The following is a 57132-nucleotide window of genomic DNA, read 5'->3' as shown; positions in this document are numbered from 1 at the left end:
GTCGTTGATGCCCATGGTCATGATGACGTCGTACTTGCCCGCCTGGAGACTGGGGATCATGCCGCTCCACGGGCCGGCGATCAGCTCGCACTCGACCTTGGCGCGCTTGCACAGATCGTTGATGAGATCGACGTCGAAGCCGGCCAGCTTGCCCTCGGCATCCAGCGTGTTCCAGGGAGGAAAGGCGCCCTCGATGCCCACCTTGACGTGGGACCAATCCTTGGCCGCCGCCGGGGCAGCGGCCACTGCGAGCGCGCTGGCCGCGACCAGCGCAAGGAGGGAAAGCGTCTTCGTCATTCGAGCCATCTTTCTCTTTTTGGGGAACACGGTCAGTCGTCGTCAGGTGAGCGTGAGGGCCTGCTCGGCCTCGCGCAGCGCATGGATGAGGCGGTTGCGGGCGCGCCTGGCCGAAACAATGTGGAATTTCTCCTCGGGAGCGCCCTTGGCCAGACGCGCGAGTGCGAAGAGATCGGCAAGCGCCGGCCACGCGGGATGGGGCACGGCGCTGTCATGAACGAAGCGGTCGCCAAACGTATAGTCCAGCGGCACCAATGCCCGAGACGCGCGCATGAGCGCGGCGTCGAGGGCCGGAGCCTCGCTCGCCTCGGCATTCGCGGCATAGTCGGCGAAGGCCTCAACGGTTTCGCAGAGCGCGTCGAAGCTCTGCACGACGCCCGAAAGATCCAGCCTGTCGCCCACCGCCGGCTCGATTTCGTCGAGGAGGCGGCCAAGCGCCTCGCACCACGCGCCATAGTCGAGCGGCAGCACGCGGTCGGACAGAAGCCGCCGCAGCACCTCCAGAACGATCCTGGTGTCACGCTGAAGGTTTTCCGGGTCGATGTGCTCGGCAAGATCGTGCGGCGTGTGCCACCACCAGCCGAGCGCGGTCAGCATCTTCACCGGCCCCGGCGGCTGGTGGCTGAGACTGCCGAACATCGAGGGAATGCCGACGCCCCAGAACGATTGATCGGCGGCGCGTCCGTGCCGCCGGCCAGCATGGTGCTGCCCGGTCTCGGCGTCGATGACCTCCGCGGCGAGATGCTTCAACTCGTCGATCACGCCTGAATTGGTCAGGACGATCGCGCCTTCGCCGCCGGTGGAATCGACGTTGACATGCGCCGCGCAGCGCCGGTCCAGCTCGTCGAAATATTCGTCGGCGTACCAGGCGGAGCCCGAATAGCGCCCGTGCGAGTGACCGGACCAGAAGCAGACGCGCAGATTGCGGCGCAGCGTGTCGCGGCTCTCGGCAAGGATCCGCGCAGCTTCCAGCATGGTGGCGTTCGCGCCGCCATTGTCCATGACGCCATAGTGCCAGGTGTCGTGGTGGCCGCAGAAGAGCACGAAGGGCGCGTCCGGTCCGGCGATGTCGAGATCGCAGACGAGGATCGGCGTCTTGCGCCAGCCGGTATCCACCTCGGTCTTGAGATGAGCCGTCACGCGCTCGCCGGCGCGGCAGCGCTCGCGCAGCTTCGCGCCGTCGTCGTTGCGCACCGTGACGATCGCCGTGGTCGGCAAATCGGCGAGGGTATGCTGGGAGGGGCTGCCCCAGACGGGCGACACGCACATCTCGTAGAGATGCTCGTTGGGGCTGATGTGGATTTCGCCGATGGCGCCGGCCCTGGAGGCGCGGTCGGCGACGTCCTCGACGGCGATGCCGTCGATCAGGGCGATCTTGCCGGCGACATCCGCTCTGGCGAAGTCCTCCGCCGTGCCCTCACCGACATAGACGAGATCGGCGGTGATGCCCTCGGCGCCGGTCGCGACGGCCATGGAGTGGGTGATGCAGTCGAGCGGGCGCCCATCCACTACCGTCTCTGTCGCGCCCGGCAGGCTGATATAGGCGTCGTGAAGGATGAGCGTAGTGGTGAAGCCGTAGCTCTCCATCCGCTCCTTGAGATAGGCGAAGCTCTCGAGCTCTTCCGGGGTGCCCGAGAGTTTCACACGCTTGGCGAATTCGGCGATGTGCTCCATCAGGCGAGCGGCATCGACGCGCCCGCCGAGCTTTCCGTCGAGAGGAGAGGGCTCGCTCACGGCCGCTGAGCCTCGCTGACGCTCTCTGGTAACTCGGGCTCGACCCCGTCTGGAATGGGGTTGACGAAGGGGCGGCCGGCGCGACGCTTGGCGAAATCGGCCTTGGCCGCCTCGATTTCCGATGGGTCGGAGAAGAGGGCCGTCGCCGTCGCCGCCATCACCTTGGCCGCATGGGTCATGCCCTTGTGGGCGGCGGGCATCTTGCCCTGCGCGACGAGCTGCCAGGAGTGGCCAGGGGTGCCGATGGCATAGGTCGCGCCGCGCATCTGAACGGTTGGGACGACCCAGCTGACGGTGCCCACATCGGTGGAGCCGACATGGGTTCCATCGCCGGCGCCGAGCGGCGTGATGGCGTCGCAGAGCGGCACGTCGAGACGCGGCTCCATGCCGAAACGGGCATAGGCGGCCTCGATGTCCTCGCGGCTCAGCGTTTTCTGGATGTCCTTGGCGAAGGCGCGGTCGGCCTCGTCGAACGTCGGAGCGCCGAGCTGTTCCAGCTCGCGGTGCATCAGCGCCTCGAGCGGCGTGTTGCCGATGAGATTGCCGTCGCCGCTGACGATCTGGCTCTTGACGGTGGTCTCCGTCATCATCGCCGCGCCCTCGGCGACCTTCTCGACGCGCTTCAGAAGCGCCTGCATCGACGGCAGCTCGCGGTCTCGCACCAGATAACGCACGACGGCGCGGGGCTGGACGACATTTGGCGCGACGCCGCCACTGTCGATCACCGCGTAGTGGATGCGCGCCGTCGACGGCATGTGCTCGCGCATGTAGTTGACGCCGACATTCATCAGCTCCACCGCGTCCAGCGCGCTGCGGCCGAGCTCGGGCGAGGCGGCGGCGTGCGCCGCGCGGCCGGTGAAGGTGAAGAGCGCCTCGTTGCAGGCGAGTGAAATCGGCTTGTTGACGCCGGCGAAAGGCGCGGGATGCCAGGAGATGGCAATATCGACGTCGTCGAACAGCCCCGCGCGCACCATGAAGCCTTTGGCCGAGCCGCCTTCCTCGGCGGGACAGCCGTAATAGCGCACGCGGCCCTTGATGCCGTTCGCGGCGAGCCAGTCCTTCACCGCCGCCGCGGCGAGCATCGAGCCGGCGCCGAGCAGGTTGTGGCCGCAGCCATGGCCCGCGCCGCCCTTTTCGATCGGCCGGTGCTCGGCGACGCCGCTTTCCTGGCTGAGGCCGGGAAGGGCGTCGTATTCGCCCAGAATGGCGATGACCGGGCCTTCCTCGCCCGCTTCGCCCACCAGCGCGGTCGGAATGCCGGCAACGCCGGCGCTGACGCGAAAGCCGGCCTTCTCCAGCATCTCGCGGTGAGCGGCAGCCGAGCGGATTTCGCCGTAGTTCAACTCCGGCGTTTCCCAGACGGCATCGCTGAGATCGCGAAATTGCGGGCTCAGACGATCGACATGCGTCCAGATTTCGGCTTCGTTCGACATGAAGGCGGTCTCCTTCGCCAATGCGCGAACCCTTCGGACGAACGGGCATTGGCCGTGGGCATCAGGGACGCCGACAGAAATTTCTTGCCATTGGCGTCAAAATTGGTGCCAATAATGCACGCTTTGACACCTTGCGCAATGGTTGATCTTGCCCAAAATTCAGGCAGTGCTATGTGATAAAGCGGCAGGAAAGGAGCGAGCATGGACGAGCTCCCGCGAGCGGGATGGCCGAACGAGGAGACCGCGCCGCCGGGCGTCGCGGAGCGGCTTGCGCGGGATATCCAGGCCGGACGGTTTCAGCCGGGGTCATGGTTGAAGCAGATCGAGCTCCAGCGCCGGTATGGCGCCAACCGCTCGGAGATTCGCAAGGCGCTGGAGCATCTCGCCAGCAAGCGCCTGATCCAGTATCTGCCGAACCGCGGCTACTTCGTGCATCGAGAAGACGATGCCGTGGCAGCCGAAATCCGCGACATCCGCATCATGCTGGAGACATCGGCTGCCGAATTCATGGCGCGCAACGCGGCCGAGCATCACGTCGTCGAGCTGGAGACGTTGGCCAAAAGGTTCGCGGCGCTGCTCGATGCCGGGACGATGGTGGAGATCTACGAGGTCAACCTGGCCTTCCACCGCGCCCTTCTGGCGACGACCGGCAACCACAGCCTTGTGGAACTCGTGAGCGAGCTGCGCCTGCGCACGTCACCGGCTCCCGCCTCGCAATGGTCGACGCGGCGCCGAATGGAGCAGTCGGCGCGCGAGCACTTCGAGATCGTCGAGGCCCTTCGCGCCCGCGACGTGGCGAGGCTGCATGTCATCATCGAGCGACATATCAGCCAACCTGAGACGGAGGAGGCTGACAAAGGTCGGTGACGTGACCCCTCGAGCCGGCGTGTCACCCGCCCCGTATCCAATCGGCGACCGAGGCGAAAAGACAGAGGCCGTTCGCCAGAAGGAGGAAGAGCACGGCCAGCGATCCCAGGTCCTTCGCATGGCGCGCCGACTCGCTGTAGTCCGGCGAGACATGGTCGACGATCACTTCCACGGCCGTGTTCAGGGCCTCGACCGCCAGAAGGAGAAGGATGAGCACGCCCTGGGCCAGCCAGACCTCGACCCGTGAGCCAAGAAGCCCGTGGGCAACGAGGACCAGCGCCGCAGCAACGATCTCCTGGCGAAAGGCGGCCTCTCGCCACAGGCGGACCAGCCCTTGCGCGGAGTAGCGCGCCGACGCGGAAAGGTGCTCGACCCCCTCGCACTTCTCGGGAATGTCCCGTTGTCCCGTCATGTCGTCCAAGTCCGGAGGCTCCGCGATTCCCGCATCGTCCGCACGACCTAACACGCCAATATCAAGGAAAAATGGCTGTCCGAATTCCTGGTCGAGGCAGGGAAGACGGGCGCGGGGGACGGGTCGATCGGCGGGCGAACCGTCAATGTTGCGGACATTTAAACTGCCCGACCCGGTCCTTCCCCCGCCTTAATGCATGTCCGGCAGAGTCTGCCGGACGAAGGGGACCTTGGAGCGATGTTCAGCCACGAAACCACTTTCCTCGCCGGTGAGGAAACTAGGCTTAAGGCGTTGGCCGATTATCATCTTCTGGACACGCCGCCCGAGCCGGAGTTCGACCGTCTCGTCGAGCTGGCTTCGCGCGTTTTCGACGCCCCGATCGCGGTGATTTCCCTGCTCGACCGAAGCCGCGTCTTCTTCAAGGCGCGTGTCGGCACCGAGATCGTCGAGGCCGACCGGCGCGTCTCGTTTTGCGCCAAGACGCTTCACAGCCATGAGCCGCTGGTCGTTCTCGACGCCACGAAGGACCCACGCTTCGCGCAGAACGAGCTTGTGCTCAACGCGCCCTGGGTCCGCTTCTATGCGGGCGCGCCGCTTCGGGCGCCCTCGGGCCACACCATCGGCGTCCTGTGCATCGTCGATAGCCGGCCTCGCTCCTGCTTCAGCGTCTCGGAACAGAAGAACCTGGTGGAATTGGCCGCCGTGGTGATGGACCGTATGGAGGTCCGCCGGCTCGAATATGCGAGAAAGACGAGCCAGGCCCGCTTCGAGAATATCGCCGCCACGTCGCCCGACGCGATCGTGTGCTCGGGTATGGACAGCCTCATCACTTTCTGGAACCGGGCGGCCGAGGAGATGTTCGGCTACTCCGCCGAGGAGGCCATTGGCCAACCCGTGACATTGATCATCCCACCGGAGCGCCATCGCCTCTACTACGAGAGCCTCGTCTATCTGGCGCAAGGGCGGCTGAATCCGGAAACCGGCTCGCGAGCGGAGCTTCCGGCGCTCCGGCGCGACGGCACGCGCTTTCCTGCCGAGTTTGCTATTTCGGTCTGGGCGGACGAGCGCGGAATGAATGCCGGCGCGATCATCCGCGACGTCAGCGAGCAGCGCGACTATGAGGAGCGCCTTCGCCGTCTTGCCATGCACGACGCGCTGACCGGTCTGCCGAACCGGCTGGCGCTCGAACGGGCGATCAAGGATCGACTTGGGCCGGAGGGGCGGGCCGCGTTGTTGCTGATCGATCTCGATTGCTTCAAGGATGTCAATGACACGCTCGGCCATGCCGCCGGCGACGACGTTCTGAGGCAGGTCGCGGCGCGGCTTTCGCAGGCGGCACGCGCCGACGAGCTGATTGCTCGGCTGTCGGGGGATGAATTCGTCGTTCTTTTGCCGAGCGCCGATCCGCTCCGGGCGAGAAACACGGCGGAGATGCTCAAGGCCGCGATCGCCGAACCCTTCGTCATCGACGATGAAACCGTTCACATCACTGTCAGTATCGGACTTGCATTGGCCCCGCTTCACGGCATCGAGGCGCGAGAGCTGGTCAGTTCGGCAGATTTGGCGATGTACAAGGCAAAGAGCGAGGGGCGTGCCCGCACGGAGGTGTTCACGCCTCAGCTTCGCCAAGCGGCGATCGCGCGCCGCCATTGCGAGGAGGCGCTGCGTCGAGCGTTCACGCGCCACGAATTCGAGCTCTACTATCAGCCGCAAGTCGATCTGAGGGACGGCTCCATCACCGGGGTGGAGGCGCTACTACGCTGGAACCACCCGGAAAATGGGTTGCTCGCGCCAGGAGCCTTCATCCATGTGCTGGAGAAGAGCCCTTTGGCCAAGGACGTCGGCGACTGGATTCTCCATTCGGCTTGTCGCCAGGTCGCGGAGTGGCGACGGGCAGGCGCGCCGTTGCGCGTCGGCGTCAACCTCTTCGATGCACAGCTCACCTCGGAGCATCTGCTGGCCTCCGTCAAGGCCGCGCTGGACACCTATCATCTCGAGCCTCAGGCGCTGGAACTGGAGATCACGGAGACGACCGTCCTCAACCGGGACGGCGCGGCCATCGAGCCGCTGCGCCATCTCCGTGAAATCGGCGTGGGGGTCGCCTTCGACGACTATGGAACAGGCTTTGCCTCCCTCAGCCTGCTCAAGGACTATCCCCTGTCCCGCCTCAAGATCGACCAGTCCTTCGTTCGCGATCTCTGCACCGATCCCAAGGATGCCGCGGTGGTCGAAGCCATCATCCTCCTTGGGGAGCGCTTCGGCTTGCGCGTGATCGCGGAGGGTGTCGAAACCGCCGAGCAGAGGGACTTTCTCCTGCGCCACCAGTGCGACGAGGCGCAGGGCTATTTCATCGGCCGGCCGGTGCCCGCGGCAGATTTCGCCGCGAGATTTCTGGCCAGGGCGTCCAGGCGCATCGCCTGATCCGGGGGCGCCTCACGCCAGAAGTCCTGCCCGCAAGGGTTCGCCTGACGGACGAGATTCTCAATTGCGCGCGTAGACGTCCTCAATGCGCACGATATCGTCCTCGCCGGTATAGCTGCCGACCTGGACCTCGATGATCTTCAGGTCGATCTTGCCGGGATTTCGCATGCGGTGGACGCAGCCGATCGGCAGATAGGCCGCCTCGTTCTCGTGGTAGATCTTGATCGTGTCGTCCACCGTGACCTCGGCCGTGCCATGCACCACCACCCAGTGCTCGGCGCGGTGGTAGTGGCGCTGAAGACTGAGTGTGCCGCCCGGCTTGACGCAGATGTGCTTCACCTGGAAGCGCGGGCCGATGTCGATGCGCTGATACCAGCCCCACGGGCGATGAATGCGCAGATGCTCTCCGGCCTCGCTGCGGCCTTCCGCCCTGAGCTTGCCGACCAGCGATTTCACCTCGGGCGCCTTGTCCTTGGAAGTGACGAGCACCGCATCCTGGGTGGTGACGACCACGACGTCGTCAAGGCCAAGCACCGTGGTCAGAATGCCGTCGCTGTGGACGAGGCTCCCGTGCGTGTCGAGCGCGACCGCAGGGCCGTCGAGGACATTGCCGTCCTCGTCCTGGGACTTGATGGCATGGATCGAATCCCAGGAGCCGATATCGGACCAGCCGAATTCGGCTGGAAGAACGCCGCCGAGCGCCGTCTTCTCCATCACCGCATAGTCGATCGAAAGCGTCGGTGAGGCCGCGAACGCCTCGGGATCGAGGCGCAGAAAGTCGAGATCGCGCTGTGCGGCGACGAGGGCGGCGCGAGCCGCTTCCAGGATCTTGGGGGCGAAGTGGCGCAGCTCTCCGATCATGACAGCCGGCGAGAACAGGAAGTTGCCGCTGTTCCAGACATAGCCCTCGGCAAGATAAGCTTCGGCCGTCGCTCGGTCGGGCTTTTCGACGAAGCGATCGAGAACGTGGGCTCCGCTCTCCAGCGCCGGACCCGGCCGGATATAGCCGTAGCCGGTCGCCGGGTGATCGGGAATGATGCCGAGCGTCATGATCCGCCCGGTCGCCGCCACCGCCGCGGCCCGCGTCACGGCTTCGAGAAAGCCGGGCTCGTCCGTTACCGCGTGGTCGGAGGCCAACACCAGGCAAACCGCGTCCTCCGCCCGCCGCTCGGCAAGGAGCGCGCCCACCGCCACGGCCGGCGCGCTGTCGCGGCGCTCGGGCTCCAGGACGATTTCTCCATCGATGCCCATCGCCGCGAGCTGCTCGGCGCAGATGAAGCGGAAGTCGTTGTTGGTCACGATGATCGGGCGGCCGAACATTTCCCCCGAAATCCGGCGGATCGTCGCCTGGAAGGGGGAGAGGCCATCATCGAACAGCGGGATGAACTGCTTGGGAAAGCTGTCGCGCGAGACCGGCCAGAGCCGGGTGCCGGCGCCGCCGGCCATGATGATGGGAACGATCTGCATCGCCTGTCCTCCAAGCGCCGGGCGGAATGTCTAAATCTGCCTCTCAACCGGCATCGAGCGCGAAAGGCCAGAACCGGCAACATCGCCAAACTGTGGCTGGGACTGCGTTGGTCGCGCTACTCAAGAAACGAATGAACCACCCTAACGCCGACGGGCCGGAACGGCGAGAGGCAAGGTCGAAACTTGGTGAATCCGTCGCCCCGGTCAGACCGGCCGCAGCGGCTCGTGGGGAGCAGCGGGAAGAAACGCGGAAATGGCATCGCCCGGCCTGACCTCGCCGCCATCCAGGATGATCCCCATCACGCCTGCCTTGCGCACGATCGCGCCGCTGGCGTCGCGTTCCAGAACCGATTTGAGGAGGCCCTGCCTGAAGCGGTCGATCTGGAGACAGGGGTTTCGCAGACCGGTGATCTCGATGCGCGCATGGCCGCCGATGGCGAGCACCGTGCCGCGTGGCAGAGCGAGAAGGTCGATGCCCTCCGTGGCGACATTCTCTCCAAGGTCGCCCGGCCGAATGCGGAAGCCGGCGCGCGCGAGCTCGGCGAAGAGCTCCGCCTGAATGAGATGCACCTGACGCAGGTTCGGCTGGCTTGGGTTGATCGCGACACGCGAGCGGTGCTGCACCGTCTCGCCACAATGGGCATCGCCTTCCACGCCGAGCCCCGCGATCAACCGGATCGAGGGAGCCGGGGCCTTGCTGAACCGGTGCTCCGCATCCCGCGCCACCGCGATCACGCGCCCAGTCATCATCCGTGCTTGCCCCGCGTCGTCAAAGATCGAGTTCCACCAGCACCGGAACGTGGTCGGAGGGGCGCTCCCAGTCGCGCGCCCCGGTGAAGACCTCGGCGCGGCGAAGGTGGGGCGCAAGGTCGGCCGAGCCCCAGATATGGTCAAGCCGCCGGCCGCGATTGCCCGCCCGCCAGTCCTTCGCCCGGTAGCTCCACCACGTGAAGAGCTTTTCCTCGAGCGGAACATGCTGGCGCACGAGGTCGGTCCAAACGCCGTCCTTGATGACGCTGAGCAGGCCGGCGCATTCAACCGGCGTGTGGGAGACGACCTTGAGAAGCTGCTTGTGCGACCAGACGTCGGTCTCGAACGGGGCGATGTTGAGATCTCCGAGAAGAAGCGCGGACACGCCGGGCTCGGCGGTCGCGCTGACGAGCCGCATCTCTTCCAGGAAATCGAGCTTGTGGGCGAACTTGGGGTTGATCTTCCGGTCGGGCTCGTCGCCGCCGGCTGGAACGTAGAAATTGTGGATGCGCAGGCGCCGCTCGCCGACGCTCATGCGCGTCGACAGGTGCCGCGCGTCGCCGACGGCGCAGAAGTCCTGGCGCACGATGTCCTCGAAGGGATGCCGTGAGAGGGTGGCGACCCCGTGATAGCCCTTCTGGCCGTGGAGGGCGACGTGGGGATAACCGAGGGCGTGGAACGCTGCCTCGGGGAAGAGCTCGTTCGGGCACTTCGTCTCCTGCAGGCAGAGAACGTCAGGCCGATTCTCGGTGAGGAAGCGCTCGACGAGGGGTAGGCGCAGTCGGACGGAGTTGATGTTCCAGGTGGCGATGGAGAAGGTCATGAGGCATCCCGATATGGCTGCCCCGCTATGGCCAACCACACGGCGCTCCGCAAGCTCTTCGATCTTGCTTGGTCGCCTTAAGGCGCGGGGCGTTTTCTTGCCTGCCGTCGAGGCTCAAGTCGCGTATGGGCCATCGAAGAGATCGCCGAGCGCCTTCTTCATGAAGGCGGCGAGCCAGATCTTGCGTCGGTTCCATGGCCGATTGTGATTGAGCTGGCAGCGCTGACAGAGCGCGGCGAGATTGTCCGGCTCGTCATTGCCGATATCCTGGTCGAGATGGGCGCAGGAAACACGCACCCGCGTCGACCTCGGCTCCCGATCCGGTTCGGCCTCGTGCGGCGCCGGCAGCTTGCGGCGGACCAGGCGGCCGTGTCCGTCGCGCCAGCGCCCGATCTCGGCGTCGAACCAGCACCCGTCCTCAAGCTGATAGACCAGCTGGCCATGGGGCCGTCCGCATCGCTCGCACCGCCCCTTGGCGCGCCGGAATCGGATCGCGTGCGAAAGCTGCGGCCAATCGAGCGCGTAGAACCCCTTGTTTTCAGGTTTGATCGGCACACGGTTCTCCTCGCCCGTTGATGGCGTCGAGACAGTTCCGACGCGGCGACCCGGCGACCTGCGCGAGACCTCGTTCAACGGGCTCTGTCCTTATAGCGCGCCCTCCGATGGCGCCAAAAGGCCCGATCGGGCGATCAACAGGAAACTCGCGGTGCCTGGATCCGGGGACGCCGGCCGAATCATGGCGGCGTGATGAAAATTGTCCCCGGCGCGTTCCCGCTTCGCCCGATGGCGCAATGCCACTCTGGTCGCTGCCTGCGACAATAAGCGGACTTGCTGATCCATCCGCGGCTTGCCGCCCGAGAGTCGGGCAATGGGCGCCTGCTAAATCCTTTAAATCCGCAGCTGCCGCAAGCTCCGTCGGTTGGCGGCTAAGCCATTGGTGTGATTGAAATCTCTCTTTGCGGTGTTCCGCCTGTGGCCGTCTGGCGTCTTCCGCACCGCAAAATCATGCAAAAAAGTATCGGTGAAACCGGCAAGGAGCGGTAGCGGGCAGTTGCGGAACGGGATTAAATCCTCTCTCGAAAGTCAGGAGGATAAGGAAGGACGTAGGGAAGAGCGTCTGGCCCTGAATTGCACAGAAAATTGTCGTGGAGCGTTCGTGGGAGGAGCGAATGAATCCAGATCTCGAACTGGTGGAGATCCGTGAAAGCGATTCGTTTCGCGTGTGGTCTCACGGATATCCTTTTCGGACCGTGCGTTGGCACTTCCATCCGGAATACGAAATCCAACTGATCGTCGCGACATCGGGAAAGTACTTCGTCGGTGATTTCATCGGCGAATTCGGTCCCGGCAATCTCGTGATGAGCGGGCCCAACCTGCCGCACAACTGGGTCAGCGACGTTCCCGAGGGCGTCGAGGTCGAGATGCGCGGCTTGATCATCCAGTTCGCTGCCTCATTCATCGATCGGGCGCTGGCGCTGTTTCCCGAGCTGTCGGGTCTCCAGGGGCTGCTTCAGGAAAGCCGGCGCGGCATCGTATTCTCGCCATCGACGGGGGAGGAGATCGAGCCGCTGTTCCGCGCACTTCTGGAGGCGCATGGCCCGCGCCGCCTGTCTCTCTTCATCTCGATGCTCGGCCTTCTGATGGGCGATGGCGAGCGCCGTCCACTGGCAAGCGAGGGCTATCTTCCCGATCCGTCGGCCTTCATGTCCGCCGCCATGAACAAGGTCCTCACCTACATCCGCCGCAACCTCGCCTCCGAGCTGCGCGAGCCGCAGCTCGCCGCCATGACGGGCCAGTCGGCCAGCACCTTCTCGCGGGCGTTCCGCCGCCACACCGGAATGTCCTTCGTGCAGTACGTCAACCGCCTGCGCATCAACCAGGCCTGTCAGCTCCTCATGAGCGAGGACATGCCGATCACCGACATCTGTTACGAAGTGGGCTTCAACAACCTGTCCAACTTCAACCGCCAGTTCCTGGCGCAGAAGGACATGCCGCCCTCGCGCTTCCGCGCCTTCCATCAGGAGCAGATGCGCCAGACGCCACAGACCGCGATGACCTAGCTTCATCCGGCGCCGCGCTTCAGCGCCCGGCGCTCCACTCGCCGCCAACAAGGGATCGGCCGCCAAGTCGTCGTCCGGTCCCGCCAAGAGCTCTCACGTGCGGGACCGCCTCCCGCCACGGGGAAGGATTACCCGGCATTCGGGGAAAATTGGGAGAAGGAAACATGATCAAGACCATGCTCAAGGGAGTGTCGATCGTCGCGCTCGTCGCGGCCACGGCCACCGGCGCGATCGCCGCCGACAAGAAGGCGCCGAAGATCGGCATGACCTTCCAGGAGATGAACAACCCCTATTTCGTGTCGATGCAGAAGGCGCTGAAGGAGGCCGCCGACAGCATCGGCGCCACCGTGGTCGTCACCGACGCCGCCCACAACGTCGCCAAGCAGATCAGCGACGTCGAGGACATGCTCCAGCAGAAGATCGACATCCTTCTCGTCAACCCGACCGACACGGCCGGCATCGAGACCGCCGTGCGCGAAGCCAACAAGGCGGGCGTCATCGTCGTCGCGATCGACGCCAACGCTAACGGCCCAGTGGATTCCTTCGTCGGCTCCAAGAACAAGGATGCTGGCTTCAAGTCCTGCGAGTATCTGGTGAAGGCGATCGGCGGCAAGGGCGAGGTCGCGATCCTCGACGGCATTCCGGTCGTTCCGATCCTGGAGCGCGTGGCGGGCTGCAAGGAGGCTCTCGCCAAGGCCCCCGACGTCAAGCTCGTCGACGTTCAGAACGGCAAGCAGGAGCGTGATACCGCGCTCACCGTCGCCGAGAACATGATCCAGGCCCATCCGGACCTCAAGGGCATCTTCTCGGTCAACGACGTCGGCTCGATGGGCGTGCTCTCGGCCATCATGGGCTCGGGCAAGGACATCAAGCTGACCTCCGTCGACGGCGCCCCCGAGGCGACCCAGGCGATCGCCCAGGGCACGCCCTTCATCGAGACCACGGCGCAGTTCCCGGCGGACCAGGTGCGCATTGGCCTCGGCATGGCGCTGGCCAAGTACTGGGGCGCCACGGTGGTCCCCAAGGAAGTGCCGATCGACGTCGAGGTCGTCGACGAGAAGAACGCGTCCAGCTTCTCCTGGTGAGGCAGACACTCCGTCGGCGGTAGGCCGACGCGACTGGTCCGGCGGGGTTCGCCCCGCCGGCGGCCGCGCCGGCGCCCGCCAAGGCAAGCAGGGTGCACGGAGCAGTCCCATGTCTCAACTTCTCAGCGTCAAGGGAGTCGAGAAGGCTTTCGTTGGGGTCAAGGTCCTCAGCGGAGTCGATCTCGAAGTCGGTGCCGGCGAGATCCACGCGCTTCTCGGCGAGAACGGTGCCGGCAAGTCGACCTTGATGAAGATTCTGTGCGGCGTCTATTCGATGGACGCGGGCACCATCCGCATCGACGGCGAGGAGAAGCATTTCTCCGACTACGAAGCCGCGGTCGAGGCGGGCATTGGCATCGTCTTCCAGGAATTCAGCCTCATCCCCCATCTGACCGCCGTCGAGAACATCTTTCTTGGGCGCGAAATCTACAACGGCCTCGGCCTTCTCAAGCGTGCCGAGATGCGCCGCCACGCCATGGCGACTCTCGATCGCCTCAAGATCGACATCAATCTCGACGTGCCGATCCGCCATCTCTCGGTGGCGCAGCAGCAGTTCATCGAGATCGCAAAGGCGCTGTCGCTCAACGCCCGGATTCTCATCCTCGACGAGCCGACGGCAACGCTCACGCCCACGGAGGCCGAACAGCTCTTCGCGGTGATGCGGGAGCTGAAGCGCCAGGGCGTCGGCATCATCTTCATCTCGCACCATCTCGACGAGATTTTCGAGATCTGCGACCGCATCACCGTCCTTCGCGACGGCAACTATGTGGGCACCGTCGACGTCGCCGCAACCGACATCGACAGTCTGGTGGAGATGATGGTCGGGCGCCGCATCGCGGCGAACTTTCCGCCGAAGCCCGCCATCAATGCGGCGCGCCCCGTCGTCCTCGACGTCGAGGAAATCCAGCTCGAACGGGGAGGGCCGGTCAATGCCTTCTCCCTGCGCGAGGGAGAGATCCTCGGCTTTGCCGGGCTGGTCGGCTCGGGGCGAACGGAAACGGCCCTCGGCGTCATCGGCGCGACGCGGCCCCACCGCTGCCGGCTTAAGGTGGACGGCGTCGCCCGCAACTTCACCAATCCCGCCGACGCGCTGGAATGCGGAATCGGCCTTCTGCCGGAAAGCCGCAAGGAAGAAGGGCTGATCACGTCCTTCTCCGTCCGCGACAACGTCTCGATCAACAACCTGTGGAAGTACACGTCCCACATCTTCATCGACCGCGCCGAGGAACAGCGTGCGACGATCGATGTCATGGGCCGGGTTAGGATGAAGGCCCAGGGACCCCAGACACAGGTTGCGACCCTTTCTGGTGGAAACCAGCAGAAGGTCGTCGTCGCGCGCTGGCTCAATCACAGTGTGAAGATCCTGTTCTTCGACGAGCCGACGCGCGGCATCGATGTCGGCGCCAAGGCCGAAATCTACCAGATCATGCGCGACATGACGAAGCGAGGCTACTCGATCGTGATGATCTCCTCGGAGCTGCCGGAGATCGTCGGAATGTGCGACCGGGTCTGCGTCTTCCGGGAAGGAAAGATCACGCAGACGCTCGTCGGCGAGGCCATCACGCCCGCTGAAGTCATGCGCTACGCGACAGCGGGAGAGATCAATGCAGCAGCCTGAAGGAGCGGCTTCCGCCGCCACGAGTCCAACCATGCAAAGCTGGTCTGCACGCTCGAACGCGGGCATCGTTCACATGGTCCGTCATTCGGTGATCCTTTTCCCGTTGATCGGGCTGATCGCCGTTTCCCTGCTGATGGTGTTCGCCACGGACAACTTCCTGTCCTTCACCAACATCATGAACGTGCTTCGGCAGGTGTCGATCAACGCCATCATCGCCATCGGCATGACGTTCGTCATCCTGACCGGCGGCATCGATCTGTCCGTCGGTTCGGTCCTGGCCCTCGCCAGCACCGTCGCCGCCGGCCTGATGGTGGGCGGCATGCCGCCGGCCTTCGCGCTGCTTTTGTGCCTCGCGATCGGTCTCGGCTTCGGCGTCGGCAACGGCATGCTGGTGGCCTATGCGCGGATGCCGGCCATCATCGTGACGCTCGCCACCATGGGCATCGCGCGGGGCCTCGGCCTCATCTACTCGGGCGGCTATCCCATCAGCGGCATGCCCTTCTGGGTGAGCTGGTTCGGCAACGGGCGCATCTTTGACGTGCCGGTGCCGGTGATCATCATGGTGGTGGCCTATCTCGTCGCCTGGGTCGTCCTCGAACGCACGCCCTTCGGCCGCTACGTCTACGCCCTCGGCGGCAACGAGCATGCCACGCGGCTGTCGGGCGTCCGGGTGAACCGCGCCAAGGTCATCATCTTCGCCATCAGCGGCCTGACCACGGCGGTGGCGGCCGTCGTTCTCACCGGCCGCCTGATGAGCGGGCAACCGAACGCTGGCGTCGGCTTCGAGCTCGACGCGATCGCCGCCGTGGTGCTCGGCGGCACCTCGATCGCCGGCGGCCGCGGCTCCGTGGTCGGCACCCTCATCGGCGCCGTCCTTCTCGGCATCCTCAACAACGGCCTGAACCTCATGGGCATCGACCCGTACGTCCAGACCGTCATCAAGGGCTTCATCATCCTCCTCGCGATCTACATCGGCCGCGAAAGGCGCTGATGCAGCCAGCTCATGGTCTAGACACATAGGAAAACGAACATGGCTCAATCATTGGCAGGCAAGATTGCCGTCATCACCGGCGCGGCCTCGGGCATCGGCCTCGCCACCACCGAAAAGCTCCTGGAGGACGGCGCGACCGTCGTCATGGTGGACTGGAACGAGAAGGCGCTGACCGAACTGACGGCCAAGCTTGGCGAGAAGGCCATTCCCCAGGTCACGAACCTCCTCGATCCCGAAAGCTGCGCCGCGATGGTGCCGGAGATCCTGAAGAAGGTCGACCACATCGACATTCTCTACTGCAACGCCGGCATCTACATCGGCGGCGACCTGACCGAGACGACGCCCGAGGCGATCGACCGGATGCTCACGCTCAACGTCAACGCGGTGATGAAGAACGTCCACGCGGTCATCCCGCATATGAGCGAGCGCAAGACCGGGGACATCATCGTCACCTGCTCGATCGCCGGCCACTTCCCGACCTATTGGGAACCCGTCTATGCCGGCTCGAAATGGGCGATCAACTGCTTCGTGCAGACCATGCGCCGGCAGATGATTCCCTATGGCGTCCGCGTCGCCCAGGTTTCGCCCGGCCCAGTCATCTCGGCGCTGCTCGCCGACTGGCCGGAGGAGAACCTGCGCAAGGCCAAGGAGTCGGGTAGCCTGATCGAAGCGAGCGAGGTCGCCGACGCGGTCGAATACATGCTGACGCGCAACCGCAACGTCACCATCCGTGACATGCTGGTCCTGCCGACCAACTTCGATCGCGTCTGACATCGCGGGGCACAGCCGCCGATTCTCTTGCGGAATGGGCAAGGCGCCGCAAGGCAGCCGGGATTGCTCATTCTCCAAGCGCGGCGAGAAAGCGCTTGCAGCCGGTCCTAAGGGCGGGCCGCAGGCGCCCGCCCTCCCGCCAACCCTGCTGGCGGGAGGGCTCGCAACAATCATCCTCACATTTTGACAGGCACCAGCCATGAGCGTCGCCAAACCGATCGATCTCGATTTCTCCCTGGAGGGCAAGGTCGCCCTCGTCACCGGAGCCGCGTCCGGCATCGGCGCGGCGATCGCCACATCCTTCGCCAGGAAAGGCGCGAAGGTCGGCTTCCTCGACCGCAATCTCGCGGCGGCAAAGGCCCTTGCCGAGACGTGCGAGGGGGCCAAGGCCTTCGAGTGCGATGTCACCGACCCCGTCGCGGCCGGCCTTGCCGTCTCTGCGGCGGAGCAGGCGATGGGACGGATCGACATTCTCGTCAACTGCGCGGGCATCGCGCGCCTCGGGCCGGCAGAGGAACTGAGCATCGCCGATTTTCGTCAGACGCTCGACGTCAACCTCACGGGCACCTTCGTCATGGCCCAGGCTGTGGCGCGCATCATGATTGCAAACGGCGGGGGGCGCATCATCAACATCGCCTCCCAGGCGGGCTCCGTGGCAATCGATGCCCATGTCGCCTATTGCGCCTCGAAGTTCGGCGTGATCGGCCTGACGAAGGTGCAGGCCCTCGAATGGGGGCGTCATGGCATCACCGTCAACACCATCTCGCCGACCGTCGTCCTGACCGATCTCGGCCGCGCGGCATGGGACAACCCGAAGGGCGAGGCGCTGAAGAAGGAAATTCCGACGGGCCGTTTCGCCGAGCCGGAGGAGATCGCCGCAGCGGCCGTCTTCCTCGCCTCCGACGCCTCCGCCATGATCAACGGCGCCGATCTCGTCGTCGACGGCGGCTACACCATCCACTGAGAGCGAGCGCTCCGCCCCGGCATGCCGGGGCGGTCGCCGTCAAAGCAGGACGTTGGGCGGCGAGAGCGAGCTACCGCTCTGCCTCCTTGTCGGCCGCTCGCCCATACCAGCGGGTGAAGGGAGCGGCCGTCAGTCCGTGGACCAGGATGGAGCCTGTCACGAGAAGGCTGGTGATCGCCCAGAGCTGCGGATCGCCGAGCTCGCGATGCACCGTCGCGCCATAGAAAACCGCGGAGAGGCCAATCGGGCCGAACCAGCCGTAGAACCAGAAATCACGCCGCGCCCGAAACGGCCGCCCGTCCACGCTCTCGCGTTCCTGCTGCTCCTCGGAAGGCGCCGCTTCGCCCCTCGGCGCCCGCAGGAAGGCGAAGAGCACCGCGATCACCGGCAGCCGGCGCAGCAGCAGGATCAGGGCGATACAGGCAATCGCCGGAACGCTCATCCTGGCCCAGTCGTCGAAGGGAAGCGCCATGGCGAACAAGAGAAGCGCCGGCACCATCATGAGGTTGTTGCCACCCTCCTGAAACTCGTCGGCCGCCTCGCGCACGTCCTTGCCGAGAACGGAGGTGAAGACCAGTCCGGCGAGGAAAGCCGCCCAGATGCTGTCGGTGTCGATCAGCTTCATGAAGCCGAGCACCGCAGCCGTCAGCGTCAGGCTCGCCAGCATGAGGGAGCGCTCCCCGATCTCGCCGCGCGCTTTGGCCATGTCCGCCAGCCGTCCCGCGCCATAGCCGAGGACGAGAGCGATCAAGCCGGCGCCGACGATCTTCCAAAGATCGACGTCGACGAGCCATTCGTGCCAGCCGGCCGAGCCCTTCTGGATCAGCAGCAGCGGCAGGAACAGGAAGGGAAAGGCTAGGCCGTCATTGGCGCCCGACTCGAAGGAGAGCATCTGGCGCAGCCGTGCGGGAATATGGGCTTCCGCGAAAGGCCCGGTGACGATGGAGGATGCGACGACGGGGTCGGTGGGCGTGACCACCGCGCCCACGACGGCCGCCTTGAGCAGCGGCAGGCCGAACAGCGCCATGATGATGGCGCTGGAGACCGTCCACATGCCGATCATGGCGACGAGGACGATCACCGAGCCGGATGGCAGCAGACTGCGGATGTCAGCCCGGCGAAGGCGCAAGGCGATCGACATCACGCCGAATCCCACCGCGAACCAGGAAATGCTCTCCAGAAGGGAGAGCAGCTCCTCCTGCGACGCGATGCGCCCGATCAGCAGGCGATAGAGGATGCCGATGGCGACGACGACGAGGGGCGGTGCGATGTAGGCTTTCAGCGTCTTGGTCGACAGGCTCAAGGCCCATATCGTCGCTGCCGCCACGAAAACAAAGCCGTGGAAAGCCTCCAACCCCATTGAGAACCTCCAAAGGATGATTGATCAGGCGCCGCGCCGGGCGCGCCACGCTGGTCCAATCCGTGCCTCCAGAGATGGTTCCTTGGTAATTCCGCTGATGGCGTCCGAACGTTCAGCGCTTGCGTTGGTCGTTCGCGATGGCCGTATAGGGGATGTCGAACATGCCCTTCTGGAAGGAGACGCCGTTCTTCACATTGTAAATCATCACCGTCGTGTCCTTGCCCTGGGCATCGCGGATCGTCCACTGCCTGAGGTCGAGGCTCACCGGGTCGAACATCATGGTGATGCGGGAATCGCCGAAGACGGACTTGTCGCCCATGACGATGGTGGTGAGATCCGCTTCTTCCTTGACGTCCACGATACTGGCCGCCGACAGGTCGATGCGCTGGTCGAGAAGCAGCTTCAGCGGCGTCTTCGATAGCGGATAGAGGTCCCAGGTGTTGAGCTTGCGGTTGTTGATCGCCACTTGGCTCCCGTCGGAGATGACGCGCACCGGCGAGCCGGAATAGTCGAACCGGATCATGCCCGGCCGCTGAATATAAAATTTGCCCTCGGACTGGCGGCCGTTGGGGTCGAACTGGATGAACTGGCCGGTCATCGACTGGATCGAGGAGAAGTGGTTGGCGATCTCCTGCGCCTTGGCGCTGGCGGCGGCGCTCGCCGGGCGCGGCGTCATTGTCGCAAGCGGCAGGGCGGCCGCGATCAGCATTGCCGCCGAGAGGGCGCGGATCGTTCGCGCGAAGATCGATTTCGACATCCTAGTGCATCCTCGTTTCCTGCCGGCCGCCCTGCGCATCCCCGGGCAAGGCCGGAAGTGCCGATAGAGCGTCCCTGCGGCATCAATGGGGCGCCGCAGGGCGGGAGACAAGGCGGAGCGCCGAAGGAAGCGCCCCCGCTCGCAAAAAATTGCGGGTGGCTACATCCGGTCCTGCTCCGTCGGCACCAGAATCTCGCGCTTGCCGGCATGGTTGGCGGGGCCGACAACCCCTTCCTGCTCCATTCGCTCAATGATCGAGGCGGCGCGATTGTAGCCGATGCCGAGGCGGCGCTGAACGTAGGAGGTGGACGCCTTGCCGTCGCGAAGCACGATCGCCACCGCCTGATCGTAGAGATCGGCCGAGTCGTCGCCGCCCGAGCCGCCACCGCCCGAGCCGCCGCCGCTGCCTGAGGCGCCATCTTCGTCCTCGTCCTCCAGGATGGCGTCGAGATAATCCGGCACACCCTGGTTCTTCAGGTGCGCCACGATCTTCTCGACCTCCGAATCGTCGACGAAGGGGCCGTGGACGCGCTGGATGCGCCCGCCGCCGGCCATGAAAAGCATGTCGCCCATGCCGAGGAGCTGTTCGGCGCCCTGCTCGCCGAGAATGGTACGGCTGTCGATCTTCGACGTCACCTGGAAGGAGATGCGGGTCGGGAAGTTGGCCTTGATGGTGCCGGTGATGACGTCGACCGACGGGCGCTGCGTCGCCATGATCACGTGGATGCCGGCGGCGCGGGCCATCTGGGCGAGGCGCTGAACGGCGCCCTCGATGTCCTTGCCGGCGACCATCATCAGGTCGGCCATCTCGTCGATGATGACGACGATGTAGGGCAACGGCTCCAGATCGAATTCCTCCGACTCGAAGATCGGCTCGCCCGTCTCCCTGTCGAAGCCCGTCTGCACCGTGCGCGAGATGGTCTCGCCCTTCTCGATCGCCTGACGCACCCGGGTGTTGAAGCCGTCGATGTTTCGCACGCCGACCTTCGACATCTTGCGGTAGCGGTCCTCCATTTCGCGGACCGTCCACTTGAGCGCCACCACCGCCTTCTTCGGGTCGGTGACGACGGGCGACAGAAGATGCGGAATGCCGTCGTAGACCGAGAGTTCCAGCATCTTCGGGTCGATCATGATCAGCCGGCACTCGTCGGGCGTCATGCGATAGAGCAGCGACAGGATCATGGTGTTGATCGCCACCGACTTGCCCGAGCCGGTGGTGCCGGCGACCAGAAGGTGGGGCATCTTGGCGAGATCGGCGATGACCGGCTCGCCGCCGATGGTCTTGCCGAGCGTGATCGGCAGCTTGCCCTTGTTGTGGGCATAGGCTTCCGAGGCGATCATCTCCCGAAGATAAACCGTCTCGCGTCGCTGATTGGGCAGCTCGATGCCGATGGCGTTCTTGCCCGGAACCACGGCGACGCGCGCCGCAACCGCGCTCATCGAGCGGGCGATGTCGTCGGCAAGGCCGATGACGCGGCTCGACTTGATGCCGGGCGCCGGCTCCAGTTCGTAGAGCGTCACCACCGGGCCAGGGCGAACCTCGATGATCTCGCCCTTGACGCCGAAGTCCTCAAGCACGCCTTCCAGAAGGCGGGCATTTTCCTGCAGTGCCTCGAGCGACAGCGTCGCGTCACGGCCGCGCGACTTGGGCTCGCTCAGGAAATCGAGCGCCGGCATCTCGAACGGGCCGGGCACGAAGGCACGCGGCGCGGGCACGGCCTTGCCGCTGCCGGTGCGGCTCTGGCGCGCGGCCGGCCGGGGGCCCGCCTCGGGGACGACGCGCACCGCCTTTTCGCCTTGCGATGCGCTGGCCGGGCGCGCGGCGGGCGCCGCCGGGCGGGCGGCGGGCTCGCTCGCCTTCGCACTCTTGCGTCCCGGAAAGGCGATGATGTTGCCGGAGAGGAGACTACGCCAGCCATTGCCGTCCTCCGCCGGAGGAGGCGCATGGGGAGAGATGCGATCGTCCGGCGTCAGCGAGACGCCGTCTTCGGACGGGTCCTCGCCGGTGGTCCACGGCGCGCTGTCCGCCTCGTCATCGAAATCCTCCTCGTCATAATCGAAGTCGTCATGCGGCGCGGGCGCGGCGGCGGACGGCGCGGCCTGCGTGGGCTGAATGAAGGCGCCGTCGTCCTCGTCCTCTTCGTCCTCGTCGTCGAAGATGGGCGCGGGGGCGGCCCTCTGCATGGTATGGTCGCCGCGCATCACGACGGCGGGAGTACGGCGCTGTGCGACATCCGGCGTCCCGGCGCCCCACACGGCCTCTTCCAGCGTGTTGGCGCGCGACCGGGCGAAATGACGGTGCCAGAACGCCTTGGCGGAATAGACGACGTGCGCCACCGCCCCCATCAGGAGAGCAAAGCGGCCCTCGCCTTCATCCTCGTCGTCCTCTTCCTCCTCGTGTCGGCGGACGGGAAGGGCGGCGGTCTTCGAGGGATGGCGGTCGATCAGCGCAGCGCCGGAAAGAAAGAGCCAGCCTGCCGGGGCGGCGATCATGATGGCGAGCGCGATGGCAAGGCCGCCGCTCGGATAGGAGCCGGTGGCGAGGGCGGGGAACTTCAGAACGAGATCGCCCACGATGCCGCCGAGGCCGATGGGCAGGGGCCAGCCTTCGGGAGCAGGCAGGCAGCCGATGGCTGCCGCGCCGAGACTGATGCCGGCGAGGCCGAACCACGCCCGCCGCCCGACCCGATCGATGGGCCAACCGAACGAAAGCAGAAGCCCCCAGATCGCCAGGAGCGCCACGCCGAGCACGGAGGCCAGACCGAAGACCTGCATGAAGAGGTCGGAGGCGACGGCTCCCGCCGAACCGGCCAGGTTGGCCACCGCATTATGATTGGAAAGACTGAGGGAAGGATCGGCAACGTCCCAACTCGCCAGGCTGACGCCAAGGAACACCGCCACGCCCAAAAGGCCGAGACCCACCACAGTTTGAACCTGCCGGCGCATGAGAGCCGAGAGGCCATGCCTTGTTTCAATCGTCGTCGACGCCATCGTCGCTGCCTGTCTTTTCAATGCGTTGTCGGCCCTCTCTCGCGGGGCCTACTTGTCGTGAAGACTAAGTCTCTCTGGTTAAAGCCTCTTTAACCCTATGGCCAAGAACGGCCATCGCGCCGCACGCCAAGGAATGGCGCCGGACTGTTGCCGGATCGGCACGTTGGTCCCATCTCCGGTGAAACGGAACAGGGAGTTCATCTTATGGAGATCAGACACGAGACGGGCGGAAGCGGCGGCCGCTTCGTCACCGGCGAGGGCACGGACGAGGCGGAGCTGACCTATCGGCCGGCGGGCGCCGGCATCGTCGTCTTCGATCACACCTTCGTGCCGCAGGCGCTGCGCGGGCGTGGATTGGCGGGCGAGCTGGTGAAGGCGGGTGTCGAATGGGCGAAGGCCGAGGGCCTGAAGGTCGTTCCTCAGTGCTCCTATGTCGCCGCCGAGTTCCGGCGCCACGCCGACTACCGCGAGATCGAGGCCTGAGCCCGCTGCAAAAATGAAAGCGGGCGCCGCGCTGGCGGCACCCGCTTTCGGTCATCGTGGAATGTCGACGAATGCCTACGAGTGGTAGGCCGTCTCGCCGTGGAACGGCAGGTCCAGGCCCTGGCGCTCGATATCCACCGTCGGACGCAGGCCGACCACCGCCGCCGTGATCTTGTAGAGGATGAACGAGCCGACGCCCGACCACACGATGGTGATCAGAACGGCGACGATCTGCGCCCACACCTGACCGCCCATGGTCACGCCATCGGCATAGCCGATGCCGCCGAGCGAGGCCGAGGTGAAGATGCCGGTTCCGATGGCGCCGGTGATGCCGCCGATGCCGTGGACGCCGAAGACGTCGAGGCTGTCGTCATAGCCGAGCGCCGGCTTCACCACCGCCACGAAGAAGTAGCAGATGCAGCTGGCGATGGCGCCGAGAACGATCGCGCCCACCGGGCCGACCGTGCCGCAGGCCGGCGTCACGGCAACGAGGCCGGCGACGATGCCCGACGCGGCACCGAGCATCGATGCCTTGCCGCGCAGGATCGCTTCGATCAACGCCCATGCGACGGTCGCCCCGGCGGTCGCCACGAAGGTGTTGATCATGGCCAGCGCCGCGCCGCCATTGGCCTCGAGGTTGGAGCCGGCGTTGAAGCCGAACCAGCCGACCCACAGGATCGAGGCGCCGACCATGGTCAGCGTCATGGAGTGCGGCGCCATGTTGTCGGTGCCGAGGCCGACGCGCTTGCCGACAAGCATGGAGCCGACGAGCGCGGCGATGCCGGCATTGATGTGAACGACCGTACCGCCGGCGAAGTCCAGAGCGCCGACGCCGCCCGAAAGCGTGCCGTTGAAGATGAGACCGGAGCCGTCCCACACCATGTGGGCAACCGGGAAGTAGACGAACGTCACCCAGAGAGCGGTGAACAGCATCACCGCCGAGAACTTGATGCGCTCGGCGAAGGCGCCGATGATCAGCGCCGGGGTGATCACGGCAAAGGTCATCTGGAAGACGATGAAGACGTATTCGGGAAGGACGACGCCGTCGGTGAAGGTCGCGGATGTAGTCTCAGTCGTCACGCCGGCCAGGAAAACCTTGCCAAGGCCGCCCCAGAACGGGCTGGTGCCGCCGCCGAAGGCCATCGAATAGCCCCAGAACACCCAGATCACCATGACGAGCGCGGCGATCATCGTGCACTGCATGAGGATGGAAAGCATGTTCTTGGCGCGCACGAGGCCGCCATAGAAGAGCGCCAGTCCCGGCATCGTCATGAAGAGCACGAGCAGCGAGGATGTCATCATCCAGGAAACGTCGCCCTTGTCCATGATCGGGGCGGCTGCCTCGGCTGCGGCCGGGGCGGCATCCTGGGCGAAGGCCGCAGTGGCGGAGAGGCCGGCGAGGAGGCCGGCGGCGATCATTACATTCTTAAGACGCATGAATCTGTCGTTCCCCTCTTACAGCGCATCCATGTCGACTTCGCCGGTGCGGATACGCACGGCTCGGTCGATGCCGAACACAAAAATCTTGCCGTCGCCGATCTGCCCCGTCTTCGCGGCGGTGGAGATCGCTTCGACGGCCCGGTCGACCATGTCGGAGGGAACGGCAACCTCGATCTTCAGCTTGGGCAAAAAGCTCACCGCATATTCCGTGCCGCGGTAGATTTCCGTGTGCCCCTTCTGCCGGCCGTAACCCTTCACTTCCGTGACGGTCAGGCCCTGAATGCCCACGCCCGTAAGCGCTTCGCGCACCTCGTCGAGCTTGAACGGTTTGATGATGGCCATCACGATTTTCATCTTCACCCCAATCCTTCAGTCGTGGCGGCAGGCGCCACCCCTTCATCCCCGAGCCATTGTCCGTTGGGCCGAAGACCCGTGACGGTGACTGAAAAGGTGATAATCAAGCGCCGTGCCAGATGGGCCAACATGCCTGACTTTTCTTGGAATGCCCACGGCGCAGGGTTAAGAATGGCCGAAGAGAGCCGCGTCGCGGCCAGGGGCGAGATGCGGAACTTATGTTCGCGGCAGTGATATTGATGAAAAATTAGGCAGACTGGTTCCTGCGAGGGCGGATGAGCCCTTCCTGCGCCATCGATGCCACCAGCTTGCCATCGCGTGTGAACAGGGAGCCTCGGGCAAGGCCGCGCCCGCCGGTCGAGACCGGGCTGTCCTGCGTATAGAGCATCCACTCGTCCACCATCGCGGGGTGATGGAACCACATGGCGTGATCGAGACTGGCCGTCTGGAGACGAGGGTCGAAGACGGAAAGCCCATGGGCGAAGAGCGCGGTGTCGAGCAGCGTCATGTCGGAGATGAAGGCGAGAATCGCCGCGTGCAGGTGGCGGCACTCCTCCAGCGGCACGATCAGGCGCACCCACATGTGCTGGATCGGCGGCAGCTTGCCCCAACGCTGGTATTGGTCGAGCGAGACGGGGCGAAATTCCACCGGCCGGGGCCGCGCCCAGTAGCGGCGGATGGCCTCCGGCGCGTCGGCCAGTACCGCCTCGCTGAGTTCGCTCATCGGCGGCAGCGCCTCCGGCCCCGGCACGTCCGGCATCTCGATCTGGTGCTCCAGCCCTTCCTCCACCTGCTGGAAGGAGGCAAGAAGCGTGAAGATGATGCGTCCGTGCTGGATCGCCTCGACGTGACGCGTCGAAAACGAGCCGCCGTCGCGCAACCGCTTCACTTGATAGATGATCGGCACGGCCGGATCGCCGGGCCACATGAAGTAGCAATGGAGCGAATGGACGGGGCGCTCCGGCGTCATCGTTCGCTGCGCCGCAACGAGAGCCTGGGCGATCACCTGCCCGCCGAAGACGCGCTGCCAGCTCTGATCCGGGCTGATGCCTCGGAACAGATCTTCCTCGATGGCTTCGAGATCCAATGTACGAAGCAGCTTTTCAACCGCCTGGTCCATCCTAGACTATCCTTCCTCGGACCGGCTTGCCGACCGTCCTGTCGGTCCTTACTGCACGGTGCGGCCGCAACCGCTATAACTTCGTCGTCGGCGCACCGCTTTCAACCCGGCGCGCGCGCCCCGTCAATCGAGGAGAATGCCATGCCCGACCGCGCCAAGAGTTCTGCGGCGAAAAGCGACATCGTCATAGCCGGGGCCGGTTATGTCGGTCTCACGGTGGCGGTCGCCATCGCGGAAGCCGCTCCTGGGCTTTCCGTAAGGGTCGTGGATGCCGCGCCGGAAGGCGTTTGGACGAAGGACGAACGGGCCTCGGCGCTTTCGGCCGCCGCGGTGCGAATGCTCTCGCGCCTCGGCGTCTGGCAGGAGGTCGAGAGCGAATCGCAGCCGATCACCGAGATGATCGTCACCGATTCGCGCACCAGCGATCCGGTGCGGCCGGTGTTCCTGACCTTCGCCGGCGATGCCCGGCCGGGCGAGCCGTTCGCCCATATGGCGCCGAACACCGCGCTGATTCGCGCCCTGCGCAAGCGGGCGGAGGCGCTCGGCGTCGCCATCGACATGGGAACGCCGGTCTCCGGCATCTCTCTGGAGGAGCCCGCCGCCACGGTGTCGCTCGCCGACGGCCGCACCATCGAGGCGCGTCTTCTCGTCGCGTGCGACGGGCGAAAGTCGAAGCTGCGCGAGTGGGCCGGCATCGGCACGGTCAGCTGGGACTACGGCCAGTCCGGCATCGTTGCCACGGTGCGCCACGAACGCCCGCACAACGGCCTTGCCCAGGAGCACTTCCTTCCCTCCGGCCCCTTCGCCGTGCTGCCGCTGCCGGACAACCGCGCCTCGCTGGTGTGGACGGAGCCGACGCGCGCCGCCGAGCGGCTGATGGCGGCCGACGACCTGATCTTCGAGGCGGAGCTGGAGCAGCGCTTCGGCCACAAGCTCGGGCCTCTCCGCCTGGAGGGCGGACGGCGCGCCTATCCGCTGAACCTCATCATCGCCCGGGATTTCGTGCGCCCGCGCCTCGCCCTTGCGGGGGACGCAGCCCACGGCATCCATCCCATCGCCGGCCAGGGCCTGAACCTTGGGCTCAAGGACGCCGCCGCGCTCGCCGAGACGGTGGTGGAGGCGGCGCGCCTCGGCCTCGACATCGGCGCCCTTGACGTTCTGGAGCGCTATCAGCGCTGGCGGCGCTTCGACACGCTCTCGATGGGCGCCACCACCGACGTCCTCAACCGCCTCTTCTCCAACGACAATGCGCTGCTTCGCACGGTGCGCGACTTCGGCCTCTCACTGGTGGACCGGGCGCCGCCGCTGAAGAGCTACTTCATCGACCAGGCCGCAGGCTTCGGCCGGGGCGCGCGGCCGCGTCTTCTGGAAGGCGAGGCGATATAAAAGTCGGCGGCCGAACATACAGCGACCCCTTAGCTTGTGATGCCGATAAGCGCCTCTCTCTCCGCGCGGGAGCGGGCGATGCGCGCCTTGGCCGCCGCGACGACGGCGGGCGAGGCCGTTTCCGGCGTCCCGGCGTCGAAGGGGGGCGCGGGCGCATATTCCAGGGTGAGCTGGATGATCTCGGCCTCCTCGCGGCCGAGCAGCTCGGCGACGACGGCAAGGCCGAAGTCGATGCCCGAGGTCACGCCGCCGGCTGTGATGATCGGCCCGTCGCGCACCACGCGCTCCTTGACCGGGATCGCGCCGAAGGCGGAAAGAAGGTCGTGCGCGTTCCAGTGGGTGGTCGCTCTGCGACCGGACAGAAGACCCGCCTGCCCGAGAACGAGGCTGCCGGTGCACACGGAGGTGACGAAGCGCGCCATCTGCGCCTGACGCCGCACGAAATCGAGGGTTTCCTCGTCGCGCAGGAGCGCGTTCACCCCGCCGCCGCCCGGCACGCACAGCACGTCGAACGCTGGAGCGTCGGCGAAGCTGACATCGGGTGTCATCCCGAGGCTGGTTGACGAGCGCACCGGCCCGCGGTTTTTCCAGACGAGCTGGACGGTGGCGCCACGCGCGGACGCGAAGACTTCGTAAGGCGCCGTCATGTCCAGCTGCTGCACGTCGGGAAAGCAGAGAATTCCGAATTGAAGGCCCATGGGTCGTCTCCTGATCTTGACAGGCGGGAGCCTAGCGGGAAACGATCTGGCATTAATGCCAATCAGCACTCGGATCATGCCAAACTCCTCGCCGCGCCGAATCGAGATCCTGGCCTTTCCCGATGCGCAGCTCCTTGACGTCACGGGGCCCGCACAGGTCTTCGCCACGGCCAACGACCTGACCGCCTCGCCCGGCGGCAAGCTTTACGAAATCCGGGTCGTTGCGCAGGGAGACGAGGTCGTCACCAGCTCCGGGCTGGTGCTCCGCACGCAGCGATTGCCGAACGATGCGGCCTGTCCGGACACGCTGATCATAGCGGGCGGATATGGCGTCAACGCCGCCTGCAAGGACGATGAACTGGTGGCCTGGGTCCGCCGGCGGTCCTGGGCGACGAGGCGCACGGCTTCGGTGTGCAGCGGCGCTTTTCTTCTGGCGGAGACAGGGCTGCTCGACGGCCGCCGCGCCGTGACCCACTGGCACCGCTGCTCCGAGTTTGCCGAACGCTTTCCCACCGTGAAGCTCGATCGCGATCCGATCTTCGTCCGCGACGGCCCGATCTGGACCTCGGCCGGCATCACCGCAGGCATCGACCTGGCGCTGGCGATGGTCGAGGAGGACCAGGGGCGGGCGCTGGCGCTGGCCGCGGCACGCCAGCTCGTCGTCTTTCTGAGGCGTCCAGGCGGGCAGTCGCAGTTCAGCGCGACGCTGTTGCTTCAGGAGGCCGCCGACCGTTTCGAGGCGCTGCATGCCTGGATCGCCGACAATCTCGGCGGGGACCTCTCGCTGGCCGCGCTCGCCGAACAGACAGGCATGAGCCTCAGGAGCTTCTGTCGCCACTATCGGCAAAGCACCGGGCGCACGCCGGCGATGGCGGTGGAAACCATGCGCGTCGAAGGCGCGCGCCGGCTGCTGGAGCAGGGTGCGCCGGTTCAGCGCGCGGTGGTGCGCTGCGGCTTCGGCTCGGCGGAAACCATGCGCCGCGCCTTCCTGAAGCATCTCGGCGTCGGCCCGAACGCCTATCGCGAGCGCTTCTTCGGCTGAGGCACGAGAGGGCGCCGCTCAATATTCCCAGCGGCGGGCCTTCTCCACCAGGAAGTCGCGGAAGACCTTGAGGCGGGCGGAATTGCGCAGCTCGTCTGGGTAGACGAAGTAGACGTCGTAGGTCAGGAGCTCGAGGTCGGGGATCAACGGCACGAGATCGGAATCTTCTTCGACCATGTAGTCCGGCAGAAGGCCGATGCCGAGACCGCGCTCCAGGGCGTAGCGGATGGCGACGAGGCTGTTCACCTTCAATGCCGGCAGGCGCGCATGACCGAAGTCGCGCCCGGCCTGCTCCAGCCAGTTCATCTCGCGAAGGTAAGCCGGCGCATTGTCGCCGAAGGTGACGATGCGGTGGCTGTCCAGCTGATCCTGGGACGTTGGCGTGCCGAAGCGCTCGAGATAGGAGGGCGCGCCGTAGATGCGGAAATGCATGGTGAAGAGCTTGCGCTGCACGAGCTCCGGCTGAGTCGGCGTGCGCAGCCTGATGCCGACGTCGGCCTGACGCGTGCGCAGGTCCAGTTCCGAATCATCGAGAATGAGCTCGAGATGCACATCCGGATAAAGGTCGATGAACTCGTTGAGACGCTCGGTGAGCCAGGTTGAGCCGATGCCGACCGTCGTCGTGATGCGCAGCGGGCCCGCCGGCTTCTCCTTGATGTCGGAAAGCTTGCTCTGGGCGTCCTCCAGCTTGAGGTTCATTTCCTCGGCCGCCTGGAACAGCGTCTCGCCCTCCTCGGTCAGGATGAGGCCCCTGGCATGGCGGTGGAAGAGCGGAGCGCCGAGCTCCTCCTCCAGTGCGCTGACCTGCCGGCTGACCGCCGACTGGCTCATGAACAGCGTGTCGGCCGCACGCGTGATGCTGCCGGCGCGCGCGGCGGCGTGAAAGATTCGTAGCTTGTCCCAGTCGACCATCTGACCTGTTCACCCGAGGAAACAGTGGGCGGGCGGCCGCAGCCACGCAGGCCCTCCGGCCTTGCGGCGCCACGGACCTGATCGCCCGGGCGGACAGTGCGCTGATTGGTCGGCAAAGGTCAACGCTCCGGGGGGAGCGGCAAAGTGCCTTCCCCGACGGCCTGGCAGGCGGTGTGGAATGAAAGCACTCAGCCGCCGCCGCACCGCAGGAAATTTTACCCGCCGCGCGCCACAGAAGAAAACCACTGCCGCCGCGCCGCACCGCGCCTTCTCTTATTGTTCCTTCAACGGTGGCGCGAGCCCCCGATCAATCCTTCGCAGGAAGGCGGAAGCGATGGCGGAAGCGACGACCAGAAAGACCAGAGGCCCGGTGCTTCCCGTGGTTCTCTCGGCCAACGACCTCTTCGTCGGCGAGGTTGTCTATCTGACCGAGGATGGCTGGACGGCCGACCCGCGCAGGGCGCTCGTCGCTCACGACGAGGCAGCGGCGGCGCGGCTGGAGGAGCGCGGCGTTGCGGCCGCTCGCGAGAACCGCGTGGTCGACCCGTACTTCGTGCCGGTGACGATCGACGGGGACGGTGTGCCCCAGGCCCGCCATATCCGCGAGGCGATCCGCCAAAGAGGGCCGACCATCCATCCCGACATCGGCAAGCAGGCCGACTTCAAGGCCGCTTGAGGCCATTCGACCAGCAGACAGGGACGAAAGGCCGAGAAAGCCATGTATCGCTATGACGAGTTCGATGCGCGCTTTGTGCGCGAAAGGGTTGCGGAATTCGCTGGCCAGGTGGCGCGTCGCCTCGATGGCTCCCTCACGGAGGATGAGTTCAAGCCGCTGCGGCTGAAGAACGGGCTCTACCTTCAGCTCCACGCCTACATGCTGCGCATCGCCGTGCCCTATGGCACCTTGAGCTCCCGCCAGCTGCGCCAGCTCGCCCACATCGCCGAAACCTACGACAAGGGCTACGGCCACTTCACCACGCGCCAAAACCTCCAGTTCAACTGGCCAAAGCTGAAGGACGTGCCTGAGATCCTCGGCCTCCTCGCCGATGTCGAGATGCACTGCATTCAGACGAGCGGAAACTGCATCCGCAACGTCACCGCCGACCAGTTCGCCGGGGTCGCGGCCGACGAGGTGGAAGACCCGCGCCCGACGGCCGAGCTCATCCGGCAATGGTCGAGCCTTCATCCCGAGTTCGGCTGGCTGCCGAGAAAGTTCAAGGTCGCGGTGACGGGGGCGGAGCATGATCGCGCGGCCATCAAGGTTCACGATCTCGGGCTCAAGCTGAAGCGCCACCCCGATACGGGTGAGATTGGCTACGAGGTCGTCGTGGGCGGCGGGCTGGGGCGCACGCCGATGATCGGCAAGGTGATCCGCGATTTCCTGCCGAGGGCGGAGCTTCTCGCCTATCTCGAAGCCGTCATGCGCGTCTACAATTCGGAAGGGCGGCGCGACAACAAGTTCAAGGCCAGGGTCAAGATCCTCGTCCACGAGATCGGCGCCGAGGAATTCGTCCGTCGGGTGGAGGAGGAATATGCCAAACTCGACGGGCCGACGGTCAACGCGCCGGTCGAGGAGGTCGAGCGCATCGCCGCCTATTTCGCGCCGCCGGCCTATGAGGCTCTTCCCTCGGTGTCGATCCTTCTGGACCAGGCCCGCGCCGCCGCCCCGGCTCTCGATGCCTTTGTGCGCCAGAATGCCTTTCCGCACCGCCAGCCCGGCTATGTCGCGCTGACCGTTTCGCTGAAGCCGGTGGGGGGTGTGCCCGGCGACATGACGGCCGACGAGATGCGCGCCTTCGCCGACATCGCCGAGCGCTATTCCTTCGACGAACTGCGCGTCACCCACGCCCAGAACCTCGTTCTGCCGCACGTCAGGCAGGATGAAGTGCCGGAGGTCTTCGCCGCGCTGAAGGCGGCGGGGCTCGCCACCGCCAATGCCGGCCTTGTCACGGACATCATCGCCTGCCCCGGCCTCGACTATTGCGCGCTGGCGACCGCCCGCTCGATCCCGATCGCCCAGGAGATCGCCAGGGAATTTTCCGACGAGGCCGAGCAGCGCGATATCGGCCCGCTTCAGATCAAGATTTCCGGCTGCATCAACGCCTGCGGCCACCACCATGTCGGCCATATCGGCATTCTCGGGCTCGAGAAGAACGGACGCGAGAACTACCAGATCACCCTCGGGGGCGACGCCACCGAGAACGCCGCGCTCGGCGAGCGTCTGGGGCCGGGCATCGACGCCGAGGCCGTGCCGGGGGCCATCCGCGCCATCGTGTCGACCTATCTGGAGCGCCGCCAGCACGGCGAGGCTTTCATCGAAACGGTGCGCCGGGCCGGGCTCGACCCGTTCAAGACGGCCTTCGCCGAAGTGATCCGGGAGGCCGCCGAATGACGCTGATCACCTGGAACGGTCAGGCCCAGAGCCAATTTCTCGCCGTTGAAACAGCCGAGGCGCTGGCGGCGGCCGAAGGACCTGTGATCGTGCCCTTGGCCCTGGCGCGCGCGGCACTCGACGGCCGGCGCAATGCGCCGCTCGGCCTGCTCGTCGCCAACGATGCGAGCCCGGACGACATCGCGCCCTTCTTCGACAAGGTGGAGCTGATCGCCATCGCCTTTCCGAGCTTTTCCGACGGGCGGGGTCTGTCGCTGGCGAGAAAGCTCCGGCGCGCCGGCTTCACCGGCCGGCTGCGCGCCTCGGGGCCGGTGATCGCCGACCAGTTCGCCGACTGCCTCGCCTGCGGCTTCGACGAGGTGGACCTGCCCGAGGGCGTCGCGGCGCGCCAGCCGATGGAGCAGTGGCTGAAGGCGCGCTCCACCGTGACCTCTCATTATCAGACAGGCTATGCCCACGGCGCGAGCATCCTCGAACAGCGGCGCGCCGGGCGCGGCGGGGCTTCGTCATGAGCGCGCGGGATTCCGGCGCGCTCGCCGAAAGCCTCGACAGCGCCTTCGCCGGCATGACGCCGCTGGACCGGCTGCGGCTCCTGGCGGAGCGGGTGAAGGGCCGGCTCGTCTTCACCACCAGCTTCGGCCTCGAAGACCAGATGCTCACCCATCTTGTCTTCGCCAACGCCCTGCCGATCGAGGTGGTGACGCTCGACACCGGCCGCCTCTTTCCCGAAACCTATGCCCTGTGGCGCCGGACGGAGGAAACCTACGGCCGGCGCATCCGGGCGAAGTATCCGCGAGGCGAGTCCCTGGAGGCGCTGATCGAGGATCAGGGCATCGACGGTTTCTACTTTGGCGCTGACATGCGCAAGGCTTGCTGCTTTGCCCGTAAGGTCGAGCCGCTCAGCCGTGCCTTATCGGGCGCCAGCGGCTGGGTGACGGGGCTTCGCGCCGATCAGTCGGCCAACCGCCACACCATGGCGTTCGTCGCCTTCGACGCGGCGCACGGGCTGATCAAGGCGAACCCGCTTCTCGACTGGAGCAGGGAGGCCATCCGCCGCTTCGCCGAGGCCGAGGGTTTGCCGGTGAACCCGCTTCATGACCGGGGCTTCCTTTCCATCGGTTGCGCCCCCTGCACCCGCGCGGTCAAGCCCGGCGAGGACGAGCGCGCCGGCCGCTGGTGGTGGGAGGCGGAGGGCAAGAAGGAATGCGGCCTCCACACCGTCGAAGGCGCCTCGGCCAGCGCTCTAAACCTTGCCGAGGGCGCCGGTAGCTGACCGACCGAAATCCACGTCCGCCGCGAAGAAAAAGAGCATCCTTCTCATGCAGCACATGACGCATCTTCAGCGGCTCGAAGCCGAGTCGATCTTCATCATTCGCGAGGTGGCGGCGACGGCCGAGAATCCGGTGATGCTCTATTCCATCGGCAAGGATTCGGCGGTGATGCTGCACCTCGCCATGAAGGCGTTTCTGCCGGGTAAGCCGCCTTTCCCCCTGCTTCACGTCGACACGACGTGGAAGTTCCGCGAGATGATCGAGTTCCGCGATCGTCGGGCGAAGGACCTCGGCATCGATCTCATCGTCCACATCAACGAGGATGGGGTGAGGGCGGGGATCAACCCGTTTGATTCGGGTAGCCGCGTCCATACCGACATCATGAAGACCACGGCGCTGAAGCAGGCGCTGCGGCACTTCGGATTCGACGCGGCCTTTGGCGGCGCGCGGCGCGACGAGGAGAAGAGCCGAGCCAAGGAGCGCGTCTTTTCGCTGCGCTCGGCCGAGCAGCGCTGGGACGCCAAGAACCAGCGCCCGGAGCCTTGGCGCCTGTTCAACACCCGCAAGAGGAAGGGCGAGAGCTTCCGCGTCTTCCCCCTGTCCAACTGGACGGAGGGGGACGTGTGGGACTACATTGCCGCAGAGAACATTCCCGTCGTGCCGCTCTATTTCGCCAAGAAGCGCCCCGTCGTTCTGCGCGACGGCATGCTGATCATGCGCGATGACGAGCGCATGAAGCTTCATCCCGGCGAGGTGGTGGAGGAGCGGATGGTGCGCTTTCGCACCCTCGGCTGCTATCCGCTGACGGGCGCCGTGCCGTCCACTGCGGTGACGCTTCCCGAGATCATAGCGGAAATGCGCTCCTCCCGCGCCTCGGAACGCCAGGGACGGCTTATCGACCACGACGGCGGCGCCTCCATGGAAGAGAAAAAGCAGGAGGGCTATTTCTGATGGACCTCCTCAACCTCTCCTCGGAAGAAGTGGTGCAGGCCGACGCGGCGCCCGCTTCGCGCCCGACCTCGCTCCTGCGCTTCATCACCTGCGGGTCGGTGGACGACGGCAAGTCGACGCTCATCGGCCGTCTGCTCTACGAGACCGGCGCCGTCTTCGACGATCAGATGGAGGCGCTCCATCGCGATTCGAAAAAGTTCGGCACTACGGGCGGCGATCTCGACTTCGCGCTTCTCGTTGATGGCCTTTCGGCCGAGCGCGAGCAGGGCATCACCATCGATGTCGCCTACCGCTATTTCTCGACCGCCCGGCGCGCCTTCATCATCGCCGACACGCCGGGGCACGAGCAGTACACGCGCAACATGGCGACCGGCGCCTCCCAGGCCGAGCTTGCCGTCATCCTGGTGGACGCGCGAAAGGGCATCCTTCCGCAGACGCGGCGCCACTCCTTCATCACCTCGATGCTCGGCATCAAGTCGGTCATCGTCGCCGTCAACAAGATGGATCTCGTCGGCTGGGACGAGGGCGTCTTCCAGTCGATCGTCGACCACTATCGCGCCATTCTCCCGCAGCTCGCCTTCTCCAACGTCTCCTTCGTGCCGCTTTCGGCCAAGCTCGGCGACAACATCGCCGCGCCCTCGGCCGCCATGCCGTGGTATCGGGGCAAGACGCTGCTCGACCTCCTGGAGACGGTGACGCCGCCGGCGCTGGCGGAGCTGGAGGCGCCCTTCCGCCTACCGGTGCAGTGGGTCAACCGGCCCAATCTCGACTTTCGCGGCTATAGCGGCACGGTGGCGAGCGGCGGCATCGCTCCGGGCGAGAAGGTCGTGGTGCTGCCTTCGCGCCAGACCTCCTGCGTCAAGTCGATCATCGGCCCCGGCGGGAATGCGCGGCGCGCGGCGGCGGGCGAGGCGGTGACGATCACCCTTGCCGACGAGCTCGACATCTCGCGTGGCGACGTCATCGCGGTCGAGGGCGATCGCCTCGAGAGCGCCCGCTCGGTCGAGGCAGATATCCTCTGGATGGTCGACCGGCCGGTGGTCGCCGGCATGCGCTTCCTCGTTCGGCTTGGCACGGCGCAAAGCCCGGCGACGCTGCGCCTGCTCCACCACGCGGTGGACATCCATTCCTTTCAGGAAAAGCCGGTGGACGAACTGGTGATGAATGCCATCGGCCGCGCCACCGTCGCCTTCGATCGCCCGCTCGCCGCCGCGCCCTACGAGGAAACGCGCGAACTGGGCTCCTTCATCCTGATCGATCAGGTGACGGGCGAGACCGTGGCTCTCGGTCTGGTGCGGACCGCCGTGGGCGAGGTGAAGGCGGAGGGCGAGGGGGCGACTTCCCTTGTGGGCGGCGCCGCGCCGTTGGCCGACGCCTGGCTGGGACGCATACCCGGGGGCGCGGCTATCCGGGACGTCGTGCTCACCCGTGCCGCGGCCGCGTTCGTCATGGCCTTGGCGAGCTGGCTCCTCGGCCTAGCGGCGCTCGCTGCGGGCGCTCTCGGCCTTCTCGACTTCGCGCTGCGACCCTTCCTGACCGACGCTTTCCTCCGTCGTGGTGCAGCGTCGCGCGAACCGCAGAGCCTCAAGGACGGGGGCGGCATATGATGGAGCCGCGATCGAATCCGGTGCGCCGCCGGGCCTGTCCGTGCGATCACGGACGCGGCCGGCGCCAATCTGTCGAGGCGATGCTCCTCGCCGCGTCTCTTCTTCTGCCGCTTGCCTTGACCACTGGCCTCCTGCGCTAGTCGCTGACGCGGCCATGGACATTCGCCGATCGGCCGCCAGCTAACCATCGGTCGAGACGTGGGTCGGATGGAGAGGATCGATGAAAGAGTGGCCTCAGATCGATTACCTTGGCTGGCGCGAGACGGCCGAGGCGCTCCATCTCTACCTTCAGGTGGTAGGCAAATACCGCCTCGCCCATACGCCATGGCTCAATCACTCCTGGCATGCGACCTTCTATGTCGGCGCCAGAGGCTGGACGACATCGCTCATCCCCGACGGTCCGGGCATCGAGGTGGAGTTCGACTTGATCGGTCACCACGTCGTGGCGCGAAGCACCGAAGGGCGCGAGGACAGCCTGCCGCTCGGCCCCATGAGCGTGGCGGAATTCCATCGACGCTTCGTCGCGATGATCGCGGGCCTCGGGGGAGACCCTCGCTTCGATGGCGCGCCCAACGAGGTGCCGCATCCGGTCCCCTTTGCCGAGGACGAGCGCGAACGCTGCTGGGACGGCGAGGCGGTGACGCGGTTCTTCCGGGCGACGGTGCTCGTCGACGGCGTCTTCAAGCGCTTCCGCACCTCGTTTCTCGGCAAGTGCAGCCCGGTTCACCTTTTCTGGGGAAGTTTCGACCTCGCCGTCACGCGCTTTTCAGGCCGCACAGCGCCGCTGCATCCGGGCGGTGTTCCCGCGCTCCCCGACGACGTGGCACAGGAAGCCTATGATCATGAGGTGGCCTCGGCCGGCTTCTGGCCGGGCGGCGGCGGGCTCGATTATCCTGCCTTCTACGCCTATGCCTATCCCGCGCCGAGCGGCTATGCGGCTTCAAGGATCGGTCCGGAGGCGGCGTTCTTCTCCAACGACCTTGGCGAATTCATCCTGCCCTACGATGCGGTGCGCGAAAGCGCCGATCCGGAGGCGGCGCTGCTTCAATTCCTCCAGACCACCTATGAGGCGGCTGCCGATCTCGGCGGTTGGGATCGCGAGGCACTGGAATGCGCGCCGGGCAGGCCGCGAGAGCCGAGAACGGTGCGTGCCCCAACGCCTGCCGCCGCGACAGCGGACGGCGCGTCGGAGCCCACGGTGGAAAAAGACGAAGGTCCCAGCAAAGGGGTCTACAGACTGACGATCGACGGCCACAGGGCCGAAATGACCTACTCGGTGGCGGGTGAAAAGCTGATCATCATCGATCACACAGAGGTGCCGGACGCGCTGCGCGGCAAGGGCGTCGGCCAGAGACTGGTCGAACGCGCGGTCATGGACGCGCGCGCCTCCGGCCGTTCCATCCTGCCGCTCTGCCCCTTCGCCAAGGCGACGCTCGACAAGCGTCCCGAGTGGCAGGATGTCCTTCGGCGGTAGAGGCGGGAGCGCCCGACCGCCAGATCAGTCGAGCGGGCGTGCCTCCGAGGGCAGCATGATCGGGATGCCGTCGCGGATGGGATAGGCGAGCCGCGCCGCCTCCGAGATCAGCTCGTTCTTCTCCCGGTCATAGGTCAGGCTCGTCTTCGTCAGCGGGCAGACCAGGAGTTCGAGGAGCTTGGGGTCGGGGCGCTGTTCGTCGATGCGCGACATCGCCGATATCCTTCACCGCTGTTGATGGGGATTCACTGGATCGTATGAGTCTCGCCGTCGTCGTCGCCCTCGCGAGCCAGCGCGATCTCGGTGATGGCGATGAGCGTTTCCGCCCGCGTCTTGAGGTCGGCCGCCTCGATCAGCGCCTGCTTCTCGGCCGCGCCATAGGGCGACATGATGCAGAAGGCGTTGACCAGCGTCTCGTTCGACGCCTTGGCGACGCTGTCCCAATCGGCCTCCAGGCCGTTGACGTCGAGATAGCGGCGGAAGACGGAGAGCAACCCTTCTCGATCGATGTCCTCCTCGCCGCGCCCCGCCTCGAGGTCGGTGAGGAAATTGGCGATCCGGCACCGCCGATAGGGCTTGCCGGTCTTCAGTTCCTCGTTCACGCGGAAGCGCGCGACGCCCGCGAGATTGACGATATATCGCCCGTCCCCCGTCTCCGACAGCGAGATGATGCGGCCGAGACAGCCGATCGGCGCCAGCTCGGGTTCGCCCGTCGGCTTGAGAGACCCGTCAAGGCGCGGCTGGATCATGCCGATCAGCCTGTCGCCCGCCATGGCGTCGTCGATCATCTTGAGATAGCGCGGCTCAAAGATGTTGAGCGGGAGTTGCCCTCCCGGCAGCAGTAGAACCCCCGACAACGGAAAGACGGGAATCTCGTCCGGCAAATCCGCTTCGATACGGTATGTCGCATTACCCGCCTGAACCAATCGATGCCTCCCTGGCGCGGCCTGCCGCGCCTCTTCAATTCTCGGCCGACTTCGGCCGTTATCGGATACCGAAAGCCGCGCTGCCTCTCAGGAGAAAAGCAGCGAGGACAGCTTGCGCCGCGCGTCCTTGGTGGCCGGATCGACCGGCCCCCAGGCATCGAAGAATTCCAGGAGCTTACGCCGCGCGCCATCCTCCTGCCAGGCTCGATCCCGCCGGATGATTTCCAGAAGGTGGCCCGCCGCTTCCGCGCGGTGATTCTTGGCCTGGGCGATCAGCGCCAGGTCGTAGCGCGCCTGATGGTCGTTGGGATCGGCTTCGAGGCGAGAGAGAAGCTCGGCCGGGTTGCCGATTTCGGCCAGCTCGGCCGAGAGGTTCAGCTTGGCCTTGACCGCCGCGACCGCCGGATCGGAAGCCTTGGCCGGCGGCAGCTGATCGATCAGCGCGCTCGCCCGCTCCGTTTCGCCCGTCACCAGATAGCATTCGGCCAGTCCTGCCGCGGCCGCGGCATTTTCCGGATCGTGCTGGAGCACGGCGCCGAAATACTGGGCCGCGCCCGCCAGGTCGTTCTCGGAGAGGAGCCGGCGCGCCTCCTCGATCGCCTCGGCGAGAGGATCGGCGCCGCCGCCCTGGCCGGCGATGCGATCGACGAACTGCTTGATCTCGGATTCGGGCAGTGCGCCCATGAAGCCGTCGACCGGCTGGCCGTTGACGAAGGCAAAGACGGCCGGAATCGACCGCACACCGAGCTGACCGGCGACCGAGGGATGCTCGTCGATGTTCATCTTGACCAGCTTCACGCGGCCGCGCGCCGCCTTGACAACCTTTTCGAGCGCCGGGCCGAGCTGCTTGCACGGGCCGCACCAGGGCGCCCAGAAGTCGACCAGCACGGGCTGGTTGCGCGATTCACGGATGACGTCGGCGGAGAAACTCGCGGTGGTCGTGTCCTTGATGAGGTCGGCCGCCGCCGCTCCCCCATCCGTGCCGCCGAGGATTCCCAGTCCGCCGGTTCCCGAAGCCGACGGAGCGGCTTCCGAGCGCGAGGGAGCGGCGCGCGTCGTCGTCTGGGCGCCATATCCGCCGCCAAAGGAGGAACCGTAGGGATTGTCGCTCATGGTGCTTCCTGTTTCGTTTCGCTCGACGCTTCGCCATCGAGGCTGGTGATCAACGGTTCATGCCCGGTGGCCCGGAAGAATGCCAGAAGATCGCTGGTCGCAATGGTCGTGGTCGCCCTGTTCGTCAGGGGATGGCAATTGACCATATCGTGCAGGAGCAGACCCTGATCAAGCACGACCGCGACGACATGCTCGATGTCGTTGATGACGCCGAAGGCCGTGACCGATCCGGGCTCTACGCCGAGCAGCGCCATCATCCTCTCGGAATCGGCGAAGGAAAGCCGGCCGCTGCCGCCGATCCGCCGATGGAGGGTCTTCAGGTCAACCTCACGTGTCTGCTCCGCCACCACCAGAAAGATGCGACTCTTCTTGTCCTTGAGGAAGAGGTTCTTGGTATGCCCGCCTCGGGTTCCCTCGCGCACGTCGTCGCCCTCGGCCACCGTGAAGACGGGCCGGTGATCGATGGTCGTCGTCTCGATGCCGAGTCCTTCGAGAAAGGCGAAGAGGTCTTCGCGTCTCTTCATGTCACACTGTGTCCCTCGATGCTTCGGCCGCGGTTGCCGGCTCCCGCCTCTTTTGGACGGGAAGACGGGCCCCCCGCAAGGGCAGGAAATTGCCGCTCGACGCCCCGCGCTTCTTGCCCCGGAGAACCCTCGTTCACATATTTCGTGGGAAACGGCTCGCCGGTCCCGGGAGCCCTCTCCAACCCCCGCCGGTTCATGCCGCTTGAAACGGGTGATTCGGCCGCAAGGAGGATCTTTTCAGCCATGAATCTCGAAAAATATACAGAGCGCGTTCGCGGTTTCATCCAGTCCGCACAGACCCTGGCGCTGTCGCGCGACCATCAGCAGTTCACGCCCGAGCACGTCCTCAAGGTTCTGCTCGACGATGAGGAGGGCCTTGCGGCCGGTCTCGTCGAGGCGGCCGGAGGCCGTCCGCAGGAGGCGCGCCTTGCCGTCAACGCGGCCCTCGAGGCTATGCCCAGGGTTTCCGGCGGCAACGGGCAGATCTATCTCGCGGGGCCGCTCGCCAAGGTCTTCTCGACTGCCGAGGAGATCGCCAAGAAGGCCGGCGACAGCTTCGTCACCGTCGAGCGGCTGCTTCTGGCGCTGGCCATGGAGAAGTCCGCCAAGACGGCCGACATTCTGGCGAGGGCCGGCGTCACGCCGAAGAGCCTCAACCAGGCGATCAACGACCTGCGCAAGGGGCGCACCGCCGACTCGGCCTCGGCCGAGGAGGGCTATGACGCGCTGAAGAAATATGCCCGCGACCTGACGAAGGATGCGCGCGAGGGCAAGCTCGACCCGGTCATCGGCCGAGACGACGAGATCCGCCGCACCATCCAGGTGCTCTCTCGCCGCACCAAGAACAATCCGGTGCTGATCGGCGAGCCCGGCGTTGGCAAGACCGCGATTGTGGAAGGGCTTGCGCTCCGGATCGTCAACGGCGACGTTCCGGAGAGCCTGCGCGACAAGCAGCTGATGGCGCTCGACATGGGCGCGTTGATCGCCGGCGCAAAATATCGCGGCGAGTTCGAGGAGCGGCTCAAGGCCGTGCTGTCGGAAGTGACGGCGGCGGCCGGCGGCATCGTGCTCTTCATCGATGAGATGCACACCCTCGTCGGCGCCGGCAAGGCGGACGGGGCGATGGACGCCTCCAATCTTCTGAAGCCGGCGCTGGCGCGCGGCGAGCTGCACTGCATCGGCGCGACGACGCTCGATGAATACCGCAAGCATGTCGAGAAGGACCCGGCGCTCGCCCGGCGCTTCCAGCCCGTCTTCATCTCCGAGCCGACGGTGGAGGACACCATCTCCATCCTGCGCGGCCTGAAGGAGAAGTACGAGCAGCACCATCAGGTGCGCATCTCGGACTCCGCTCTCGTTTCAGCGGCCCAGCTCTCCAACCGCTACATCACCGATCGCTTCCTGCCCGACAAGGCCATCGACCTCGTTGACGAGGGCGCCTCGCGCCTTCGGATGCAGGTGGATTCCAAGCCCGAGGCTCTCGACGAGATCGACCGGCGCATCCTTCAGCTCAAGATCGAGCGCGAAGCCCTGAAGAAGGAGACGGATGACGCCTCCCGCGATCGCCTGGAGCGCCTGGAGGGCGAACTCGCTTCCCTCGAGGAGGAATCGAACGAGCTCACCGCCAAGTGGCAGGCGGAGAAGTCGAAGCTCGGCCTGGCCGCGGAGCTCAAGAAGCGTCTTGACGAGGCGCGCAACGAGCTTGCCATTGCCCAGCGCAAGGGCGAGTTCCAGCGCGCCGGCGAGTTGGCCTATGGCCAGATTCCGCAGCTCGAGCGCGAGCTGAAGGAGGCCGAGGCGCGCGACGGCGGGCGCGGCGGCTCCATGGTCGAGGAGACGGTGACGGCCGATCACATCGCCCAGGTCGTTTCGCGCTGGACCGGCATTCCGGTGGACCGGATGCTGGAGGGCGAGCGCGAGAAGCTCCTGCGCATGGAGGACGAGCTGGCCAAACGCGTCGTCGGCCAGGGCGAGGCCGTGCAGGCGGTGTCGAAGGCGGTGCGCCGGGCGCGCGCGGGGCTTCAGGACCCCAACCGGCCTATCGGCTCCTTCATCTTCCTCGGCCCCACCGGCGTCGGCAAGACCGAACTGACCAAGGCGCTCGCCAGCTTCCTCTTCGATGAGGAGACGGCGATGATCCGCATCGACATGTCGGAATACATGGAGAAGCACTCGGTCGCCCGCCTCATCGGCGCGCCTCCGGGCTATGTCGGCTACGAGGAGGGCGGCGCGTTGACCGAGGCGGTGCGGCGCCGGCCCTATCAGGTGATCCTCTTCGACGAGATCGAGAAGGCGCACCCCGATGTATTCAACGTGCTGCTCCAGGTGCTCGACGACGGGCGGCTGACCGATGGGCAGGGGCGGACGGTCGATTTCCGCAACACGCTGATCGTCATGACCTCGAACCTCGGCGCCGAGTTCCTGACCTCGCTCACCGAGGACCAGGACGTTGATGCCGTCCGCCCGCAGGTCATGGAGGTCGTGCGCTCCGCGTTCCGGCCCGAGTTCCTGAACCGCGTCGACGAGATCATCCTCTTCCACCGGCTCCACCGGTCCGAGATGGGAGCGATCGTCGACATTCAGATGAAGCGGCTGGAGAAGCTACTCGTCGATCGCCAGATCGCCATCGAGCTCGATGAATCGGGGCGGCAGTGGCTCGCGGACAAGGGCTATGATCCGGCCTACGGTGCGCGGCCGCTGAAGCGAGTGATCCAGCGCGAGGTGCAGGACCCCTTGGCCGAGAAGATCCTGCTCGGCGAGGTACGCGACGAGAGCCGTGTGAAGATCACCGCCGGCAGCGATCGGCTGATTTTCCATGTCGTCGGCTCCAAGGCGAACACGCCGGGAGACCGCGTCGCGGCCTGAGCGGGCAGCAGAGCGCCAACGAAAGAAGAGGGGCGGTCCATCGGGCCGCCCCTTTCATATTCCAGCGTCTCTTCTTTACGTTAGACGAAGGCTCCGCCCGACATGACGCCGTAATAGTCGTCGATCGAGCGACCATAGGCCGGGTCGCCCCAGCGCGGATTGTCGGCCGCGCCATAGTGGGGAGCCGTCTTGAGCTGGTCGATCGGCACGCCGATGACATAGCCGCCCTGCCGCTCGTCGTATTTCAGCACGGACCAGGGAATGGGGTGATACTCTTCGCCAATTCCGAGGAAGCCACCCATGGAAAGGACGGCGTATTTGACGTTGCCATCCCGCTTGCCGAGCACGACGTCCTCGATATGGCCGAGGTGCTGGCCGTCCGTGTCGTAAACCGCGGTGCCGTTGACGCGGCTGGCTTCGATAAAGTCGGCCGAGGCCGGTAGGTCGGACATGACGTCCTCCATTTCGCGATTGCGTTCGATGGGACAACGGCTCGCCCGGAATGAGGTTCCTGGCGCGTTGCGGGAGACCGCTTGCCGCCTATTTGGCCGGAAGACGTTTGGCCCGACGGTTCATTTCCCCGGTCCGGGCCTTAATGGAACGAGGAGATCGATCCCATGCGCACCCTTCGTCTCAAGGATGGCACGGCCATTCCCGCTCTCGGCCTCGGCACCTGGATGATGGGCGAGGGAAGGCGGTCGCGCCGCGAGGAGGTGGCCGCTCTCAAGACTGGCATTGACGCTGGGATGACCCTTGTCGACACGGCCGAGATGTATGGCTCGGGCGCCTCGGAGGAGCTTGTCGCGGAAGCCATCGCGGGGCGCCCCGATGAGGTCTTTCTGGTTTCCAAGGTACTGCCCTCCAACGCCTCGCGCCGGGGCACCGTCCGCGCGTGCGAGGAAAGCCTGAAGCGGCTGCGCACCGACCGGCTCGACCTTTATCTGCTTCATTGGCGTGGCGGCGTACCGCTCGCTGAAACCGTGGAGGCGCTGTCCCTTCTAGCCGAAGAGGGCAAGATCGCCCGTTGGGGCGTGTCGAACTTCGATGTCGACGACATGGAGGAGCTGATGTCGGTGCCGGGCGGCAATGCCTGCGTCGTCAATCAGGTGCTTTATAACCTTGAGGAGCGCGGGCCGGAGTTCGACCTTTTTCCCTGGCAGGACGAGCGTGGCATCGTCACCATGGCCTATTCCCCGTTGGGGCATGACGGGGCGCTGTTGGAGCATCCCGTTCTGCGGCAGATCGCCGAGCGTCATGGCGTCTCTCCGGCGGCCGTGGCGCTCGCCTTCGCCACCGCGCGTCCCGGCGTGATGGCCATTCCCAAGGCGGGAAGCGCCGCCCATGTGGAAGAAAACGCCAAGGGTGCCGCCATGGAGCTGTCGGGAGACGATCGCGCGGCCCTCGATGCCGCCTTTCCGCCGCCTTCGCGCAAGCGCCCCCTGTCGATGATCTGACAGAGCCGATGATTTGACGGGAACGTGTCCGGACAGGCCGGCCCTGTCGGCCGCCATGGCCATTTTCATGTCAGGTTCATTTGCGACAATCGATATGTTGAGCCGGCGCACGACTCGCCTGGAGCGCGCGGATTCTGAAAGCCGGCTGGTGCGGAGTGAAGGTTTATGAATTGGTCGACCCTGTCCCTCGTCTTCGCTCTCGGCGTCGCGACGCTCAGCGGAGCCGCGCAGGCGGAGGAGGGCGCTTCGGCTGTCGACGGCCCCGTCGTCGTCGCTCAGATCTACGATCCCGGCTATATCCAGAACAGGCGCCCCGCGGGGAACACACACACCTACGTCGATGAATTCGGGCGTGTCGTGACGGTGGATGCCTACGGGCGCATCCTCTCCATCCGCGAGCAGCGCGACCGTTTCGAGGAGCGGCGAGAGCGCTTCCGCGACCGTTTCGACGATCAGGTGCGGAATATGCCGCCGGACGATCGATACGTTCCCATGGGCCCGGACGGCCGCCCCCTGTCGCCGGCCTCGGCCAATCCTTATCCCAATGACGGTTATGGCCCACCCCAGCCGGACGACGGCTGGGGCGCCGACGATGGTTGGGGCAACGACCGGGGCGGCTATTCGGGGCCGCAGGTGCCGCCGGACATCTCCAACACCGAGGCGCCCGAGAAGAACCCTGCTCCGAAGGTGGCGACGCCGAAGGGCAAGAACGCCAAGGCGCAGATCGCCGCGCTCCAGGTGCTTCTCGATCGGGCGGGAATCTCTCCCGGCGTGATCGACGGGCGCATGGGCTCCAACGTCAACAAGGCGGTGGCGGCCTATCAGGAAAAGTACGGCCGGACGATCGATCCCACCGATCTCCAGGCTCTCGTCGAGGAACTGGACGCCACCGGCGGCCCGGCGATCGCCTCCTATACCATCACGGCGGAGGATGCGGCGGGGCCTTATCTCGCCTCGATTCCCGAGGACTATGGCGAGAAGGCAAAGCTGCCGGCGCTGTCCTTCACTCGCGTCAGCGAGATGCTTGCCGAGCGCTTCCACATGGACGAGGACTATCTCAAGGAGATCAATCCCGGCGCCGACTTCAGCCGGGCCGGCACCATCATCAAGGTGATGGCGGTCGGCGAGCCGGTGAAGGGCGAGGTGACGCGCATCATCGCCGACAAGGGCCGCGAACAGGTGCGGGCCTATGACGCCTCGGGCACGTTGATCGCCGCCTATCCCTCGACCATCGGCTCCTCCGATACGCCCTCGCCCTCGGGAACCGTCGAGGTGAAGCGCATCGCCTTCAATCCGGGCTACACCTACAATCCCAAGATCAATTTCAAGCAGGGCAACAACAACGGCATCCTGGAGATTCCGCCGGGGCCAAATGGGCCGGTCGGCTCCATCTGGATCGCGCTGTCCAAGCCGACCTACGGAATCCATGGGACGCCAGAGCCATCGAAGATCGGCAAGACCAACAGCCATGGTTGCGTGCGCCTGACCAACTGGGACGCGACCGAGCTTGCCAAGATCGTCAAGCCAGGCGTCGTTGTCGAATTCGTCGACTGACCGGTGGCCCATCCCACGGTCCTCCAGCCGCGTGATGATGGAACGGTTGTTGATGCATAAGGGTTGCTGCGGCATGATCCGGTTGCCGCCTTCCCTTGCCCGGCCTTTTCTGGTTGCGGCGCTCACCACTCCCTTTCTCTTCGGCGGCGCGGTCGGCGCGCCCCGAGTTCCTCCGGTCGGCAGGGTGCCCTTGCCGACGCCGCGTCCCGCCGTCGATTCCGCGTCTGGCGAGGCTGGGCAGTCGACCCGTGACGGAACGGCCGCTTTCCGAACATTGCCGTCTTCTCCAACGCCCAAGGTGAAGCCCGCCTCCCCGGCCGTGCCTGAGGCCGCGCCGCCCGCACCCTCTCCCAAGGACGATCCGGAGGCGGATGGAGAGGGCGAAGCTCCCGACGAGCCGGGCGATGTGCCTGTCCCTTCGGAAAGCCCAACACCTCCATCTTCCGACGAAACGGAGGGGAAGGCTCCCGCGGTGCCTGACAAGCCGCGTGTCCTGACCTATCCCGACACCCCCGTCTTCGACCCTGCGGCCGCGACCGAAGCTGCCCGGCAGACCGTCGAGGCCCAACGCTGCGAGGAGGAGCTGAAGTCGCGCGGCGTCGTCTTCTCCGTGGGTGACAGCATCAGTGACGGGCGGTGCGGCGTTCTGCGGCCGGTCTCGGTCGAAAAGCTCTCCTCGGGCGTTACGATCTCGCCTTCGACGCAGCTTCTCTGCCAGACCGCCCTGGCGCTCGACAAATGGGTTTCCGACGATGTCGTGCCGGCTTCCAAAAAGGCCTTCGACGGCGCCTCGGTAACGGCCATCAGCCATGCTTCCACCTATGTCTGCCGCCAGCGCGTCGGCGGCGTGAAGATCTCCGAGCACTCGCGCGGCAGCGCCATCGACATCGCCGGTTTCACGGTCGGTTCGCGCGATGTACCGGTGAAGATCTATGGGTCCGACACGCCCGAGGGCGCCTTCGAGGCCGATATCCGCGCCACCGCATGCGGCCCCTTCAAGACCGTGCTCGGGCCGGGCAGCAACGCCGACCACGAAACCCATTTCCATCTCGACCTTGCGGCGCGACGGGCCGGCGCCACCTACTGCCGCTGACGGCCCGCCTCCTGAAATCCACGCCTTCGCGCTTGCCGAGGTCGGAGGCGCGGCCTACCAGTGAACAGGACTTTCTGGAGGATTGTGTCGATGCCTTATTCTGCCGCTGAAGATCGCTATGCCGCCATGCCATACCGCCGGTGCGGGCGTTCGGGCCTGAACCTGCCGAAGATCTCCCTTGGTCTCTGGCAGAACTTCGGCGGCGCGGATGTCTTCGAGACCGGGCGCGCGGTTCTGCGGCGAGCGTTCGACCGGGGCGTCACCCATTTCGACCTCGCCAACAACTACGGCCCACCCTATGGCTCGGCGGAGGCGAATTTCGGACGCTGGATGGAGTTCGACTTCAAGCCGTACCGGGACGAGCTGATCATCTCCTCCAAGGCGGGATACGACATGTGGCCGGGGCCTTACGGCAACTTCGGCTCGCGCAAATATCTCATCGCCTCATGCGACCAGAGCCTCAAGCGCATGGGGCTCGACTATGTCGACATCTTCTACCACCACCGGCCCGATCCCGAGACGCCGCTGGAGGAGACGATGGGGGCGCTCGATCACATCGTGCGTTCGGGCCGCGCGCTCTATGCGGGTGTTTCGTCCTATTCGCCCGAGCTGACGCGGCGGGCTTACGCCATCCTGGCGGAGATGAAGACGCCCTTCGTCATCCACCAGCCGTCCTATTCGATGCTCAACCGCTGGGTGGAGGATGGGCTCCTGGATACCCTGTCAGAGCTCGGCCTCGGCTGCATCGCCTTCTCGCCGCTCGCGCAAGGACTGCTGACCAACAAGTATCTCGGCGGCGTGCCCGAGGATTCGCGCGCGGCCAGGCGCGGGTCGTTCAAGGAGACATTCCTTAGCGAGGACAATCTGAGGCGCATCTCCGGGCTCAACGACATTGCCGCGCGGCGCGGCCAGAGCCTTGCGCAGATGGCGCTCTCCTGGGTGCTGAAGGACGAGCGGGTAACGTCGGCTCTCATTGGCGCGCGCAGTGTCGCCCAGCTCGACGATTCCCTGGACAGCCTCAAGACGAGCGACTTCACCGCCGAGGAGCTTTCCGAGATCGACACGTTCGCGACCGAGGGCGGCATCGACCTTTGGCGTGCTCCGCGGCTGGCGCGAAAGGCCTGATGACGCCACGAGCGGCCCATTGCTTTTAGCGGAAGGGCCGCTCCCGCTCTCCCGTTTCAGGCGAAGAGCCGCGCACCTCGGCCTCGGAGCGCGCGAAAACAATCAGTGATGTGGAGCGCAAGCGCGTCGGCCATCGGGCCCGCGCCAACCCGGCGCATGAGCTGAACGTCGTAGGACCCGAGAGGGGGAAGCCCGGTGGACTCGTCGAGACACACGAGGGGCGGTTCGACCACGCTGAGCGGCAGCGGGGCAATGGCCAGATCGGCCCTGACCGCCGCAATCTGGCCTTGGCAGAATTCGCTCGAATAGGAAATCCTGTAGGAAACGCCTGCGGCATCAAGCGCCGCCAGCGCCCTACCACGCCATGAGCATCCGTGATCGGCCAGGGCAAGCGGTAAAGGCGAGTGTCCCTGTGCCCTGCCATGCCTCAACCCGACCCAAACCAGCGGCTCGGTGTGAACGATCTCCATCCGTTCGGTATGACCGTCGTCGCAGGAGACGAGCACCAGATCGATCTCGCCGGCGAGACAGCGCCGCCGCAAGGCGGTACTCGAATCCAGGCGGACATCCACCTCGACATGGGGATGGGTCCTGGCGAAGCGGGAGAGGAGTTCGGGGATCGCCACGACACCGGAGTCGAAGGGGGCGCCGAAGCGAACCCTGCCCTCCATTGGCGGCAGCTTGAAATGGTGCATGGTCTCGTCGCAGAGCTTCTGCATACGCCGCGCGTAACCCAGAAGAACCTCGCCATCGCCGGTCAGGGTGACGGATCGGGCCTCGCGCCGAAAAAGCTCGCGGCCGAGCATCTCCTCGAGCTTCTTCACCTGGAGACTGACCGCGGACGGCGTCCGGTGCACGCGCTCGGCCGCCTTGGAGAAGTTTCCGCTCTCGCAGATCGCCACGAAGGTTTGCAGAAGATCGAAGTCAAGCCTGGACGGCGCAGCGACGGCAGTCAACGGGTCCAACTGATTCACGGCACGCTCCAGATGTGAGAAAAAATCACACATAGAATGAAGTTTTATCGTTAGACTCAACGATAGGACTGGAACACCATGGCCGTCAACCTCAAAGACGGAGCCTGTTCATGTCCCTGTTTTCCTTAAAGGAGCGCGCCCCGGTTCTGGCCCGACAGGGTTGGACCTTATGGGATGGCGCGGTTGGCTGGATCGCTGCATGGCGTCAACGGCGGATGCGCCGGTCGACGCTTGAGATGCTCGCCGAGCTCGATAATCATATCCTCGACGACGTCGGCCTTAGTCGACGGAAGATCAAACGGGACATTGCCTTCGGGACCTTCGCGCGCGACGCGCCGGCACCGAAGGCGGCGCGGAACGCAACAAGCCTCGAGAGCGGTCGACGCCCCTGCTGAGATTGAGGCGCGACGCGGGAAGCGTCAGCGCCCTGCGATCCGAGGCGGGTTCGCCTGCTCCTGGATCAGTTTGTCGATGCGGTCTCGCTCGCGTTCGAAGGCGAGAAGTTCGTCGCCTTCGAGCTTGCGCCCAGAGGGCAGGCGCACGCGCATGGGATCGACCTTCTTGCCGTTGACCATCAGCTCGTAGTGAAGGTGGTTGCCGGTGGCCAGACCCGAAGAGCCGATTTCGCCGATGACCTGGCCTTGCCGCACACGGGCGCCGGGCACGACGCCGTCGGCGATCTTGCTCTGGTGGGAGTAGGACGTTTCGTAGCCGTTGGCGTGGCGGATGACGGTGTGGCGGCCGAAACCGCTTGTCCAGCCGGCGCTTTCGACGACACCCGAGCCGGCGGCGAGGATTTTCGTGCCGCGCGGCGCCGCCCAGTCGACGCCCCAGTGCATGCGTGAATAGCCCAGAACCGGGTGGCGTCGCATTCCGAAGGACGAGGTGAACCGGCCATTGGGCACCGGGTTGCGCAGCAGGAACTGCTTGGCGCTGCGCCCGTCCGCGCCGTAGTAGTCGAAGTGTCCGTCCTCGGAGCGGAAGCGATAGTACTTTTGGGTGGACTCGCCGAAGCGAGCCTCGACATAGAGGATTTCGGAGTCGTCGCTGACGGTCTCGTCCTCGCCGTCGAGCGAATAGAGCAGGGTCAGCCGGTCATCGGGCGCCAGAGGTGCCTGAAGATCGACGTCGACCGCCAGGATGCGCAGCAGCGTCTGGCTGAGTTCGTCGTTGAGTCCGTAGGCCAGCGCCGCCTGATAGATACCGTCATAGACGGTGGGCATCTTGTCCCGTAGCTCGCCTTCTGTCGCGTTCTCGTCGAACGCTTCGGAAACGGCTGCGCTGAACGCGGGCGGCGTCGCCTGCTCGAAGGTGCCGGAGTCGGTCGCCGCCACGGTGAAGAGGTGACGGGACTGGTCGTAAAGGGAGAGGCGGACAGGGCGCGACCCCGCGCCGCTCTCCTCCACGCCGATCCGAAGGACATTGCCGACCGCCAGCGTGTCGGTCCCCATGAGGGCGATGAGCTGATCGGCGGCTGCGCCGGAGCTCTCTTCATCCAACCCGGACTCAGCCAGAACTTCCTTGACGGGGCGTTCCTCCCGCAGCGGCACGATCTCCTCGTAGAACCGCTTTTCGGGTGAGCCGTCGTCGTCCGGCAGTGCAACGGATACGTTCTCTGTCACTACCCGGAAGGCCGATCCCGGCTCGTACTGCGAGGCGTCCATGAACGGATCGACGACGAAAGAGTCGATCGGAAGAAGCGACGCGACCTGAAGCGGCTTATCTCCGACCTTGCCGGAAACGCTGCGCACCAGCTCCTCTGCGGCCTCCGCCGTGGGTACCCCGGCCTCGTCGAAATTGGGATCGGAGAAGTCGAACGGCTCCACCTTGAGCGTCACCTCCGATTCCACCTTGGTGCCGTAAATGACCGGCGAGACGCCTTCCTCGGCGCCCTTCTCGTCGGCCTCCTCTTCGAAAATGGCGAGGGGATCGAAGGGGGGATAGCTGGCGCTGGTCGGATGGCGCAGACCGAGGGCCATGGTGACATAGGCGAAGGGCTGGGTGCGGATGACCTCCCGGTCGCCCTCACGATTCATGGTGGAAACGGAGAGTGTGCGCCGGCTGCGCGCCAGCGGTATCAGCGTCGCGACCACCCGTTCGCCTTTCTCCACGACGTCGGCAAGGGCTGCGGCTGCGGCCGGTCGAACCATAAGGGAAGGGGGCACTGCAACGTCGGGCCGACCCTCGAGCGCACCAGAGAGGGCGATGCCCATGAGCGCCGTCGAGGTCACGCCGGTCAGAAGCGTGCCCGCCAGCCAACGCAGCGAAACACGGCGACGGTCCGGTTTGCGTCGGCGGTCTGCCACGAGCGGCGGCTCGTCTCCAATATTCGGCTTGGCCAGGCTGCGGCGGGTCATCTATGTCCTTGTCTCTTTCGCCTGCCTTCGACGCTGAGTTTGTCGAAATATCGACGTCGGCCGGAAGAAAGGCGGAGAAACTTTCAGCGCGGATTAATCCGGGGCGGTTCCTCCGCTGTCAACTGCCGCGCGCAAGCCGCCGCTTTCGTTGATGCCGCAGCGGTGGATAAACGCGGAGCGGCGCTCGTTCCAAGGTCTATATCAGGGACCCCATGGCTCGTATCCGGCGGGCGATGGTTCGGGGATGCCTGGCAGCCACGGCCGTTGCCCTCAACGCATGACGACTTCAAGGGGGCGGCGCTGCGCTCCCCGCCGCCATTCCCCGCTCCAACGAAACGCCCCCTGCTCCTCATCCTCTTCATCCGCCCTGGAGTTTCACTGATAGCCTGCGGCAGGCCGCCGCAGGCGGGCCAGGCCACGAGGGAAAGACGCCCCGATTTCCATTGAAAAATCGAAAATAACCAATGGAAACAATGGGATGACTCCTAAATTGAAGTTTTTGCAAAATCCCTGTTGACGGGGAGGCCGGCTCTCCCCTATATCACCGCTCACCGACGGCGGCGGCGCCACTGAGGGCCACACGGTCCTCGCCGAGAACTGGATCGAACAGCAAGTTTGATCGATCCGGTTCGAATGTGTGCCTCCGCTCTGGTTTCTTCTGAGAGCCGCTTCTGGCGACCCTCGACCGGGTGATAGATGATATTGCCCAAACGTCGCATCTGCGCCGTGTTATTTGACAATTGAATACTGATGAGAAGAAAGAGAAGCGTGGGCGGCGGAAGTCTGCGACCTCTGAGCTGACGATCCTGGTTGGTTTGGAGGTTTTGGGTTATCCGACGGTGTCACGTTTCTCGATGAGAGTGCTTTGTCTGGTCTGGTTTACCGGGTTGGACGGAGCGACATGGTTGCCGGTTTTTGCTGGATGGCGAGAGTTGTTCAGCGTGCTGGTAATCAGGAATACTCTCGTTGATGCTTTGAGACAGTGACAATGCAGTCGGGACAACTCTTATCAAACCTGAGAGTTTGATCCTGGCTCAGGACGAACGCTGGCGGCAGGCTTAACACATGCAAGTCGAACGCATCCTTCGGGGTGAGTGGCAGACGGGTGAGTAACGCGTGGGAATCTACCTATCTCTACGGAATAGCTCCGGGAAACTGGAATTAATACCGTATACGCCGGAAACGGGAAAGATTTATCGGGGATAGATGAGCCCGCGTTGGATTAGCTAGTTGGTGGGGTAATGGCCTACCAAGGCGACGATCCATAGCTGGTCTAAGAGGATGATCAGCCACATTGGGACTGAGACACGGCCCAAACTCCTACGGGAGGCAGCAGTGGGGAATATTGGACAATGGGCGCAAGCCTGATCCAGCCATGCCGCGTGAGTGATGAAGGCCCTAGGGTTGTAAAGCTCTTTCACCGGGGACGATAATGACGGTACCCGGAGAAGAAGCCCCGGCTAACTTCGTGCCAGCAGCCGCGGTAATACGAAGGGGGCTAGCGTTGTTCGGAATTACTGGGCGTAAAGCGCACGTAGGCGGACATTTAAGTCAGGGGTGAAATCCCGGGGCTCAACCCCGGAACTGCCTTTGATACTGGATGTCTTGAGTGTGGAAGAGGTAAGTGGAATTGCGAGTGTAGAGGTGAAATTCGTAGATATTCGCAGGAACACCAGTGGCGAAGGCGGCTTACTGGTCCACAACTGACGCTGAGGTGCGAAAGCGTGGGGAGCAAACAGGATTAGATACCCTGGTAGTCCACGCCGTAAACGATGGAAGCTAGCCGTCGGGTTGTTTACAGCTCGGTGGCGCAGCTAACGCATTAAGCTTCCCGCCTGGGGAGTACGGTCGCAAGATTAAAACTCAAAGGAATTGACGGGGGCCCGCACAAGCGGTGGAGCATGTGGTTTAATTCGAAGCAACGCGCAGAACCTTACCAGCCCTTGACATGCCCGGCTATCCAGAGAGATTTGGAGTTCCCTTCGGGGACCGGGACACAGGTGCTGCATGGCTGTCGTCAGCTCGTGTCGTGAGATGTTGGGTTAAGTCCCGCAACGAGCGCAACCCTCGCCCTTAGTTGCCATCATTCAGTTGGGCACTCTAAGGGGACTGCCGGTGATAAGCCGAGAGGAAGGTGGGGATGACGTCAAGTCCTCATGGCCCTTACGGGCTGGGCTACACACGTGCTACAATGGCGGTGACAATGGGCAGCGAGACCGCGAGGTCGAGCTAATCTCCAAAAACCGTCTCAGTTCGGATTGCACTCTGCAACTCGGGTGCATGAAGTTGGAATCGCTAGTAATCGTGGATCAGCACGCCACGGTGAATACGTTCCCGGGCCTTGTACACACCGCCCGTCACACCATGGGAGTTGGTTCTACCCGAAGGTGGTGCGCTAACCCGCAAGGGAGGCAGCCAACCACGGTAGGGTCAGCGACTGGGGTGAAGTCGTAACAAGGTAGCCGTAGGGGAACCTGCGGCTGGATCACCTCCTTTCTAAGGATGGCTTTATCAGGCCTTCCAGGCGGCGAGAGCGCGAGCTTGAGCTTAAGTCCCGGAAGCTTCCTATAACGCCGTTTTAGAACAAGACGCCGTTAGTCAAACGGTGTCGCGCATGACATCAGTGCCATGCCCATCTTTGATGGTCGTGGTCAGGCAGGCCCCGCCGCCTTCGTTTCTCTTTCTTCCTTGGATGATATTATCTGCCCCGCCCTTAAGCTTCGGGCCTGGCCCTCGCTGGCGGGGGTCCCGATGTTGCTTGCGGAGCGCTTGATGCTGACGCGGGTTCGAGTTCGGGCCTGTAGCTCAGTTGGTTAGAGCGCACCCCTGATAAGGGTGAGGTCGGTAGTTCGAATCTACCCAGGCCCACCATCGCTTTTGCCGCCCGTCCGCTCCTCGCGACGCTTGTTGCTGGCAGGGGTTGTGAATGTGCGGCGAGTTTGGTTCAGATAGGGGCCATAGCTCAGCTGGGAGAGCGCGTGCTTTGCAAGCATGAGGTCGTCGGTTCGATCCCGTCTGGCTCCACCATTGTTTGTCCCACCCTTAAGCTCCTCGCGGCGCTCGTCGCTGGCGGGTCCCTGGGTAGGTTCTGAATGAGTGGAGCGATCATCCAAGAAAGAAGTCAAAGTTTGCGGCATGGCCATCGGGTCGTGTTCGCCTGTTCTTGTTACATTGTGAAGAGAAGACGGATCCTGAAGGATCGTGATGGTCGAAAGGCTTTTGCGGTTCTGTCGGAAAGGACCGGGGAGATGGTTCATCACCTGATCCCCAACGTGATGGTCCGATCCAATGATTGGCGTTGCCTGACCGCTCGCCATCGGGGTTCGTCTCGAGAAGCTGGTCTTTCGTGAGTGCCATGCAGGAGCATCTGAAGCGGTTGCACGCCGTTTGGGTGTTAGTGGCGCTCACAAGAGAAAAAGAGATTCGCAAATGTTCATCTCTCTCGTTCGGTCTTCGGGCCGGGCTGATGGGCATTGGCGATGAGAATGATCAAGTGTCAAAAGGGCATTTGGTGGATGCCTTGGCATGCACAGGCGATGAAGGACGTGATACGCTGCGATAAGCCGTGGGGAGCTGCGAATAAGCTTTGATCCGCGGATTTCCGAATGGGGAAACCCACCTCTGGTACTGGAAGATCGGAATTGGTCTGGTGGAGCGATCCGCCGGACCGGTTGCGGTTTCCAGTATCGAGAAGAGGTATCTAACTCTGAATACATAGGGGTTAGAAGCGAACGCGGGGAACTGAAACATCTCAGTACCTGCAGGAAAGGACATCAACCGAGACTCTGCTAGTAGCGGCGAGCGAACGCGGACCAGGCCAGTGGCGATTTGAAGAAGAAGCGGAACACGTTGGAAAGCGTGGCAAGAGTGGGTGACAGCCCCGTACGCATAATGTCTTCTTATCGTCCTCGAGTAGGGCGGGGCACGTGAAACCCTGTCTGAAATTGGGGGGACCACCCTCCAAGCCTAAGTACTCGTGCATGACCGATAGCGAACCAGTACCGTGAGGGAAAGGTGAAAAGCACCCCGACAAGGGGAGTGAAAGAGAACCTGAAACCGAATGCCTACAAACAGTGGAAGCCTGAAATGGTGACCACGTACCTTTTGTATAATGGGTCAGCGACTTAGTCTGGCGAGCAAGCTTAAGCCGATAGGTGGAGGCGTAGCGAAAGCGAGTCTGAACAGGGCGTTCAGTTCGTCGGATTAGACCCGAAACCGAGTGATCTAGCCATGAGCAGGTTGAAGGTGCGGTAACACGCACTGAAGGACCGAACCCGCATCTGTTGCAATAGATTGGGATGACTTGTGGCTAGGGGTGAAAGGCCAATCAAACTCGGAAATAGCTGGTTCTCCGCGAAATCTATTTAGGTAGAGCGTCGGATGAATACTCCAGGGGGTAGAGCACTGGATGGGCTAGGGGGACTTACCGTCCTACCAAACCTAACCAAACTCCGAATACCTGGAAGTACTATCCGGCAGACACACGGCGGGTGCTAACGTCCGTCGTGGAGAGGGCAACAACCCTGACCACCAGCTAAGGTCCCCAAGTCACGGCTAAGTGGGAAAGGATGTGAGGTTTCCAAAACAACCAGGATGTTGGCTTAGAAGCAGCCATCATTTAAAGAAAGCGTAACAGCTCACTGGTCTAATAGAGACTTTGCGCCGAAAATGTAACGGGGCTCAAGCCGTGCACCGAAGCTGTGGGCTTGTCTTTGACAAGCGGTAGCGGAGCGTTCTCTAGGCTGATGAAGCGGGATCCGTGAGGACCCGTGGAGGTATGAGAAGTGCGAATGCTGACATGAGTAACGATAAAGGGAGTGAGAGACTCCCTCGCCGAAAGTCCAAGGGTTCCTGCTTAAAGTTAATCTGAGCAGGGTTAGCCGGCCCCTAAGGCGAGGCCGAAAGGCGTAGTCGATGGGAACCACGTTAACAATCGTGGGCCTGGTGGGAAGTGACGGATTGCGTATGTCGTAAGGTCTTGTTGGATTGATCTTGCGGCGAAGCGGTCCCGGGAAATAGCCCCACCGTATAGACCGTACCCGAAACCGACACAGGTGGACTGGTAGAGTATACCAAGGCGCTTGAGAGAACTCTGCTGAAGGAACTCGGCAAATTGCACGCGTAACTTCGGAAGAAGCGTGACCTTGCATCGGGCAACCGGTGTGAGGTGGCACAGACCAGGGGGTAGCGACTGTTTACCAAAAACACAGGGCTCT

The 57132-nt window shown here is 64.8% G+C and carries 47 protein-coding genes, 2 tRNA genes and 2 rRNA genes (1 of these 51 only partly in view); 28 read left to right on the top strand and 23 right to left on the bottom strand.

Going from position 1 to position 57132, the window contains the following annotated elements; genetic code table 11:
• The 3 genes in view from B5D38_RS14520 to B5D38_RS14510 are tightly spaced (at most 42 nt apart) and all read right to left on the bottom strand, a layout consistent with a single transcriptional unit that may run on beyond the window.
• Positions 1–297, bottom strand: partial view of a transporter substrate-binding domain-containing protein gene (locus B5D38_RS14520; protein WP_078709158.1) — the beginning only. 558 nt of this gene lie to the left of the window's left edge; the window shows 297 of its 855 coding nt (coding positions 1–297); the start codon lies at positions 295–297; its stop codon lies beyond the left edge, outside the window.
• 42 nt (positions 298–339) lie between these two features.
• Positions 340–2031 carry a M28 family peptidase gene (locus tag B5D38_RS14515; RefSeq protein WP_245319242.1) on the bottom strand — a complete coding sequence of 564 codons (1692 nt, stop codon included), beginning with the start codon at positions 2029–2031 and terminating at the stop codon, positions 340–342.
• Positions 2028–3464 carry a M20 family metallopeptidase gene (locus B5D38_RS14510; RefSeq protein ID WP_078709273.1) on the bottom strand — a complete coding sequence of 479 codons (1437 nt, stop codon included), beginning with the start codon at positions 3462–3464 and terminating at the stop codon, positions 2028–2030. Before B5D38_RS14510 ends, B5D38_RS14515 begins: the two co-directional genes overlap by 4 nt.
• A 201-nt stretch (positions 3465–3665) precedes the next feature.
• On the opposite strand from B5D38_RS14510, the gene B5D38_RS14505 reads away from it, so the two are divergent.
• Positions 3666–4331 carry a GntR family transcriptional regulator gene (locus tag B5D38_RS14505; RefSeq protein ID WP_078709157.1) on the top strand — a complete coding sequence of 222 codons (666 nt, stop codon included), beginning with the start codon at positions 3666–3668 and terminating at the stop codon, positions 4329–4331.
• A 22-nt stretch (positions 4332–4353) separates the two neighbouring features.
• Here the strand turns inward: B5D38_RS14505 and B5D38_RS14500 are convergent, their stop codons facing one another.
• Positions 4354–4743 carry a diacylglycerol kinase gene (locus B5D38_RS14500; protein WP_078709272.1) on the bottom strand — a complete coding sequence of 130 codons (390 nt, stop codon included), beginning with the start codon at positions 4741–4743 and terminating at the stop codon, positions 4354–4356.
• A gap of 237 nt (positions 4744–4980) precedes the next feature.
• Here B5D38_RS14500 and B5D38_RS14495 point away from each other — a divergent pair, with 237 nt between their 5' ends.
• Positions 4981–7164, top strand: coding sequence for a sensor domain-containing phosphodiesterase (locus tag B5D38_RS14495; RefSeq protein ID WP_078709156.1), 2184 nt, complete (start codon positions 4981–4983; stop codon positions 7162–7164).
• A gap of 60 nt (positions 7165–7224) precedes the next feature.
• Here B5D38_RS14495 and B5D38_RS14490 read toward each other — a convergent pair whose 3' ends face one another.
• The 4 genes from B5D38_RS14490 to B5D38_RS14475 all read right to left on the bottom strand — a co-directional run bounded on the left by B5D38_RS14490 (position 7225) and on the right by B5D38_RS14475 (position 10759).
• The gene (locus tag B5D38_RS14490) at positions 7225–8631 is read right to left on the bottom strand and encodes a mannose-1-phosphate guanylyltransferase/mannose-6-phosphate isomerase (RefSeq protein ID WP_078709155.1); all 1407 of its coding nucleotides are present in this window, start codon (positions 8629–8631) and stop codon (positions 7225–7227) included.
• Positions 8632–8835: 204 nt separating this feature from the next.
• Positions 8836–9381: an MOSC domain-containing protein gene (locus tag B5D38_RS14485; protein ID WP_078709154.1), complete on the bottom strand. Its 546-nt coding sequence runs from the start codon at positions 9379–9381 to the stop codon at positions 8836–8838.
• A 19-nt stretch (positions 9382–9400) separates the two neighbouring features.
• Positions 9401–10204, bottom strand: coding sequence for an exodeoxyribonuclease III (locus tag B5D38_RS14480; RefSeq protein ID WP_078709153.1), 804 nt, complete (start codon positions 10202–10204; stop codon positions 9401–9403).
• 114 nt (positions 10205–10318) lie between these two features.
• Complete coding sequence (locus B5D38_RS14475) at positions 10319–10759, bottom strand: hypothetical protein (protein ID WP_078709271.1); 441 nt, start codon at positions 10757–10759, stop codon at positions 10319–10321.
• 614 nt (positions 10760–11373) lie between these two features.
• Between B5D38_RS14475 and B5D38_RS14470 the strand changes: the two genes are divergently transcribed.
• From B5D38_RS14470 to B5D38_RS14445, 6 genes are all read left to right on the top strand, one after another.
• Positions 11374–12264 carry a helix-turn-helix domain-containing protein gene (locus B5D38_RS14470; RefSeq protein WP_078709152.1) on the top strand — a complete coding sequence of 297 codons (891 nt, stop codon included), beginning with the start codon at positions 11374–11376 and terminating at the stop codon, positions 12262–12264.
• A gap of 167 nt (positions 12265–12431) precedes the next feature.
• Positions 12432–13349, top strand: a complete 918-nt coding sequence (locus B5D38_RS14465; protein WP_425349335.1) for an ABC transporter substrate-binding protein — start codon at positions 12432–12434, stop codon at positions 13347–13349.
• Positions 13350–13458: 109 nt separating this feature from the next.
• A complete protein-coding gene (locus B5D38_RS14460; protein ID WP_078709150.1) occupies positions 13459–14967 on the top strand; it encodes a sugar ABC transporter ATP-binding protein in 1509 nt (502 codons plus the stop codon).
• A 31-nt stretch (positions 14968–14998) separates the two neighbouring features.
• Positions 14999–15958: an ABC transporter permease gene (locus tag B5D38_RS14455; RefSeq protein ID WP_078709149.1), complete on the top strand. Its 960-nt coding sequence runs from the start codon at positions 14999–15001 to the stop codon at positions 15956–15958.
• Positions 15959–15997: 39 nt separating this feature from the next.
• The gene (locus B5D38_RS14450; RefSeq protein WP_078709148.1) at positions 15998–16729 is read left to right on the top strand and encodes an SDR family oxidoreductase; all 732 of its coding nucleotides are present in this window, start codon (positions 15998–16000) and stop codon (positions 16727–16729) included.
• Between the two features lie 199 nt (positions 16730–16928).
• The gene (locus B5D38_RS14445) at positions 16929–17693 is read left to right on the top strand and encodes a GolD/DthD family dehydrogenase (RefSeq protein ID WP_078709147.1); all 765 of its coding nucleotides are present in this window, start codon (positions 16929–16931) and stop codon (positions 17691–17693) included.
• A 70-nt stretch (positions 17694–17763) separates the two neighbouring features.
• Here the strand turns inward: B5D38_RS14445 and B5D38_RS14440 are convergent, their stop codons facing one another.
• From B5D38_RS14440 to B5D38_RS14430, 3 genes are all read right to left on the bottom strand, one after another.
• On the bottom strand, positions 17764–19053 hold the full coding sequence (locus B5D38_RS14440) for a cation:proton antiporter domain-containing protein (protein WP_078709146.1): 1290 nt from the start codon (positions 19051–19053) through the stop codon (positions 17764–17766).
• Positions 19054–19165: 112 nt separating this feature from the next.
• Complete coding sequence (locus tag B5D38_RS14435; protein WP_078709145.1) at positions 19166–19810, bottom strand: outer-membrane lipoprotein carrier protein LolA; 645 nt, start codon at positions 19808–19810, stop codon at positions 19166–19168.
• A gap of 159 nt (positions 19811–19969) precedes the next feature.
• Positions 19970–22801, bottom strand: a complete 2832-nt coding sequence (locus B5D38_RS14430; protein ID WP_078709144.1) for a DNA translocase FtsK — start codon at positions 22799–22801, stop codon at positions 19970–19972.
• A 204-nt stretch (positions 22802–23005) separates the two neighbouring features.
• On the opposite strand from B5D38_RS14430, the gene B5D38_RS14425 reads away from it, so the two are divergent.
• Positions 23006–23284, top strand: a complete 279-nt coding sequence (locus B5D38_RS14425; RefSeq protein WP_078709143.1) for a GNAT family N-acetyltransferase — start codon at positions 23006–23008, stop codon at positions 23282–23284.
• A gap of 75 nt (positions 23285–23359) precedes the next feature.
• Here the strand turns inward: B5D38_RS14425 and B5D38_RS14420 are convergent, their stop codons facing one another.
• The 3 genes from B5D38_RS14420 to B5D38_RS14410 all read right to left on the bottom strand — a co-directional run bounded on the left by B5D38_RS14420 (position 23360) and on the right by B5D38_RS14410 (position 26198).
• Positions 23360–24721 (bottom strand): ammonium transporter, encoded by a 1362-nt coding sequence (locus B5D38_RS14420; RefSeq protein ID WP_078709142.1) that lies wholly within the window; start codon positions 24719–24721, stop codon positions 23360–23362.
• A gap of 18 nt (positions 24722–24739) precedes the next feature.
• Positions 24740–25090, bottom strand: coding sequence for a P-II family nitrogen regulator (locus B5D38_RS14415; RefSeq protein ID WP_280949396.1), 351 nt, complete (start codon positions 25088–25090; stop codon positions 24740–24742).
• A gap of 235 nt (positions 25091–25325) precedes the next feature.
• The gene (locus B5D38_RS14410) at positions 25326–26198 is read right to left on the bottom strand and encodes an acyl-CoA thioesterase (RefSeq protein ID WP_078709140.1); all 873 of its coding nucleotides are present in this window, start codon (positions 26196–26198) and stop codon (positions 25326–25328) included.
• Between the two features lie 141 nt (positions 26199–26339).
• On the opposite strand from B5D38_RS14410, the gene B5D38_RS14405 reads away from it, so the two are divergent.
• A complete protein-coding gene (locus B5D38_RS14405; protein ID WP_078709139.1) occupies positions 26340–27584 on the top strand; it encodes a ubiquinone biosynthesis hydroxylase in 1245 nt (414 codons plus the stop codon).
• Positions 27585–27613: 29 nt separating this feature from the next.
• Here B5D38_RS14405 and B5D38_RS14400 read toward each other — a convergent pair whose 3' ends face one another.
• Positions 27614–28282: a DJ-1/PfpI family protein gene (locus tag B5D38_RS14400; protein ID WP_078709138.1), complete on the bottom strand. Its 669-nt coding sequence runs from the start codon at positions 28280–28282 to the stop codon at positions 27614–27616.
• 55 nt (positions 28283–28337) lie between these two features.
• Here B5D38_RS14400 and B5D38_RS14395 point away from each other — a divergent pair, with 55 nt between their 5' ends.
• On the top strand, positions 28338–29324 hold the full coding sequence (locus B5D38_RS14395; protein WP_245319241.1) for a GlxA family transcriptional regulator: 987 nt from the start codon (positions 28338–28340) through the stop codon (positions 29322–29324).
• An 18-nt stretch (positions 29325–29342) separates the two neighbouring features.
• Here B5D38_RS14395 and B5D38_RS14390 read toward each other — a convergent pair whose 3' ends face one another.
• On the bottom strand, positions 29343–30236 hold the full coding sequence (locus B5D38_RS14390) for a LysR family transcriptional regulator (RefSeq protein ID WP_078709136.1): 894 nt from the start codon (positions 30234–30236) through the stop codon (positions 29343–29345).
• Between the two features lie 334 nt (positions 30237–30570).
• On the opposite strand from B5D38_RS14390, the gene B5D38_RS14385 reads away from it, so the two are divergent.
• The 7 genes from B5D38_RS14385 to B5D38_RS14355 all read left to right on the top strand — a co-directional run bounded on the left by B5D38_RS14385 (position 30571) and on the right by B5D38_RS14355 (position 37931).
• Positions 30571–30912, top strand: a complete 342-nt coding sequence (locus tag B5D38_RS14385; protein ID WP_078709135.1) for a DUF2849 domain-containing protein — start codon at positions 30571–30573, stop codon at positions 30910–30912.
• A gap of 42 nt (positions 30913–30954) precedes the next feature.
• A complete protein-coding gene (locus B5D38_RS14380) occupies positions 30955–32628 on the top strand; it encodes a nitrite/sulfite reductase (protein ID WP_078709134.1) in 1674 nt (557 codons plus the stop codon).
• A complete protein-coding gene (locus B5D38_RS14375; RefSeq protein WP_078709133.1) occupies positions 32625–33140 on the top strand; it encodes a DUF934 domain-containing protein in 516 nt (171 codons plus the stop codon). The genes B5D38_RS14380 and B5D38_RS14375 overlap by 4 nt, the downstream gene beginning before the upstream one ends.
• Positions 33137–33901: a phosphoadenylyl-sulfate reductase gene (locus tag B5D38_RS14370; RefSeq protein WP_078709132.1), complete on the top strand. Its 765-nt coding sequence runs from the start codon at positions 33137–33139 to the stop codon at positions 33899–33901. Before B5D38_RS14375 ends, B5D38_RS14370 begins: the two co-directional genes overlap by 4 nt.
• Complete coding sequence (cysD, locus tag B5D38_RS14365) at positions 33879–34850, top strand: sulfate adenylyltransferase subunit CysD (protein ID WP_280949395.1); 972 nt, start codon at positions 33879–33881, stop codon at positions 34848–34850. The genes B5D38_RS14370 and cysD overlap by 23 nt, the downstream gene beginning before the upstream one ends.
• The gene (gene cysN, locus B5D38_RS14360; RefSeq protein WP_078709130.1) at positions 34850–36457 is read left to right on the top strand and encodes a sulfate adenylyltransferase subunit CysN; all 1608 of its coding nucleotides are present in this window, start codon (positions 34850–34852) and stop codon (positions 36455–36457) included. Before cysD ends, cysN begins: the two co-directional genes overlap by 1 nt.
• A gap of 220 nt (positions 36458–36677) precedes the next feature.
• Positions 36678–37931 carry a DUF5996 family protein gene (locus B5D38_RS14355; RefSeq protein WP_078709129.1) on the top strand — a complete coding sequence of 418 codons (1254 nt, stop codon included), beginning with the start codon at positions 36678–36680 and terminating at the stop codon, positions 37929–37931.
• Between the two features lie 24 nt (positions 37932–37955).
• Here B5D38_RS14355 and B5D38_RS14350 read toward each other — a convergent pair whose 3' ends face one another.
• The 4 genes from B5D38_RS14350 to B5D38_RS14335 form a co-directional block, all read right to left on the bottom strand.
• Entirely contained in the window at positions 37956–38144 is a 189-nt protein-coding gene (locus tag B5D38_RS14350) for a Trm112 family protein (protein WP_207552960.1), read from the bottom strand.
• 32 nt (positions 38145–38176) lie between these two features.
• A complete protein-coding gene (locus tag B5D38_RS14345) occupies positions 38177–38857 on the bottom strand; it encodes an LON peptidase substrate-binding domain-containing protein (protein WP_078709128.1) in 681 nt (226 codons plus the stop codon).
• Between the two features lie 87 nt (positions 38858–38944).
• On the bottom strand, positions 38945–39970 hold the full coding sequence (trxA, locus tag B5D38_RS14340; RefSeq protein WP_078709127.1) for a thioredoxin: 1026 nt from the start codon (positions 39968–39970) through the stop codon (positions 38945–38947).
• Positions 39967–40494, bottom strand: coding sequence for a prolyl-tRNA synthetase associated domain-containing protein (locus B5D38_RS14335; RefSeq protein ID WP_078709126.1), 528 nt, complete (start codon positions 40492–40494; stop codon positions 39967–39969). The genes trxA and B5D38_RS14335 overlap by 4 nt, the downstream gene beginning before the upstream one ends.
• Before the next feature lie 243 nt (positions 40495–40737).
• Between B5D38_RS14335 and clpB the strand changes: the two genes are divergently transcribed.
• The gene (gene clpB, locus B5D38_RS14330; RefSeq protein ID WP_078709125.1) at positions 40738–43359 is read left to right on the top strand and encodes an ATP-dependent chaperone ClpB; all 2622 of its coding nucleotides are present in this window, start codon (positions 40738–40740) and stop codon (positions 43357–43359) included.
• A gap of 80 nt (positions 43360–43439) precedes the next feature.
• On the opposite strand, the gene B5D38_RS14325 is transcribed toward clpB, so the two are convergent.
• Positions 43440–43811, bottom strand: a complete 372-nt coding sequence (locus B5D38_RS14325; protein WP_245319240.1) for a PRC-barrel domain-containing protein — start codon at positions 43809–43811, stop codon at positions 43440–43442.
• Positions 43812–43976: 165 nt separating this feature from the next.
• Between B5D38_RS14325 and B5D38_RS14320 the strand changes: the two genes are divergently transcribed.
• From B5D38_RS14320 to mgrA, 4 genes are all read left to right on the top strand, one after another.
• Entirely contained in the window at positions 43977–44813 is an 837-nt protein-coding gene (locus B5D38_RS14320; RefSeq protein WP_078709123.1) for an aldo/keto reductase, read from the top strand.
• A 165-nt stretch (positions 44814–44978) separates the two neighbouring features.
• Positions 44979–46367 (top strand): L,D-transpeptidase family protein, encoded by a 1389-nt coding sequence (locus B5D38_RS14315; protein ID WP_078709122.1) that lies wholly within the window; start codon positions 44979–44981, stop codon positions 46365–46367.
• A gap of 73 nt (positions 46368–46440) precedes the next feature.
• Positions 46441–47460 carry an extensin-like domain-containing protein gene (locus B5D38_RS14310; protein ID WP_165690870.1) on the top strand — a complete coding sequence of 340 codons (1020 nt, stop codon included), beginning with the start codon at positions 46441–46443 and terminating at the stop codon, positions 47458–47460.
• A gap of 90 nt (positions 47461–47550) precedes the next feature.
• The gene (gene mgrA, locus B5D38_RS14305) at positions 47551–48585 is read left to right on the top strand and encodes an L-glyceraldehyde 3-phosphate reductase (RefSeq protein WP_078709120.1); all 1035 of its coding nucleotides are present in this window, start codon (positions 47551–47553) and stop codon (positions 48583–48585) included.
• A 56-nt stretch (positions 48586–48641) separates the two neighbouring features.
• On the opposite strand, the gene B5D38_RS14300 is transcribed toward mgrA, so the two are convergent.
• Complete coding sequence (locus B5D38_RS14300) at positions 48642–49559, bottom strand: LysR family transcriptional regulator (RefSeq protein WP_245319239.1); 918 nt, start codon at positions 49557–49559, stop codon at positions 48642–48644.
• Positions 49560–49669: 110 nt separating this feature from the next.
• On the opposite strand from B5D38_RS14300, the gene B5D38_RS14295 reads away from it, so the two are divergent.
• Positions 49670–49954: a DUF1127 domain-containing protein gene (locus B5D38_RS14295; RefSeq protein ID WP_078709118.1), complete on the top strand. Its 285-nt coding sequence runs from the start codon at positions 49670–49672 to the stop codon at positions 49952–49954.
• A 24-nt stretch (positions 49955–49978) separates the two neighbouring features.
• Here the strand turns inward: B5D38_RS14295 and B5D38_RS14290 are convergent, their stop codons facing one another.
• Positions 49979–51916: a M23 family metallopeptidase gene (locus tag B5D38_RS14290; RefSeq protein ID WP_078709117.1), complete on the bottom strand. Its 1938-nt coding sequence runs from the start codon at positions 51914–51916 to the stop codon at positions 49979–49981.
• Between the two features lie 1011 nt (positions 51917–52927).
• On the opposite strand from B5D38_RS14290, the gene B5D38_RS14285 reads away from it, so the two are divergent.
• The 4 genes from B5D38_RS14285 to B5D38_RS14270 form a co-directional block, all read left to right on the top strand.
• A 16S ribosomal RNA gene (locus tag B5D38_RS14285) occupies positions 52928–54412 on the top strand.
• 298 nt (positions 54413–54710) lie between these two features.
• A tRNA-Ile gene (locus B5D38_RS14280) sits at positions 54711–54787 on the top strand.
• An 80-nt stretch (positions 54788–54867) separates the two neighbouring features.
• A tRNA-Ala gene (locus tag B5D38_RS14275) sits at positions 54868–54943 on the top strand.
• 460 nt (positions 54944–55403) lie between these two features.
• Positions 55404–57132 (top strand): 23S ribosomal RNA (locus B5D38_RS14270); the annotation flags it as partial.

The organism is Consotaella salsifontis (assembly GCF_900167365.1).
In the GTDB taxonomy this organism is placed as follows: domain Bacteria; phylum Pseudomonadota; class Alphaproteobacteria; order Rhizobiales; family Rhizobiaceae; genus Consotaella; species Consotaella salsifontis.
Note: the sequence above shows the minus strand (reverse complement) of the source record. Positions and strands in the feature narration are given on the sequence as shown.

What these genes read in the sequence shown, in the direction of transcription:
- mgrA (WP_078709120.1), top strand. Translation starts at nt 47,551, where the DNA reads ATGCCTTATTCTGCCGCTGAAGATCGCTATGCCGCCATGCCATACCGC.
- B5D38_RS14310 (WP_165690870.1), top strand. Translation starts at nt 46,441, where the DNA reads ATGATCCGGTTGCCGCCTTCCCTTGCCCGGCCTTTTCTGGTTGCGGCG.
- B5D38_RS14480 (WP_078709153.1), bottom strand. Translation starts at nt 10,204, where the DNA reads ATGACCTTCTCCATCGCCACCTGGAACATCAACTCCGTCCGACTGCGC.
- clpB (WP_078709125.1), top strand. Translation starts at nt 40,738, where the DNA reads ATGAATCTCGAAAAATATACAGAGCGCGTTCGCGGTTTCATCCAGTCC.
- B5D38_RS14425 (WP_078709143.1), top strand. Translation starts at nt 23,006, where the DNA reads ATGGAGATCAGACACGAGACGGGCGGAAGCGGCGGCCGCTTCGTCACC.
- B5D38_RS14295 (WP_078709118.1), top strand. Translation starts at nt 49,670, where the DNA reads ATGTCCCTGTTTTCCTTAAAGGAGCGCGCCCCGGTTCTGGCCCGACAG.
- B5D38_RS14500 (WP_078709272.1), bottom strand. Translation starts at nt 4,743, where the DNA reads ATGACGGGACAACGGGACATTCCCGAGAAGTGCGAGGGGGTCGAGCAC.
- B5D38_RS14370 (WP_078709132.1), top strand. Translation starts at nt 33,137, where the DNA reads ATGAGCGCGCGGGATTCCGGCGCGCTCGCCGAAAGCCTCGACAGCGCC.
- B5D38_RS14350 (WP_207552960.1), bottom strand. Translation starts at nt 38,144, where the DNA reads ATGTCGCGCATCGACGAACAGCGCCCCGACCCCAAGCTCCTCGAACTC.
- B5D38_RS14410 (WP_078709140.1), bottom strand. Translation starts at nt 26,198, where the DNA reads ATGGACCAGGCGGTTGAAAAGCTGCTTCGTACATTGGATCTCGAAGCC.
- B5D38_RS14355 (WP_078709129.1), top strand. Translation starts at nt 36,678, where the DNA reads ATGAAAGAGTGGCCTCAGATCGATTACCTTGGCTGGCGCGAGACGGCC.
- B5D38_RS14380 (WP_078709134.1), top strand. Translation starts at nt 30,955, where the DNA reads ATGTATCGCTATGACGAGTTCGATGCGCGCTTTGTGCGCGAAAGGGTT.
- B5D38_RS14445 (WP_078709147.1), top strand. Translation starts at nt 16,929, where the DNA reads ATGAGCGTCGCCAAACCGATCGATCTCGATTTCTCCCTGGAGGGCAAG.
- B5D38_RS14400 (WP_078709138.1), bottom strand. Translation starts at nt 28,282, where the DNA reads ATGGGCCTTCAATTCGGAATTCTCTGCTTTCCCGACGTGCAGCAGCTG.
- B5D38_RS14435 (WP_078709145.1), bottom strand. Translation starts at nt 19,810, where the DNA reads ATGTCGAAATCGATCTTCGCGCGAACGATCCGCGCCCTCTCGGCGGCA.
- B5D38_RS14315 (WP_078709122.1), top strand. Translation starts at nt 44,979, where the DNA reads ATGAATTGGTCGACCCTGTCCCTCGTCTTCGCTCTCGGCGTCGCGACG.
- B5D38_RS14335 (WP_078709126.1), bottom strand. Translation starts at nt 40,494, where the DNA reads ATGAAGAGACGCGAAGACCTCTTCGCCTTTCTCGAAGGACTCGGCATC.
- B5D38_RS14485 (WP_078709154.1), bottom strand. Translation starts at nt 9,381, where the DNA reads ATGATGACTGGGCGCGTGATCGCGGTGGCGCGGGATGCGGAGCACCGG.
- B5D38_RS14490 (WP_078709155.1), bottom strand. Translation starts at nt 8,631, where the DNA reads ATGCAGATCGTTCCCATCATCATGGCCGGCGGCGCCGGCACCCGGCTC.
- B5D38_RS14450 (WP_078709148.1), top strand. Translation starts at nt 15,998, where the DNA reads ATGGCTCAATCATTGGCAGGCAAGATTGCCGTCATCACCGGCGCGGCC.
- B5D38_RS14320 (WP_078709123.1), top strand. Translation starts at nt 43,977, where the DNA reads ATGCGCACCCTTCGTCTCAAGGATGGCACGGCCATTCCCGCTCTCGGC.
- B5D38_RS14510 (WP_078709273.1), bottom strand. Translation starts at nt 3,464, where the DNA reads ATGTCGAACGAAGCCGAAATCTGGACGCATGTCGATCGTCTGAGCCCG.
- B5D38_RS14405 (WP_078709139.1), top strand. Translation starts at nt 26,340, where the DNA reads ATGCCCGACCGCGCCAAGAGTTCTGCGGCGAAAAGCGACATCGTCATA.
- B5D38_RS14495 (WP_078709156.1), top strand. Translation starts at nt 4,981, where the DNA reads ATGTTCAGCCACGAAACCACTTTCCTCGCCGGTGAGGAAACTAGGCTT.
- trxA (WP_078709127.1), bottom strand. Translation starts at nt 39,970, where the DNA reads ATGAGCGACAATCCCTACGGTTCCTCCTTTGGCGGCGGATATGGCGCC.
- B5D38_RS14390 (WP_078709136.1), bottom strand. Translation starts at nt 30,236, where the DNA reads ATGGTCGACTGGGACAAGCTACGAATCTTTCACGCCGCCGCGCGCGCC.
- B5D38_RS14470 (WP_078709152.1), top strand. Translation starts at nt 11,374, where the DNA reads ATGAATCCAGATCTCGAACTGGTGGAGATCCGTGAAAGCGATTCGTTT.
- B5D38_RS14455 (WP_078709149.1), top strand. Translation starts at nt 14,999, where the DNA reads ATGCAAAGCTGGTCTGCACGCTCGAACGCGGGCATCGTTCACATGGTC.
- B5D38_RS14460 (WP_078709150.1), top strand. Translation starts at nt 13,459, where the DNA reads ATGTCTCAACTTCTCAGCGTCAAGGGAGTCGAGAAGGCTTTCGTTGGG.
- B5D38_RS14420 (WP_078709142.1), bottom strand. Translation starts at nt 24,721, where the DNA reads ATGCGTCTTAAGAATGTAATGATCGCCGCCGGCCTCCTCGCCGGCCTC.
- B5D38_RS14505 (WP_078709157.1), top strand. Translation starts at nt 3,666, where the DNA reads ATGGACGAGCTCCCGCGAGCGGGATGGCCGAACGAGGAGACCGCGCCG.
- B5D38_RS14395 (WP_245319241.1), top strand. Translation starts at nt 28,338, where the DNA reads ATGCCAATCAGCACTCGGATCATGCCAAACTCCTCGCCGCGCCGAATC.
- B5D38_RS14440 (WP_078709146.1), bottom strand. Translation starts at nt 19,053, where the DNA reads ATGGGGTTGGAGGCTTTCCACGGCTTTGTTTTCGTGGCGGCAGCGACG.
- cysN (WP_078709130.1), top strand. Translation starts at nt 34,850, where the DNA reads ATGGACCTCCTCAACCTCTCCTCGGAAGAAGTGGTGCAGGCCGACGCG.
- B5D38_RS14290 (WP_078709117.1), bottom strand. Translation starts at nt 51,916, where the DNA reads ATGACCCGCCGCAGCCTGGCCAAGCCGAATATTGGAGACGAGCCGCCG.
- B5D38_RS14430 (WP_078709144.1), bottom strand. Translation starts at nt 22,801, where the DNA reads ATGGCGTCGACGACGATTGAAACAAGGCATGGCCTCTCGGCTCTCATG.
- B5D38_RS14385 (WP_078709135.1), top strand. Translation starts at nt 30,571, where the DNA reads ATGGCGGAAGCGACGACCAGAAAGACCAGAGGCCCGGTGCTTCCCGTG.
- B5D38_RS14325 (WP_245319240.1), bottom strand. Translation starts at nt 43,811, where the DNA reads ATGTCCGACCTACCGGCCTCGGCCGACTTTATCGAAGCCAGCCGCGTC.
- B5D38_RS14375 (WP_078709133.1), top strand. Translation starts at nt 32,625, where the DNA reads ATGACGCTGATCACCTGGAACGGTCAGGCCCAGAGCCAATTTCTCGCC.